Raw genomic sequence first — 57,671 nt, forward strand, 5'->3', positions numbered from 1 at the left:
GCGCGGCGGCCGGGGGGCGGCGCGCGGTGTCACCACCAGGCCGAGTCGAGCCTGCCCTCGATCGCCCTGATATTGGCCCGTGCGCAGTCCTCGCACAGGTAGAGGCGGACTCCGTTCTCCACGGAAAAGGTCCAAGTCGCGGGCGTCCCCTCGGCGGTCGCACCGCATCTGGAGCACACGGTGCTCTCCGCGCCCGGTGCCTGTGCGCCCTGCTGTCCGGGCTGCGGCGTCTTGTCCTGGTCCACCTCGGCGACGATACCGCCGCCCCCGGCCGTCCGCGCCGGCAACGCACCGCGGGGGCCGGTCCGTTCGGACCGGCCCCCGCGGGGACAGCGTGTGCCGTCAGTTCATGACGGCCATGGCCAGTGCGCGGCGGGCGCGCATCGACACGCGCTCGGCGCGGCGCTGCATCCGCCGGGCGGCGACCAGGCGCACGGCCTGGCGTTCCGCATCGGCTTCGCGCCGGCGCTCGTGCATATGCGCACGAGCCAGGGCTTCTGGGATGAGTTGCATTTCGCGGGTCCTGTTCTGACGCGAGGCGTTCGCGCCGATGGTGGTGACAGCTGGGGTGGCGGAGCCTGACGGCTCGCTGGCGGGAGAGGTCATCGGGGCCTGCTTATGGGGATCGTGCGTGAGGGGTCGGTCGATGGTTCCTGCGGTGCTCATGCCGCGACCGGGTTCTTGCGCGGGCGACCACGCGGCCGCTTCCGGGCGACGACGACACCCTGGACGAAGAGCTCTCCGCCCCAGACGCCCCACGGCTCACGCCGCTCCTTGGCGCCGGCGAGGCAGGCCTCCATCAGCGGGCAGGTACGGCAGAGGGACTTGGCGTACTCGACGTCGGCCGGCGACTCGGCGAAGAAGACCTCCGGGTCGTAGGAGCGGCAGGGGACGGGTACGCCGAGGTTCTCGATGGCGTCGTCGAGCGCGGTCAGCGCGGTGAGGGGAGTCAAGGTGGAGTCCTCGGGAAGGGCGGGCGGGGAGATCGGCTGGGAAGGCGGTACGGACGGGGCGTGCGCTTCGAGTTGCACGGTGTGTTGTTCCTCGTCTGTCGTGCCGGCCGGTCGGCCGGTTGGCTGTTGGTACCGGGTGCTTCTGGTCCCGAGGCCCCTTCGCTCTGTCATCCCGCTGGGGAAAACAGAAGGGCCGCGGATCCCGGGTGGGGTTCCGCGGCCCTGAAGGCGCCGGCCTGATGCTGGATCAGGCTGGATCACTCCAGGGTTCGAGCCCACGGAAGGCCCACGTCGAGTGGTGATGCGTCGTCTGCTGCTGGGTCTTGGCACTGGCCGCCGCAAAGGCATAGGCCCGAGCCTCTGCCACTGCTACTCCTGCTTCCAGTGCCTTGGTCGGTCGCTCATTGCGCTCCAGGACGGGGAGACCGCCCAGGCCGGACACGGGAAGCGCGGCGAAGTCGCCGGACATACCGGTGCCGATGAACGCCGAGGAGAAGCCGAGCGAGCAGGCGGAGGCGGCCGAGCGATCGGTCATTTTGGCGGTGCTGACGAAGCTGGTCTTGATGCTGATCACTGGAATCGCCTCCTCTCGGCGTCTCGGGGACCGGGCGAGCCGGTCGCGGTATTCGGATAAGTACAGCACGAGGACAGGGCTTCAGAGAAGCCGCCGTTCGCGTGGTTAAGAACCTATGGGGCTTGCCTAGGCGGGCGCAAACTATTTTTTCGACGAGTTTGCATCAGTCCTCCTCGTCGGCCTCCATCGGCTCCTCACCTGCGCAGATGGCCAGGACATCGGTGCCGAAGCGCTCCAGCTTGCGGCCGCCGACCCCGGAGATGCCGGCCAACTCGCCCTCGGTGCCCGGAACCGCCTCGGCGATCGCCATCAGTGTCTTGTCGGTGAAGACGCAGTACGCGGGCTGGCCAAGCTCCTTGGCACGGTCGGAACGCCACTCGCGCAACCGCTCGTACAGGGCCTCGTCCATGTCCGAGGGGCAGTCCTCGCAGCGCATCAGCTTCATCTCACCGGCGTCGGTGAGGGTCTTGCCGCAGACCCGGCACAACACCGGCCCACGCCGCTTGCGCTTGCCACCGCTGCCGCGCTCGACACCGCCCGTGCCACCGGCCCCGCGGCTGCCGGGCGCGGCCGATCCGGGACGCAGGCCGTTCAGGAAACGGCTCGGGCGGCGGGAGGCGCGGCCGCCCGGCGCGCGGGACAGCGCCCAGGACAGGCACAGGTGGAGCCGGGCGCGGGTGACGCCCACGTAGAGCAGCCGGCGCTCCTCCTCGACCTGCTCGTCGGTCTTGGCGTAGGTGATCGGCATCATGCCCTCGGTCAGGCCGACCAGGAACACCGCGTCCCACTCCAGGCCCTTGGCCGAGTGCAGGGAGGCGAGGGTGACGCCCTGGACCGTGGGGGCGTGCTGAGCGGCGGCGCGCTCGTCGAGCTCGGTGACGAGATTCGCGAGCGTGGCGCCGGGCTTGGCGCGGGCGAAGTCCTCGGCGAGGCGGACCAGTGCCGCGAGGGACTCCCAGCGGTCGCGCACCGCGCCCGATCCCGCGGGCGGCTCGGTCGTCCAGCCCTTCGTGGAGAGGACGGCCCGGACCTGGGAGGGCAGGTCCTCCGCGTCGTCGAGCAAGGAGTCGTTGCCCCCCGCCCGGGCGGCGCCGCGCAGGGCGACCCCGGCCTCGCGGACCTCCTGGCGCTCGAAGAAGCGCTCCGCGCCGCGCAGCTGGTACGGGACGCCCGCGTCGGCCAAGGCCTGCTCGTAGACCTCGGACTGGGCGTTGATCCGGTAGAGAACGGCGATCTCGCCGGCCGGCACGCCCGCGGCGATCAGATCGCGGATGCGGCGGGCCGTGCCTTCGGCCTCGGCGGGCTCGTCCCCGTACTCGACGTAGGCGGGCTCGGGGCCGGGATCGCGCTGGGAGACCAGCTCGAGACGGTGCTCGGCGGCGCGGCCGCGGGCCTGGCCGAGCAGTCCGTTGGCCAGGTGCACGACCTGGGGTGTGGAGCGGTAGTCGCGGACCAGCTTGACCACGGTCGCGTCGGGGTGGCGGGTGCGGAAGTTCAGCAGGTGGTCGGGGGTGGCGCCGGTGAACGAGTAGATCGTCTGGCTGGCGTCGCCGACCACGCACAGGCTGTCCCGGTCCCCGAGCCACAGATCCAGCAGGCGCTGCTGGAGCGGGCTCACGTCCTGGTACTCGTCGACCACGAAGTGCTGGTACTGGCGGCGGACCTGCTCGGCGATGTCGTGCCGGTCCTGGAGGATGCCGACCGTGAGCAGCAGCACGTCCTCGAAGTCGATGGCCGCGCGGTCGCGCTTGAGCTGCTCGTACATCGCGTAGATCTGGCTGATTTCCGCCGGGTCGCGCGGAGCCTCCCGCAGGGACTTGGCGACCTCGGCCGGGTAGTCGGCGGGCACGGTCTGGGTGACCTTGGCCCACTCGATCTCGCTGGTCACGTCCCGCAGCTCGTTCCGGTCGAGGCGAACGCGGCAGCGAGCGGCGGCCTCGGCGACCAGCTGGATCTTGCGCTCCAGAAGCCGGGGCAGGTCGCCGCCGACGGCTTTCGGCCAGAAGTACTGCAGCTGGCGCAGGGCCGCGGAGTGGAAGGTGCGGGCCTGGACGCCGCCGGCGCCGAGCTGGCGCAGCCGGCCCCGCATCTCCCCGGCCGCACGGTTGGTGAAGGTGACCGCGAGCACGCTGGCGGGCTGGAGTATCCCCGCGCGGACGCCGTACGCGATGCGGTGGGTGATCGCGCGCGTCTTGCCCGTGCCGGCGCCGGCCAGCACGCACACCGGGCCGTGCAGGGCGGTCGCCACCTCGCGCTGCTCGGGGTCGAGCCCGTCGAGCACCGCGTCGGCCGACTCGGGGACCTGCGGGAAAAGAGAGGAGTGCGTTGCTGCTGTCACCCCGCCATGCTGCCAGGTCCCGGGAGACGGGTGCGGCGGTTGTCCACAGGGACCGGGTATTCGTCGTACGAACCGGCACAGGCCGCGTGCCCGCCGGCACGGCTTTGCGGACCTGGCATCGGCGCCCACCGGCACCGTCGTCCGCAGGCTCGGGAATCGCAGGGCCGGTCGCTTACGTTCTAGGGCGAGGTGAACACGCACCCGCGAGCTGAGGAGCACGAGAGACGATGCAGGGCACTGTGACGATGTACAGCACCACCTGGTGCGGATACTGCCGCCGCCTGAAGAGCCAGATGGACCGTGAGGGCATCGCGTACACCGAGGTCAACATCGAGCTGGACCCGGAGTCGGCGGCCTTCGTCGAGAAGGCCAACGGCGGCAACCAGACCGTGCCGACCGTCCTGTTCCCGGACGGTTCCACGCTGACGAACCCGTCGCTGGCCCAGGTCAAGCAGAAGATCGGCGCCTAGGGTCTTTCGTTTGGACCAGGCCGGATCAGTGAGCGGGGGCTGGTGCGTGCGATCGCAAGGCGGAGGAGGGAGACAATGGCGGAGCCATGGCGACCGACGACAACGCGGCGAGCGTGCGTGCCAGGGCCCGCGAGCCCGGCATGATCCAAACGAGAGGCCCTAGCACGTCCCCGTGCCCGGCCGCGCGCGACAGCCGGGGCCGGACCGTCAGAGCACATCCCCGGGCCTGGGCAGCGGCTTGCCGTACCAGAGCTCGATGAGGCGGGCCGCGATCGAGATCCCGTACGGAGGCAGCACCTCCCCGGACTCGAACGCGGCCCGCAGGTCCTCCCGGGAGAACCAGCGCGCCTCGTGGATCTCCTCGCCGTCCACGGTGATCTCCGACGAGGTCGCCTGTGCGGTGAAGCCGAGCATCAGGCTGGAGGGGAAGGGCCAGGGCTGGCTGGCGACGTACTGCACGTCACCGACGGTGACGCCCACCTCCTCGCGCACCTCGCGCCGCACGGACTGCTCGATCGACTCGCCGGGCTCCACGAAGCCCGCGAGCGTCGAGAAACGGCCCTCGGGCCAGTGCACCTGGCGGCCGAGCAGGGCACGGTCCTCGTCGTCCGTGACGAGCATGATCACGGCAGGGTCGGTCCTCGGGTAGTGCTCGGCGCCGCACGCCTGGCAGCGGCGGATGTGCCCCGCCGCCGCGATGACCGTGCGCTCGCCGCAGCGCGAGCAGAAGCGGTGCAGCCGCTGCCAGTTCTCCAGCGCCACCGCGTGCACCAGCAGCCCCGCGTCCCGCGGGCTGAGCAGCAGGCCCGCCTCGCGCAGCCCCGCGGGCCGGGCCGACTGGTCCATGCGGCCGGGCAGCGAGTCCTTCTGGAGGGCGAAGTAACGCACCCCGTCCTCGTCCGTGCCGAGGAAGTAGCGGTGGGTCTCGGTGACCGGTGCCTCGAAGGCGGGGGTCATGACCAGCTCGGTGCGGCCGTCTGTACTGTCGGCGGGTTCGTCGATCAGCGCCTGGCCGCCGGAGACGACGAAGACCCGGGTCGTGGGGTGGCTCCATGCCGCAGCGAGCCATGCCTCGTCGAGACGGTTGTGCGCTTCGCGGTCGATGCCGCTCGGCGCGGTCAGGGCGATGGGGCGGTCTGCGGCGGCGTAGCTGTCGGTGCTCACGGTGTTCTTCCAACTCCCCCGGGTGATCGGTGTCGGTTCAGCGAAGTGCGGCGGCCAGGTCGCCCCACAGGTGGGCGGAGGCTTCCACGCCCTTGACGAGGAGGTCCAGCTCGACCTTCTCGTCGGGTGCGTGCCAGCCGTCGGACGGTACGGAGATGCCGAGGAACAGGACGGGGGCGTCGAGAACGTCCTGGAGGTCGGCGGCCGGGCCGGAACCTCCCTCGCGGGTGAAGCGGATCTTCTCGCCGTCGAAGGCGCGGCCCATGGCCCAGACGACCGACCGCAGGGCCGGGTGGTCCAGCGGTGTCAGGCACGGGCGGGTGGCGGCGCCGAAGACGATCTCGTGGCGGATCCCGGCGGGGACGCGGGCGGCGACCCAGTCGGCGACGGCCCGCTCGATCTTGTCCGGCTGCTGCCCGGCCACCAGCCGGAACGACAGCTTCACGAAGGCCGACGACGGGACGATCGTCTTGCCGCCGGCGCCCTGGTAGCCGCCGCCGATGCCGTTGACCTCGGCGGTCGGGCGGGCCCAGATGCGCTCCAGCGTGGTGTACCCGGCCTCGCCGAGCGTTCCGTGGGACTTGGCGGTGCGCAACCAGGACTCCTCGTCGAAGGGGAGCTCGGCGAACAGCTCCCGCTCGGCGTCGCCCAGCGGCGCGACGCCGTCGTAGAAGCCGGGGACCGTGACCCGCTCGTCCTCGTCGTGCAGGGCGGCGACGATGCGGGCGGCGACCGTGGCCGGATTGGGGACGGCGCCGCCGAACGAACCGGAGTGGATGTCCTGGTCGGGGCCGTACAGAGTGATCTCGCAGTCGGCGAGGCCGCGCATGCCGGTGCAGACCGTGGGCGTCGTCTCGGACCACATGCCGGTGTCGGAGACGATCACGGCGTCGGCCGCGAGGCGGTGCGCGTGCTCCTCGACGAGGGCACGGAAGTGGGGAGAACCCGACTCCTCCTCGCCCTCGACGATCAGCTTGAGGTTGACGGCGGGTGCCGTGCGGCCGGTGGCGGCGAGGTGCGCGCGTACGCCGAGGGTGTGGAAGAACACCTGGCCCTTGTCGTCGGCGGCGCCCCGCGCGTACAGGCGGCCGTTCTCGATCACCGGCTCGAACGGGTCGGTGCGCCAGCCGTCCTCGCGGGCCGCGGGCTGCACGTCGTGGTGACCGTAGACCAGCACGGTGGGCGCGTCCGGGTCGCTGGACGGCCACTCGGCGAACACGGCGGGAGCACCCGGCGTCGGCCAGACCTCGGTGACGGGGAAGCCGGTCTCCGCGAGCTTGGCCGCGAGCCACTCGGCGCTGCGCCGTACGTCGTCGTCGTGGTCGGGCTGCGCCGACACGGACGGGATCCGCAGCCACTCGACGAGGTCGTCGACGAAGGCGGTGCGGTGCTGCTCGATGTACGTACGGACAGCGCTGTCCGGGGTCTCGCTCATGCTCCTGAGCCTAACGGGCCACCGGCTCCGGCTCGCCGGCCGTCCCACCCAGCAGGATGCGCTCCAGCCCCGCGCGGTCGGGGAGCGTGCCGGGTCGGACGACTTCCCCGCTGCGGACGAAGACGAACGCGGCGGAGACGGCGTCCAGCGGGACGCCCTGCTGCTCCGCCCAGGCGAGGCGGTAGACCGCGAGCTGGAGAGGGTCGGCGGCGCCGTCGCGGGCGGTCTTCCAGTCGACGATCTCGTACGTGTGCTCCCCGGTGCGGTACACCGCGTCGATACGGCCCCGTACGACGCGGCCCGCGAGGGTGATCTGGAACGACGCCTCGACCCGGTACGGGGTGCGGCGGGCGTACTCGGTGCGCTCGAACGCGTCCTTGAGCGCGGCGAGGTCCTGCTCGTCGGCGATGTCGTGCACGTCGGCGGCGGCTCCGGGGGCGCCCGGGGTCCCGGGGAGGTCGTCCGGGCCGAGCATGGGCAGCGGCAGCTCCTCGAACCGCGACTCCACCCAGGCGTGGAACCGGGTGCCGCGCCGCGCGGCGGGCTGCGGTGGCCGGGGCATGGGGCGGGCGAGGTCGTGGGCGAAGCCGTCGGGGTCGGCGGCGAGACGCAGGAGCTGCGAGGCGGACAGGGACCGCGGCAGCAGGACGTCACGGGTGGAGGCGCGGGTGCGGCGGAGCTCGCCGGTGAGCGCGTCGAGGTCGCGGTCCCAGGAGGCGACGGTGCGGGCGTCCTCGGGGGTGAGGTCCCCCGCCTCGTCCCTTCCCCGAACCGGGGGCAGGCCCCCGGACCCCCGGCGCGGCAGGCCGTCGAACGCGGGGGCCGACGCCCTCACGCCCCGGGTCGCGTCCGCTGCACGGCGCGAGGGCAGGGCGGCCGCCGGTCCGCCGGACTCGCCATGCGACGCGGGCGGCGCGATGGCTCCGTCGCCGGAATCATGGGGCGCGGGCGTGTGCTCGGGCGACCGGTCCTGCTGGTGAGGGACGAGCGGCGCAGTGTCCATGTCGTCGTAGGGGGGCTCGTCGTAGAGGGGCTCGTCGTAGAGGGGCTCCTCCTCGTCGGCCGGGGGCTCCTCGGGCCACTCTCCGTCGTCGGGCGCGTCCGGACCGGCCGGGTCAGCGGCAGGCGTGGGCGGTGCCGCCGCGAGGGACGCCATGTGGGTGAGCACCGTCTCCGCCGCCTCACGGCGGCGGGACAGGGACGCCGGGTCCAGAGGCAGCGGCCAGGCGTGGTCCGCGTCCGCCGCCCGCAGCGCCGGGTTCTCCGCGTCCTCCTCGGGCTCCTCCGCCCAGGCCTCGATCTCGCCGTGGCCCTGCACGCAGTGCTCGTACAGCGCCTGGAGGAACGCCGAAGGGCCCCGGCGGCGCTTCTGGCTGGGGCCCCACCAGTGCGCCGAGCCGAGGAGGAGGGAGCGGGGCCGGGTGAAGGTCACGTACCCCAGGCGCAGTTCCTCCGTGTACTGGTGGTCCTTCATCGACTCCTTGAACGCCTTCAGGCCCCGCGCGTCCCACGACTGCACGTCCGGGAGCGTGTCCGCGTCACCCCGCAGCGCGTGCGGGAGCACCTTGGCCTGCGAGGTCCAGGACTCGCGCGCCTGGTCGTTCGGGAAGTGCCTGGCGACGAGGCCCGGCACGGCGACGACGTCCCATTCGAGGCCCTTCGACTTGTGGGCGGTCAGCACCTTGACGGTGTTCTCGCCGCCCGGGAGGGCGTTGTCCAGGCCCTTCTCGTACTGCGCGGCGGTCCGCAGGAAGCCGAGGAAGGCCAGCAGCGTCGCCTCGCCGTCCAGCGCGGCGAACCCGGCCGCGACGTCCATGAAGTTGGCGAGGGTCTCGCGCCGGCGTGCCGCGAGGGCGTGCGGGGATGCGGACAGCTCCACCTCGAGTCCGGTGGCGGACAGCACCCGGTGCAGGACGTCCATCAGCGGATCCGCCAGCGCCCTCCGCAGATCGCGCAGCTCGGCCGCGAGACGGGCGAACCGCACCCGCGCATCGGCCGAGAAGGGCAGGCCGTCGTCCTCCCTGCCGCCCGGCTCCAGGAAGGTGTCCAGGGCGTCGGCCAGCGAGACGACCTCGGCCGGGTCGGTGCCCTCGACCGCCGCCGCGAGGCGCTGGTCGGGGTCGTCGTCGGCGCCGGTCCGGTGCACCAGCAGCCGTGCCCGGCGGCCCAGCAGCGCGAGGTCGCGCGGCCCGATCCGCCAGCGCGGACCGGTCAGGAGGCGTACGAGCGAGGCGTTGGCGCCCGGGTCCTGGAGGACCTCGCACACGGCGACCAGGTCGGCGACCTCCGGCAGGTGCAGCAGCCCGGACAGGCCCACCACCTCGACGGGGACGTCACGGGCGACCAGCGCCGCCTGGATCTCGGGGAAGTCGCCGGCCGTACGGCACAGGACCGCGATCTCGCCGGGCTCCTTGCCGGTGCGCACCAGGTGGGCGATCGAGTCGGCGAGCCAGTCGATCTCCTCGGCGTGCGTGGGCAGCAGGGCACAGCGGACGAGGCCGTCCCGCTCGGCGCCGGGCGCGGGCCGCAGCGCCTCCACCCCCTCGTGCATCGCGCGCAGCGGAGCCGCCAGGTCGTTGGCCAGGTGCAGCAGCCTGCCTCCGCTGCGGCGGTTCTCGCTGAGCGAGAAGCGGGCGGCGGGGCTGCCGTCGGAGAACGGGAAGTGGAGCGGGAAGTCGTCCAGGTTGGCCACGGACGCACCGCGCCAGCCGTAGATCGCCTGGCAGGGGTCGCCGACCGCGGTGACGGCGTGCCCCGTGCCCTGCCCGAACAGCCCGGACAGCAGCAGCCGCTGCGCGACCGACGTGTCCTGGTACTCGTCGAGCAGGACGACCCGGAACTGGTCCCGCAGGATCGTGCCGACCTCGGGCCGGGTGAGCGCCAGCTCGGCGGAGAGCGCGATCTGGTCGCCGAAGTCGAGCAGATCGCGCTCGCGCTTGGCAGCCCGGTAGCGGACGGTCAGATCCAGCAGTTCGCGGCGGGCCGCTGCCGCCTCGGGGACCTTGCGGAGGTCGGCGTTGCTCAGCTTGGCGGTCTCCAGGACGCCCAGCAGTTCCGTGTCGTACGCCGCGAGCCGCTCGGGGCGCACCAGATGCTCGGCGAGCTCCGCGTCGAGCGCGAGGACGTCGCTGACGAGCGAGGGGAAGGACCGGGTGAGCGCCGGGTACGGGCCCGGTGCCTCACGCAGCACGCGCGCGGCGAGCTGGTAGCGCGTGGCGTCGGCGAGGAGCCGCGCCGACGGCTCGAGCCCTATGCGCAGGCCGTGGTCGGTCAGCAGCTGTCCGGCGAAGGCGTGGTACGTCGAGATGCGGGGCTCGCCCGGAGGGTTGTCGGGGTCGATCGCGTCCGGGTCCGTCACCCCCGCCCGTACGAGCGCGGTCCGGACGCGCTCGGCGAGCTCGCCCGCCGCCTTGTTGGTGAACGTGAGGCCGAGGACCTGCTCGGGTGCGACCTGGCCGGTGCCGACCAGCCACACCACGCGCGCCGCCATCACCGTCGTCTTCCCCGAGCCGGCACCGGCCACGATGACCTGCGGGGCGGGCGGCGCGGTGATGCAGGCCGTCTGCTCCGGGGTGAACGGGATGCCGAGGAGCTCCTTGAGCTGCTCGGGGTCGGTGATGCGTGCGGTCACCTCAAAGAGGCTAATGGGGACCACCGACAGCGGCGGTCTCGCCTGGGCCGGGAGCGGAGGCGAGGGTCAGGGCGTGGTCGCACCGTCGCCCCCGCCCCCGCCCTCGCCCTCGCCCTCGCCCTCGCCCTCGCCGTAACCGGAACCGGTGTCTGTGCCGGGGCGGGTGTCCGCAGCGGATCCGGAGTCGGTGTCGTCCGCATCCGTGCCGGCGGCCCGGCCCGCCCCCTCGGTGCCGGTGTCGCCGGCAGCGCCGCCCGTACCGGTTGCCGCGCCCGGTCCCGCAGACTCGACGTCCGCGCCCGTCCCCGTGCCGAACTGTGTGTTGCCGCCGAGCTGCCCCAGGTCGAGGACCTCGTTCGCAGGAGGCGCCTTGACCTTCACGGGCCTGTCGAAGTCGGACAGCGCGACCGTGCCCGGTTCGCTGCCGCCCGTCTTGACGACCTTCCGCAGGTACGGCTTGCCCTCCTTCGCCACGTACACGGTCGTCGTCTCCCGGCCCTTCTTCTTCACGAGGGTCACCACGGGTACGCCGTCGATCTCGCTGTCCTTGCCGAGCGTCATGCCCGTACGATCCGCCTTTTCCTCGTCCAGCTCGGCGAGCATCTCGTCGAGGTCGCACACGCCCCGCATCTCCTCGACGGCGCTGGACGGCATCTTGATCCAGCGGCCCTTCATCAGCTCGATCACGGTGTCGCTGGTATCGCCGTCCGGCGAGGCGGAGGCGCGGCGGTTCAACGAGGCGCGCCAGAACGCCTCGTCACCCTTCATGTACAGCACCTCGCCGAGCCTGCGGAGGTCGGCGCGACCGCTCTCGATGCCCAGGCGGCCCGTGCAGTTGGCCTTCGCGTCCATGGCGAGGTCGACCGACACCCGTTCCCCGTCGTCGGCCCCGATCGCGCCTTTCATGCGCAGCGACGAGGCCGCCTTCGTCGTCTTCACCGCCTTCTCGGCGATCTGATCGGCACTCAGGCCCTTCAGGGAGTCACCTGTCGCACCCGTCGTCGCGGCGACCGGCACCCGGCCTTCGCCCGCCGCGTGCCCGGCCTCGACGCCGCCGTCCTGGGAACAGCCCGCCAGTGCGGCGATCGCGCTCACGCACGCGATCGCCATGGTCGGGGACTTTCTCGTGGCCGCCATGTGTCGCTCCTCGAAGATCCGCCTGCCGCAGCCCGTACCGGCTGCTGTGGACCTTCATTGGATGCAGGCAAAGGGAGTAAATGCCGACAAGAACACCGATCATTCCACTATTTGGCGGCCCTCCGGCCGAGCGCTGCACGAGGCGCGGAACGCGCAGTGCGTGCAGTGCTGGCCGGTCGACGGCGTGAAACGCTCGTCGAGCACCCGGCCGGCGGCTGTGGCCAGCAGTTCGCCGACCCACTCCCCCGAGAGTGCCTCCTGCGCCTGCACCTTGGGCAGTGCGTCGCCGCCCTCCTTCTTGGCGGCGGGCTGGCGCAGCTGGACGAGCTCGGCGCCGCCGGGCTCCGGTCTGCGCCCGTCGAAGACCTCGTCGACGGCGCCCTCGCGGACGGCCAGCTGGTACACGGCGAGCTGGGGGTGACGGGCGACCTCGTCCCGGGTGGGCGACTGCTTGCCGGTCTTGAAGTCCACGACGTAGGCGCGGCCCTGGGCGTCCTGTTCGACGCGGTCCATGGAGCCGCGGATGCGCACCTCGTACTCCCCCGCCTCCAGGGCCACGTCGAAGTCGTGCTCGGTCGCCGCGGGGGTCCGTCCGCCGCGGTCCATGACGTGCCAGCGCAGGAAGCGTTCGAGCGCCACGCGCGCGTGCTCCTTCTCCTGCTTCGACTTCCAGGGCGCGTCGAAGACGAGGGCGTCCCAGACGGAGTCGAGCCGTTCCATGAGGACGGCGAGGTCGGCGGGGCTGCGGCCGGACGCGACCTCGTCGGCGAGGACGTGGACGACGTTGCCGAAGCCCTGGGCGGCGGTGGCCGGTGAGTCCGCCTTGACCTCGCGTCCCAGGAACCACTGGAGCGCGCAGGTGTTGGCGAGCTGGTCCAGGGCGCTGCCCGAGAGGGTGACGGGCCGGTCCCGGTCACGCAGCGGTACGGCGCTGTGCGTGGGGTCGAACATGCCCCACCAGCGGTACGGGTGCGCCGACGGCACCAGGGGCTGGCCCTCGTCGTCGGTGAGCGCCGCGAGCCGGGCGAGACGGCGGGCGGCGGCGTCGCGCAGCTCCGGGGAGGCGTCCGGGTCCACGGTGGTGGCCCGCAGCTCGGCGACGAGCGGGGCGACGGCGAGGGGGCGGCGGGGGCGGCCGGTGACGTCGCGGGGCTCGGTGCCGAGCTCCGTGAGGAAGCGGGAGGGCTGGTCGCCGTCGTCGGCGGGGGCCTTGACGGCGGTGACGACGAGCCGGTCGCGGGCGCGCGTGGCGGCGACGTAGAAGAGACGGCGCTCCTCGGCGAGGAGCGCGCCGGGGGTGAGGGGCTCGGCGAGGCCGTCGCGTCCGATGCGGTCGGCCTCCAGGAGCGAACCGCGGCGGCGCAGGTCCGGCCACAGGCCCTCCTGTACGCCGGCGACGACGACGAGACTCCACTCGAGGCCCTTGGAGCGGTGCGCGGTCATCAGCCGTACGGCGTCGGGGCGGACCTGTCTGCGGGAGAGGGTGTCGGCGGCGATGTCCTGGGCGTCGAGCTCCTCGATGAAGTTGAGCGCGCCGCGACCGCCGGTGCGTTCCTCGGCGCGTGCGGCGGTCTCGAAGAGGGCGCAGACGGCGTCGAGGTCGCGGTCGGCGTTGCGGCCGGCCGCGCCGCCGCGGAAGGCCGCGCGCTCCAGGCGCTGCGGCCAGGAGGTGCCGTCCCACAGAAGCCACAGCGCCTCTTCGGCGGTGCCGCCGCCTTCGAGCAGCTCCCGGGCCTTGCGCAGCAGGGCGCCGAGCCGCTGGGCGCCGCGGGCGTAGGCGGGATCGTGCGCGACGAGGCGCTCGGGCTCGGCGAGCGCGCGGGCGATGAGCTGGTCGGAGGGAGGCGGCAGGCGGTTGCCCCCGGCCCGCTCCTCGTCGCGCAGGGCGCGGCCGAGGCGCCGGAGGTCGGCGGAGTCCATGCCGCCGAGCGGCGAGGTGAGCAGGCTGAGCGCGGTCTCGGTGTCGAGCCACGAGCCGACTTCGCCGGGGCCGCCGTCGCCCTCGGCGTGGGGGTCGTCACCGGATGAGGCCCCAGCCCCTTCGGCGTGGGAGCCGTCACCGGCCGCCGGCCCGTCGCCCGCGCCCTCCGCCTGCGGGGCGTCACCGCCGGGGACGGGTGCTTCCCCGGCGCATACGGGCTCCCTCGCGTCCGCCCCGGCCCTCTCCGGACCACCGGAACCGCCCACCACCGCTTCCGCCCGCGGCGCACCGCCGCTGACGGCGGGCACAGCAGCGGCCGCTCCGCCCGCGCCCTCGGCGTGGGGGTCGTCATCAGGCACCGGCACGCCCTCGGCGACGGCTCCCAGCCCATCTGCGTCCGGCGCGTCCGCAGCGGGGGCGTCCGCGTCCGGCGCGTCCGCAGCGGGGGCGTCCGCGTCCGGCGCGTCCGCAGCGGGGGCGTCCGCGTCCGGCGCGTCCGCAGCGGGGGCGTCCGCGTCCGGCGCGTCCGCAGCGGGGGCGTCCGCGTCCGGCGCGTCCGCAGCGGGGGCGTCCGCGTCCGGCGCGTCCGCAGCGGGGGCGGGCGACGCGGCAGCCGCGTCCGTGTCGGCCGGTGCGCGGTCGGCGGCCGGGCCGCGAGCCGCCACCGTCGCCGCCGCTCGGAGCGCCGTCAGGAGCGGGGCCACCGCCGGTTCGTGGCGCAGCGGGATGTCGTCGCCGTCGACCTCCAGGGGGACGCCCGCCGACGTCAGGGCCCGCCGCAGGGACGGAATCGTGCGGCCGCCCGCGCGGACCAGGACCGCCATCTCGTGCCAGGGCACCCCGTCCTCGAGGTGGGCGCGGCGCAGGATGTCCGCGATGTTGTCGAGCTCCGTGGACGCCGTCGGGTAGGTGTACGCCTCCACCCGGCCGCCCTCCCGGACCGCCGCCAGGTCGCGGTGCGCCCGGACCTTGTCCGCCGGGAGCCTGGTCAGCGGCATGCGGCGGGTCAGCAGGCGCGTCGCCTCCAGGAGCACGGCCCCGCTGCGCCGGGACGTCGTGAGCACGGCGACGTCCGACGGCCTGCCGTCCGCGTGCCGGAAGGCGTCGGGAAAGTCGAGGATGCCGTTCACATCGGCCCCGCGGAAGGCGTAGACGGACTGGTCCGGGTCGCCGAAGGCGACCAGCGTGCGGCCACCGCCCGCGAGCGCCCGCAGCAGCCGCACCTGTGCCGGGTCGGTGTCCTGGTACTCGTCCACGAACACCGCGTCGTACGGAAGGTCCCTGGGCGACAGCACGCTCTCCGCCAGCAGCACCGCGCGGTGGACCAGCTCCGCGTAGTCGAGTACGCCCTGCATGTCGAGCACGTCGAGGTACTCGGCCAGGAAGGCCGCCGCCGCGCCCCAGTCGGGACGGCCGGTACGGGCAGCGAAGCGCGACAGGGCGTCCGGTCCCAGTCCGAGCTCGCGGCTGCGCGCCAGCACCGCCCGCACCTCGTCGGCGAAACCGCGCGTGGTGAGGCAGGCCCGCAGCTCGTCGGGCCAGCGCACCCCGGCCATCCCGTGGCGCTCCAGGTCGATCTGGCCGGCGAGCAGTTCGCGTACGGCGAGGTCCTGCTCCGGTCCGGACAGCAGCCGCAACGGCTCGGAGAACAGGTCGGCGTCCTGGTGGGCCCGCACGAGGGCGTAGCAGAAGGAGTGGAACGTGGTCGCCTGCGGCCCGTGCGCCCCTTCGAGCCGCAGCGCCATGCGGTCGCGCAGCTCGACCGCGGCCTTGCGGCTGAAGGTGAGCACGAGCAGGCGCGCCGGGTCCGCGCCCCGGGCGATCCGCGCGGTGACCGCCTCCACCAGCGTGGTCGTCTTTCCCGTGCCCGGCCCGGCCAGGACGAGCAGCGGCCCGTGGCCGTGGTCAACCACGGCGCGCTGCGCCGCGTCCAGGTGAGGGGGTTCCACGGGGACCGGCGGGGTGCGCACCAGTCGGTACGCGCCCGGGGCCCTCCGGCGCACCTGGTGCGGGTACGCCGGACGCCCGGTTGTGGAGGAGGAACTCACGTGGATCGCCGGTCCTGGTGGGTGTGCTGATGAGGAGAGTGCGGCGCGGGCCGCGCGCAAGGGACGCTACGCCCTGCCGCGCCGTGCGGGCAGCGGTCGCGTCACGTACCCCGTACGGTCGTCGGACCGCCCGCAGCGCCGCCGTTTGGCGGAAGCTGTCCTATGTGAGCCCCGTTGTGAGCCCCTTCGCTGTGAGGCACATCTCCCGGAACGGCGACGCCCGGGCTGGCGTCGCGCAGCTCCACGCCGTCCCACCGCGCCCGCTTCATATCGAGACGCGGCAGATGTCCCTCGGCGACGCGCGACGCGTCCCGCAGCGGTGTGCCCTCCGCGCGATAGTGGTCCAGGGCGCGCAGCTCGTGGCCGGGCAGCAGGACTCCGTCGGCCCGCACGACGCGCCACCACGGCACGGGGCCGCCGTAGAGCGCCATCACGCGGCCGACCTGGCGGGGTCCGCCCTCGCCGAGCCACTCCGCGACGTCCCCGTACGTCATCACGCGGCCCGGCGGGATCAGCTCGGCGACCTCCAGAACCCGCTCCGCGTATGCGGGGTACTGCGGCAACTCGTCCATCCGGTCGTCCATCCGACCCATCCTGCCGCATGCCACCGACAGCGCCCCGGAGAGGGTGCGAACCGGCACACAGGCGGCAAAGAGGAGCATCTCGCGGCCCCGACGCCCCCGCGATACACCCTGATGCCCCCCTCTGTCGTCCGGTCGTGCCACCATCGTGCGGGCGGTGACTGGTGATACGAGATCAAGAAGAGACCGAGACGGCGAAGGAGCAGGGCGTGCAGCCCTCGAAGGCGGCAGGCGGCCCTGAGCGCGAGCCGCATCCGGAATTGCCTGCTCCGCCGACCGGCCAGGACGCCGCGAAGCCCGCGGCGGACGGGGAACCGACGGCCGGCGCGGACTCCGCCACGCCCGCGGACGCCCCGGCCGGCGCGGACGCCACCACGCCTCCGGACACCACCGCGGGCATCACCCCGCCCGCCCCGCCCGCGGACGCGGGAGCCGGTGCCACCCCGCCCGCGGACGCGGTAGCCGGCGAGCCCGCCGGCGGACCCCACGGCTCGACCCGTGCCGACGTGAGCCGGGCCGACCGGGTCTCCGGCGACGAGCCGCTGCTCGCCGCCCGGGTCCACCGCCCCTCGGACCTGATGCGGCTGCTGGTCGGCATCCTGGCGATCGCCGTCGTCCTGGCCGTCGCGGCCTTCGCCCAGGGCACCACCACCGGTCTCGAGTCGGACATCAGCAAGGGCACCGGTCAGGCCCCGGACCTGCTGGTCAAGCTCGCGGGCCTGGTGTCCAGCATCGCCGTGCTGCTCGTCCCGGTCGCCTTCGCCATCGAACGCCTGGTCAAACGGGACGGCCTGCGGATCGCGGACGGCGTGCTCGCCGCGGTCCTGGCCCACGGCGTGACGCTCGCCACCGACCTGTGGGTCTCCCGCAGCGCCCCCGGCAGCCTCCAGGACGCGCTGACCCAGCCGCAGACGAACGGGCTGACGGACCCGGTGCACGGCTACCTCGCGCCCGTCATCGCGTACATGACCGCCGTGGGGATGGCCCGCAGGCCGCGCTGGCGCGTGGTGCTGTGGGTCGTCCTGCTGCTGGACGCGTTCGCCATGCTGGTCGCCGGGTACACCACGCCCTTCTCGATCATCCTGACCGTCCTCCTCGGCTGGACCGTCGCGTACGGCACCCTCTACGCGGTCGGCTCCCCGAACGTCCGCCCCACCGGCCAGAACCTGCTCGCCGGCCTGCGCCACGTCGGCTTCCGCCCGGTGTCCGCGATGCGTGCCGAGGACACCCCGGAGAACGCCGACCAGGACCGCGGCCGGCGCTATCTCGTCTCGCTGGAGGACGGCCCCCCGCTCGACGTGACCGTCGTCGACCGCGAGCAGCAGGCGCACGGCTTCTTCTACCGGGTGTGGCGGCGTCTGACCCTGCGCTCGATCACCACGCGCCGGTCCATCCAGTCGCTGCGCCAGGCCCTGGAGCAGGAGGCGCTGCTGGCGTACGCGGCGATCGCCGCCGGCGCCAACGCGCCCAGGCTCATCGCCACCTCCGAGCTCGGTCCCGACGCCGTGATGCTCGTGTACGAGCACCAGGGCGGGCGGGTGCTCGACGCGCTGGAGGACAAGGAGATCACCGACGAGGTGGTCCTGGGCGCCTGGCGTCAGGTGAAGGCGCTCCAGTCCCGGCGCATCGCGCACCGCCGGCTCGCCGGGGACGCGATCCTGGTGGACCAGGCGGGCCGGGTGGTCCTGACGGACCTGCGGGGCGGCGAAATCGCGGCCGGGGACGTGGTCCTGCGCATGGACATCGCCCAGCTGCTGACCACACTCGGTCTGCGGGTGGGCGCCGAGCGGGCGGTCGCCGCGGCCGTGGAGGTGCTCGGCCCCGACAAGGTCGCCGACTGTCTGCCGCTGCTCCAGCCGATCGCGCTCACCCGCTCCACCCGTGCCACGCTGCGCCAGCAGGCGCGCGAGCGGGCGCAGCGCGAGCGCGAGGCGGCGCTGGAGGCCTCGGCGGCGGCCCGGAAGGCCCGTACGCCACATGCGGCGGCCGACGACCGCAAGGCGGCCCGCAGGGTCGAGCGCGCGGAGAGGCAGGCCGACAAACGGGCCCTGGACGAGGCGATGGAGGAGGCCCGCGAGGAGGACCTGCTCTCCCAGATCCGCCGCCAGGTGCTGCTGATCCGCCCGCAGGCCCCCGTGGAGCCGGTCCGGCTCGAGCGGATCAGGCCCCGTACGCTCGTCAGCTTCATCGCCGGTGCCGTCGCTGCGTACTTCCTGCTGTCGCAGATCGCGGGGATCAACTTCGGCACGGTCTTCGACAAGGCTCACTGGGGCTGGGTCGCCGCTGCCCTCGGGTTCTCGGCGCTCAGCTATGTGGCGGCGGCGATGAGCCTGCTGGGCTTCGTCCCCGAGCGGGTCGGGTTCGGGCGGACCGTGCTCGCGCAGGTCGCCGGGTCGTTCGTCAAGATCGTGGCACCGGCCGCGGTCGGCGGTGTGGCGCTCAACACGCGCTTCCTCCAGCGCTCGGGGGTGCGGCCGGGACTGGCCGTGGCGAGCGTGGGCGCCTCGCAGCTCTTCGGGCTGGGCGCGCACATCCTGCTCCTGCTGTCCTTCGGCTACCTGACCGGGACGGAGCGGACGGCCTCCTTCACACCGTCGAGGACCGTGATCGCGGGCCTGCTGACGGTCGCCGTGCTGGTGCTGGTCGTGACGGCGATCCCGTTCATGCGCAAGTTCGTCGCCACGCGGCTGCGGTCGCTGTTCGCCGGAGTGGTGCCGCGCATGCTCGACGTGCTCCAGCGGCCGGTGAAACTGCTCACCGGCATCGGCGGGATGCTGCTGCTGACCGGCGTTTTCGTGCTCTGTCTGGACGCGTCGATCCGGGCGTTCGACGGCGGGAACCAGCCGCTCAGCTACGCGAGCATCGCCGTGGTGTTCCTCGCGGGCAACGCCCTCGGGTCGGCCGCGCCGACACCGGGCGGTGTGGGCGCCGTGGAAGGCGCGCTCGTGGGCGGCCTGCTGCTGGTGGGGGTGCCCACGGAGGTCGCCGCACCCGCCGTGCTGCTGTATCGCACGATGACGCTCTGGCTACCGGTGCTGCCCGGGTGGTTCGCCTTCAACCACCTCACACGCAAGGGTGCGCTCTGACAGCGGCCCTCCCCCGGACCGCCCGGGAATCACCCGTAGGGAGCAGTGGGGCCACCCGTACGGTGCCTTGACCGGTCCGCCACCCGCATGGACCGTTCGCCCGTGCGGAGCAAGCCGCGCCGTCGCACGATGGCCCCATGCCGACCACTCGTACAGCGGCTCGTACGGCCGCCGTCGCCACCGCCGTCGCCGTCCTGCTGACTGCCGCCGGCTGCGGGGGCGGCGGGGGGGACGACGAGGACCGCCCCAAGGATCTCGCCGCCCAGGTGCTGGAGTGGCAGCCGTGCCCGGCGCCCTCCGAGGCCGAGGGCGGCGGGACGAAGCCGTCTCCGCTGCCCGGGGGCACCGTCTGGGAGTGCTCGTTCCTGGACACGCCGCTCGACTGGGACGAGCCGGACGGCGAGACCATCGAACTGGCGCTCATCCGCGCACGCGCACGGGACCAGGCGAACCGCATCGGCTCCCTCCTCTTCAACTTCGGCGGCCCCGGCGGCTCCGGCGTGGCCACCCTGCCCGCCGCCGCCAAGGACTACGGCACCCTGCACACCCGCTACGACCTGGTGAGCTTCGATCCGCGCGGGGTCGGCCGCAGCGTGCCCGTGGAGTGCCTGGACGACCGCGAGATGGACGCGTACGTGGCCCAGGACTCGACGCCCGACGACGCGTCCGAGGAGAAGACGTTCGTCGAGGGCGTCCAGTCGTTCACCGAGTCCTGCGAGGAGAACTCGGGCAACGAGCTTCCCCATGTCGCCACCGTCGACGCCGCGCGCGACATGGACCTGATCCGCCAGGTCCTCGGCGACGACAAGCTGCACTACTTCGGGATCTCCTACGGCACCGAACTCGGCGGCGTGTACGCCCACCTGTTCCCGCAGCGGGTGGGGCGAGCGGTGTTCGACGCCGTGGTCGACCCGAGCGAGAACTCCGAGCAGGGCTCCCTCGGCCAGGCCGAGGGCTTCCAGCTGGCGCTGACCAACTTCCTCAAGGACTGCGTGAGCCGAGGCGACGACTGCCGGCTCCCCGGCTCCACCGTCGGGGAGATGCAGGACTGGATCATCGGGTTCCTCGACGGCCTGGACAGGAAGCCGATCGCCGGCATCGGGGAACGCAAGCTGACGCAGAGCCAGGCGCTGAACGGCATCGCGCAGGCTCTGTACTCCCGCGAGTACTGGGAGCTGCTGGAGCAGGGCCTCGACGAGGCCGAGGGCGGCAGCGGCGCGCTGCTGCTCGCGCTCTCCGACGCGTTGACCGGCCGCTCGGAGACCGGCACGTACAGCAACATCCAAGCGGCCGGCATGGCCATCGGCTGCGCCGACTCCAAGGAGCGGTACACGCTGGAGCAGACCAAGGCGAAGCTGCCCGCGTTCCACAAGGCGTCACCCGTGTTCGGCGACTTCCTGGGCTGGGCCCTGATGAGCTGCACCGACTGGCCGGTGCCGGGCATGTGGTCGCACCCGGACGTCTCCGCCCCGGGCGCCGCGCCGATCGTCGTCATCGGCAACACGGGCGACCCGGCCACTCCCTACGAAGGGGCCAAGGCGATGAAGGAGGCCCTCGGCAAGGGCGTGGGCGTCCAGATCACCTACCGGGGGCAGGGGCACGGCGCGTACGGCAACAGCGCGTGCGTGGACCGCGCCGTCGACGCCTATCTGCTGAACGGCAGGGTCCCGAAGGACGGGACGGTCTGCCGGTAGACCGGTCCCGAGGCCCCCTAGGATGTCGAAACTGTCTTCGAACGCCTTGGGGGGCCGGAATGAGGAACCGAGTCCGTGCGGGGGCCGCGGCGGCCGCGGTCCTGCTGCTGGCCGGTGCGGCCGCGGGATGCGGCAGCCCGGGCCAGGACACGCAGGACGGCAGGAACAACGCCGCAGCGTCCTCACCCGCCTCGGCCTCCGCCTCCGCGGACAGCGGCCCTCAGGCCGTGACGCTGCCCGCGTCGCTCACCGGCCAGCGGCTGGACTGGGGCGCCTGCGAGGCTCCGGTCAAGGCCTACGGAAGCTACGCCGAGCGGCCCGGCCGGGAGTGGCAGTGCGCCACGCTCAAGGCGCCGCTCGACTACGGCGACCCCACCGGGGAGACCATCGGCATCGCCCTGATCCGCTCCGTGGCGAAGGATCCGGGCCGGCGCATCGGCTCGCTGCTGTTCAACTTCGGCGGTCCCGGCGGCTCCGGTGTCGCCGCGCTCCCGAACGCCGCCAAGGGCTACGGCGCCCTGCACCAGCGCTACGACCTGGTCGGCTTCGACCCGCGCGGCGTCGCCGAGAGCTCCGCGGTGGTGTGCCGCGGCGACAAGGAGACCGCGACGTCGCTGGCGCTGGACTCCACCCCGGACACGCCTGCCGAGGAGAAGGCGTACCTCGCGGACTCGGCTGCCTTCGGTGCGGGCTGCGCGGCGCGGTCCGGCCGCGTGCTGCCCCATGTCGGCACGGTGAGCGCCGCCCGCGACATGGACCTGATCCGCCAGGTTCTCGGCGACGAGAAGCTGCACTACTTCGGGTTCTCCTACGGCACCGAACTCGGCGGCGTGTACGCCCACTTGTTCCCCCGGAACACCGGGCGGCTCGCGCTGGACGCGGTAGTCGACCCCTCGGCCGACTACGTGGCGCACTCGCGCAACCAGGCCCGCGGTTTCCAGCGCGCGCTGGACAACTACTTCCGCAGCCGCGGCATCGGCGCCGCCGAGGGCACCGCGCGCGTGGTGAAGCTCCTGCGCCGACTGGACCGTGAACCGCTGCCCGCGAACGGCGGCCGCGAGCTCACCCAGAGCCTCGCGGTGTCCGGCATCATCATGCCGCTGTACTCCGAGGACAGCTGGAAGTACCTGACGTCCGCGCTGAACTCGGCGGAGAACGGGGACGGCACGCAGCTGCTGCTGATGGCCGACTCGTTCAACAACCGCGACGAGGACGGACGGTACGGCACGCAGGACCATTCGCAGCGCGCCATATCGTGCGCGGACGCCAAGGGCCGTGTGACGGGGGACGAGGTCCGCTCCCGCCATCTCGCCGAGTTCACCGAGGTCTCCCCCGTCTTCGGGCCCTACCTCGCCTGGGACCTGGCGGGCTGGTGCGCCGACTGGCCGGTCCCCGGCGCGTCCGACACCCCCGAGGTCTCGGCGAAGGGCGCCGCGCCGGTCCTGGTCGTCGGCACGACGGGTGACCCGGCGACACCGTACGAGGGCGCGCGCCGGATGGCGGACGAGCTCGGTGCGGGCGTCGGTGTGCTGGTCACCAACAAGGGCGAGGGGCACGGGGCGTACGGCGGCGGATCCTGTGCGAAGCGCACGGTGGACGCGTACCTGCTCGACGGCAAGGTCCCGGCGGACGGCACGACCTGCACGTCGTGAGGCCGCGCCCGCGCCTCCGGCGAGAGGCATGAGGCGCGGCAGGTCTTACCGAGCGAACAACGGCAGGGGCCCCGGACCGCACACGCGGTCCGGGGCCCCTGCACCGTGCTGGTCAGTAGACCGGCTTCTCCGGCTCGATCTGGTTGACCCAGCCGATCACGCCGCCGCCGACGTGCACCGCGTCGGCGAAGCCCGCCGACTTGAGCACCGCGAGGACTTCCGCACTTCGGACACCCGTCTTGCAATGCAGGACGATCTTCTTGTCCTGCGGCAGGTCCTGGAGGGCGCTGCCCATCAGGAACTCGTTCTTCGGGATCAGACGCGCGCCCGGGATCGAGACGATCTCGTACTCGTTGATCTCGCGGACGTCGATGATGTCGATGTTCTCGCCGTCGTCGATCCACTCCTTGAGCTGCTTGGGAGTGATCGTCGAACCGGCCGCCGCCTCCTGGGCCTCCTCGGACACGACGCCGCAGAAGGCCTCGTAGTCGATGAGCTCGGTGACGGTCGGGTTCTCGCCGCAGACCGCGCAGTTCGGGTCCTTGCGGACCTTGACCTGGCGGTACTGCATCTCCAGGGCGTCGTAGATCATCAGCCGGCCGACCAGCGGCTCACCGATGCCGGCGAGCAGCTTGATCGCCTCGTTGACCTGGATGGAGCCGATGGACGCGCACAGCACGCCCAGCACGCCGCCCTCGGCGCAGGAGGGGACCATGCCCGGCGGCGGGGGCTCCGGGTAGAGGCAGCGGTAGCAGGGGCCGTGCTCGGACCAGAAGACGGAGGCCTGACCGTCGAAGCGGTAGATCGAGCCCCAGACGTAGGGCTTGTTCAGCAGCACGCACGCGTCGTTGACCAGGTAGCGGGTCGCGAAGTTGTCCGTGCCGTCGACGATCAGGTCGTACTGGCTGAAGATGTCCATCACGTTCTCGGCCTCGAGCCGCTCTTCGTGGAGGACGACGTTCACGTACGGGTTGATGCCCTTGACGCTGTCGCGGGCGGACTCGGCCTTGGAGCGGCCGATGTCCGCCTGGCTGTGGATGATCTGACGCTGCAGGTTCGACTCGTCGACCTCGTCGAACTCCACGATGCCGAGCGTGCCGACACCGGCCGCGGCGAGGTACATGAGGGCCGGCGAACCCAGGCCGCCGGCGCCCACACAGAGCACCTTGGCGTTCTTCAGCCGCTTCTGCCCGTCCATCCCCACGTCGGGGATGATCAGGTGGCGGGAGTACCTGCGGACCTCGTCGACGGTGAGCTCAGCAGCTGGCTCGACCAGGGGTGGCAGCGACACGGGGACTCCGTAGATCGGTATCAGTACGGTTGTTCTTCCGGTAACACTGCCACGGCCCTTCTCATTCCGAGACACCCGGTCCGATCTGCGAGACGATTTCGTCCCAGTAGCCGGGCAGCGCCTCGTATGGCCCGCTTTGCCCCTTTCCTGCATCCGGAGATCCCCGGTCGGTGAAGAAGATCGTCCCGGCGCCCTGCCAGCGTGCGATCCGGGTGGCCTCCTCCAGGTGAGTGCGCGGCACCCCGTGGACGAAGTGCGCGAACCGCTCCGGCGGGTAGTCCGCCGTCCACTCCGCCACCTGCGACCAGCGGTAATCGGTCCACGGCCCCGAGAACGTGACCAACTGGTCCGCCGCCTCCGCGTAGCCGGGATACGGGTGCGTGCCGTGCCCCAGGACCAGGTGCCCGCCTCCCGTCATGGCGTCCAGCGTGGCCGTGGTGCGCCGCACCTGTGCCAGCTCCGCGCGCTCGACCGGACAGCGGTCCAGGAGGAAGCCGTCGACCCGGTACCAGTCGGCGAAGTGCTGAGCGTCACAGACGATGTCGCCGAACGAGCGCTCCCCGCGCGCGAGATCGAGATGCCCGAGGACGCGGACCCCGGCGTTCCTCAGCCGGCCCGCCGCCTCCAGGCAGTGCGGGTCGGGCAGAGCGCCGGGACCGTCCGCGACATTGAGGACCACCCAGTGCAGCGGGGCCCCAGGACGGGTCAGTTCGGCCCATTCGACGGGCGCGAGCAGCGGATGTGCACAGCCCGGGATGCCGAAGCCCAGCCTGTCCGCGCCGGTGGCCGAGAGCGTGGTTCCGGAACTCGTCAGATGCGGCATGCCGCCTCCATCCAGATGTCGGCGAGGGATTCCTCGAGGTTGATGCGGGGCCGCCAGCCGAGCCGGTCCCGCGCGGTGCGCACGTCGGCCTGCTGCCAGCCGCCGCATCCGTCGGGGTACGGGGAGGGTGTGGCGGCCAGGTGCTCGACGACGGACTCGGTGCGCGGGGCGCCGATACCGGGGCGGACCGAGGGCGCGTCCAGTTCGTGCAGCGCGCCCGCGAAGCCGGCGACGCGGGCGAGGGTCGTCGTCGCGTCCCTGAGCTTCACGGCACGACCGGTGCCGATGTTGACGACGCCCTGCGCGGCGGACAGGGAGGCGGCGTGCACGGCGCGCGCAACGTCCCGGACGTCCACGAAGTCGCGCTGCACGCCGAGGCCGCTGAGCTTCAGCTCCCCGTCGCCCTGCTGCATCGCCCGGCGCATCGCCTCGGCGAGGCGGCCGAGCGGGGAGCCGGCCGGGGTGCCGGGCCCCACGGGCGAGAAGACCCGCAGGACGACGGCGTCGAGTCCGGAGCCGAGCACCAGCTCGGTGGCGGCGAGCTTGCTGACCCCGTACGGGCCGCCGGGGCGCGGCACGGCGTCCTCCGCCGTCGACGAGCCGTGCTGGGACGGGCCGTACTCCGAGGCGCAGCCGATCTGCACGAGCCGTGCGCCGCAGCCGCTGCGGCGCAGCGCCTCGCAGACGGTGGCGACGGCGACGGTGTTGTGCCGGGTCAGTTCGCGGGCACCGCCGCGGGTGGCGCCCGCGCAGTTGATGACGACACCGGGGTGGACGGCGCCGAGGAAGCGCGTGAGCGCGCCGGGGCTGCCGCCTGAGAGGTCGAAGCGCACATCGGCGTCGTCGCCGCGGCCGAGCGTCGTGAGGTGCACGGCCGGATCGGCGAGAAGCCGGTCGGCGACGAACCGGCCGAGGAATCCGTTGGCACCGAGCAGAAGCACCCTCATCGTGCGGCTCCTCGGTGCCGACGGGCCGTGTGCGGGTGGTTCGGGGTCATGCGCAGTCTCCTTCGGGTGTTGCCGTTCGATGCCATGGACGCCGGGTGTCCGCGGTGTCGGCTCCGCGGGACACGTCGGCCTGTTCCACCGGTGTGCGGGTGTTCAGCGGGTGTGGGCGGAGGCCCGGGCGAGCACCGCGAACGCGTGGGCGGCAAGGCCCAGCGCGGTGGCCCCGCAGGCCAGTACGGGTACGGCGGCCACGCCCCACGCCCCGACGAGCGCCTCCACGGGACGTGCGACGAGGTCGAGGCCGGGCAGCCTGCCCGACAGCAGCAGGGCCGGCGCCGCGACCTCGACGGCGCAGGCGGCGGCCAGGGCGGCCGACGCGGGCTCCGGGAAGCCGTGGACGACGAGCAGCCGGGCCAGGAAGAGCAGCGTGCCGAGGACCGCGGCGGGCCCGAGCGTCCCCGCGCCGGGCAGGACGAGCCCGGTCAGTGCGACGAGTGCGCCGAGCGCGGCGACGTACAGCAGGAGGACGGCGAGCAGCAGGGGGCGTGTCCCGGCGGCGAAGTCGTCCAGTCCGCAGCTGGGACCGAGCCTGCGGCGCGCCCGTGCGGCGAAGAGGTCCGCGCACCAGGCGGCCGGGGCGACGGCGAGGGCGAGCGCGACGACGGGGGCGGGGGTCAGGGGCCACAGGCCGTCGGGGCCGCCGGCGACGACCTCGGCCGTCAGCGCTTGGCCGCCTGCCGCGTAGAGGAGCAGCCAGAGTGTCCACAGGCGTGCGGCGGGGAGCGTACGGCCCCGGGCGCGCAGAGGGCCGCTGCGCAGCGCGAACAGGAGCGCGAGGCCCGTGGCGAGTGCGCCGATCGCGCCGGACGCGAGCCGGGCGGCGCCCTCGGTGGCGGCGGTGCCCGCGACCGCGAGGGCGCACACCACGCCCGGCAGCAGCGGCGTCAGGTACGGCCCGGCCCGCCCGGCGCGCGAATCGGCGGCGCGCGCCGGGCGGTCGTCCGTGGTGGCGGGGACCCGCTCGGCCCGCGCGAACATCTCCTCTGCGAGCGAGAACACGTCCCGGTGCCGGAAGCGGGCAGCGGTGCGGTCGGTCAGCCCGTGGGCCTCGAGGCCGGCGGCGATCTCCAGGGGGTCGACGGCCTGTTCGCACAATTCGCGGTGCCGGTGGATGAGCCCTTTGACGGGATCGACGCCGCCGCGTCGCACGGCGCCGCTCGTGGACCCGCCCCGCACGGGGGCGCCGGCACTGCGGAAACGGTCCCGCCCGGCCGCGCCGCCAGTGGCCGCGCCGTCCGGGGCGGACCCGCCGGTGCTCGCGGCACCGTCGTCACCAAGGGCCCGGCGCGGAGCGTCCGCCCCCGGACCACCGGCGACCGTCCGGTCGACGGCGCCAGGGGGCGCGCCTGACTCGCCACGTCCCAGGCTGTCCCCGGCGGCCTCCCGGAGCATGCCGGTCGGTGCCGGACGGCCGAGGGGCTCGGCAGGACGGATCCCGCCGAGGGCCTCGCCCTCCACGCCGGCCCGGTCCCGCGCGGAGGAGGGCTCGGGGCCGGCCTCCGGAACGCCGCCCGGCGCGGATTCGGCGCGGATGTCGTCGAGTGCCGTCAGGGCCGCCCGGGCCCACACCGCGTGGTCGTCGCCGGCCGCGGCCTCCAGGCCGACGCCGAGGTCCTGGTGCAGGGCCGTCGGCTCCTCGGGGGCCGTGTTCCCCGTGACGCGTGACGCGTTCACCGGCCTGCCTCCTTCCCGGCCTCGGGTGCCGAGCCTTCGCCGACGAGCCCCGGTCCGGGGGCCGTCGCCCAGCTCGGCGTGTGCGTGCCCGCGCCGCCCGTCCAGCCGCCCGGCACGTGCGCTTCGGCCGGGTGCGAAAAGGGCAGCGGCTCCCCGTCGGCGTCGACGGCCTCCCGCTGCACCGGCGAGTGCGAGATCAGCTCCAGGTAAATGCCGCGAAATGCCGTCAGGTTCTGTTCCACGGTGAAGAGTTCGAGCGCGCGGGCACGCGCGGCAGCGCCCAGTCGCGCCCGGCGCTCAGGGTCGCGCAGCAGCGCCAGGCACGCGTCCGCGAGCGCCCGCGGGTTGCGCGGGGGCACGACCAGCCCCGTGCCGCCGATGACTTCGACGACCGCGCCGACGTCCGTGGACACCGTGGCCCGGCCGCAGAACATCGCCTCCGCCAGGCTGACGGGGAAGCCTTCGACCACGCTGGAGAGGACGACGACCGCGCCGGCGGCGTAGGCGTCGGCCAGTTCGGGTGTCTCGGGGCCGCCGATCTCCTCGAAGGAGACCGGATTGTCCCCGACGGCGTGCGCGCCCGCGGCCTCGTCGGGGAAGAGCTGTGCGGCCAGGGCCCGGCAGTGGGCGAGGTAGGTCGCGGCCTCCTCTCCCTGCGCCGGTGCGCCGAACAGCCGCAGGCGCGCGGCCGGCTCCTCCTTGCGGACCTCCGCGAAGGCGTGCAGCAGGGCGATGAGGTCCTTGGCGGGCTCGATCCTGCCGACCCAGACGAGGGTGTGTCCGTCCCCCGCGTCGTCGCTCTCGCCGACGGCCGCGAACCGGTCCGCCTCCATGCCGGGGTGAACCGTGCGCAGCCTGGCGCGGTCGGCACCGCTTTTCTCCTGCCAGCGCCGGGTGTGACCGTTGCCGGGGGTGATGACGGCGGCCTGCCGGTAGAGCTCGGCGGCGAGCTGTCCGTGGAACCCGGCGAGCATGGCCCGTAGGGGACCGCTCAGTCCGGCCTCGCGCCCGGCGAGGTACTGCGCGCGCAGGTGGACGCCGTACTCGGTGACCAGCAGCGGGACTCCGCAGAAGCGTTTGGCCACAAGGCCGGGCAGCGCTGCCGGTCCCCCGGACGCGGCGTGGCAGAGGTCGGCCGAGGCGAGGGCGTCGTCCTCGTACCAGTCGAGCGACAGGGGGCGCAGGGCGTGCTCCAGGCGGTCGGCGACACTGAGCAGGTCGGCGACGGTCACCCCCCGGAGGGCGCGGTGTGCGCCGGGCGCGCGGCAGGCGGACTCCAGAGTGCACAGGGCGGCTTCGGACCGCAGGGCCGCGTGAAGTCCGCCGTGGTCGCGGGCCAGGTCCGCGAGACCGTACAGGCCGTCGGCGAAGCCGTCGCCGCCGGCGCAGACCGCGGCCGCCAGGTCCCCGAAGTGTCCGGCGAAGCGCCGCCGTTCGCGCCGCCCGTGGCGCACGCCGTCGTCCGCGGGCGCCCACAGACGCGCCGTGCGTACCTGGCGCACCTGGGGCGGCAGAGCGGGCGGTCCCTCCTGAGGGGCGCTGCGGCTGAGCGCGTAGACGTCGAACTCGTGCTGCGCGAGACCGCGTACCAGCCGGTCGCACCAGAGCCCGGACTCACCCGCCGCATACGGATAGGCACCGTCCGTAAGCAATCCGATCCGCACGCGTACACCCCCGATCTCCCTTGTGGGCGGCCGCCGTTGGTTTCCGGCGGCTCTCGGCGGGACGACGTTATGCGGATGTGGCGGTGGCGCGACGGACGGTTGTCCATTGCACCACCAGAAGGGGTGAACGCCCGTAACTTTCGCACCCAGGTAGCGTTCTGTCGCGCTACAGTGCGTTTTCGTCACGCAGAGTCATGCTGCGGCCAGCTCCGCGCGGCCTCATTCCCCGGGGTGCACCCAGGGGTTCGGCTTGCACTCGACGCCGCCGATGTCCAGCGACTTCGTCTGCTGCTGCATCACCGGCGCCAGCGCCCCCGGCGTCCGGCAGTTCACGTGGTTGTGGCCGAGCCGGTGCCCGACCTCGTGGTTGATGAGCATCTGCCGGTAGGCGAGCATCGCGCCCGGCCCGAACGTCTCGGCGCCCTGCGCCCACCGGTACGCGTTGATCATCACGCGCTCCGTCGACGCGGAGTCGCACGAGACGTTGTCGACGGTCGTGTCCAGACCGGACTTCGCGCACCAGGTGGCGGTCGTGCCGGGGCTCGCCAGAGTGATGACGAAGTCGGGCCGGCCCGACGAGATGCGCTCGAAGGTCATGGCCCCGCCGTGCGCCCAGCTCCGCTCGTCGTTCAGCGTCTCCTGGACGGCCCGGGCGAACAGGCCCCGGTCCAGGCCGAGCCCCTTCTCGACGTCGATCCGATAGCGGATCTTGCGCCCCTTGCCGGGCGCCCTGTCCAGGCCGGGCACCGCCTCGAATTCCCCGGACGCCCGCAGTTCGGGGTCGATGGGGAACTGCCGGGTCATCAGCTGCGCGTATGTCGGGGACGCGGGCGGCCGCGCCGCCTCCTGGGCGGGTGCCGGCCTGCCGTCGGACCGGCCGGGGCGCTCCTGCACGGCCCGGCGGTCCTGCTCCGACGACCGGGCTCCGGCGCTGTCGTGCCGGTCGGCGGCCACCTGACCGGCGACGACGACCGCGAGGACCGTGGCCACGGCGGCGGCCGCGACGCCGGTGAACGTGCGTCCCTTGCCGCCCTTGGCCAAAGGCTCCCCGGCCTCGTCGGCGCCGAGCGCCTCGGCCTCGGGGGCCGGATCGCTGGCGGGCCCGTACGGGTCGGGGGCCGGGCCGGCCGCCGGCGCGTCGAAGGCCTCGACGAACTCCCGGCGCGGGCCCGGTATGCGCGGTCCGCCCACCGCCGCGGGCGGCGGCACGGTCCGCACCTGCTGCTGCGTACCGGTCTGCCAGTCGCCCCAGCCGCCGCCTGACTCGTGGTGCTCGGGGTGCCCGCCCCTGGCCGGTCCGGCGAAGGGTCCGGTCCCGGCGGAGGTGTGCTGCTCGGGGCCGGAGCCCGCCGACCGCCTGCGCCGACCGCTGCCGGGCGAGGCCACGGCGGCCTCCCGCTCCCCGGAGGCCGGACCGGGTGCGCCCCCGGAGCCGGCGCCCTTGGGTACGGGGCCCTTGCGACTGTGTCGTCCCACGCCCCGGATCAGCTCCCACTGCAGTCGTCGAGCAGTTCCCGGAATGCCTGGGCGACCGTTTCCGGGTACTCCATCATCGCAACGTGCCCGGCGTCCGGGAGCGTCAGCAGCCGGGAGTCCCGGAACACCGCTGCCGCCTTGCGCGCCATACGGTACGAGACGAGCTGGTCCTTGCGCCCGTAGACGAGCAGGGTCGGCGCGAGGACGCGCTCCGCCTGACGCCACAGCCCGTGCTGTCCGCCGAGCGTGTACGCGTCGACGATGCCACGTGCGGACCTGGTCATCGCGTCCCAGAAGTACGGAAGGCGCAGGCGCCGCTCCATCTCCTCGACCGCGTTGCGCAGCGCCTCCTCCGTCACCCGTGCGGGGTCCCCGTAGCAGAGCGCGAGTACCCCGCGGGTGCGCTGTTCGGCGCTCCACTCCTTCGTCAGCCGCGCGAACAGCAGGGCCACTCCGGGCAGGGCGAGCAGCCCGGTGGGAAGCGCGGAGCGCTGCACGCGCAGCTCGGGCAGCGCGGGCGAGACGAGGGTGAGCGTGCGCACCAGGTCAGGACGGACGGCCGCGACCCGGGTGCACACGGCGCCGCCGAGCGAGTTGGCGAGCAGGTGGACGGGCCCGCGGTCGCTCGCGTCGAGGAAGCGGATGACCGCGCGGGCGTGCCCGGTGACCGAGTAGTTGCCGTCGTCCGGCGGCGGCGAGTCACCGAAACCGGGCAGGTCGACGGCCTCGCCGTCCACCACGTCCTCGAGGTGCGCCATCAGCGCCGACCAGTTCTGCGACGAGCCGCCGAGGCCGTGCACGTACAGCGCGGGCGGCAGCCCGGCGGTGGCCGGCGGGCGCGAACGGACGGTCAGGGTGAGGCCCGGCAGGGTGACGGAGCGCAGCCTCTCGCCCTCGGCGACACGGACGGTCGCGACCTTGGGGGCCACCGCGGCATTCGCGGCGGCGGTGCCCGGCAGCTCGGTCGAAGACATGCGGGCAATGTTACGAGACGATCACGCCATGACTCGTGTGTTCGGTGTCACAGATGCGGCACGTACCGCGTAGCGCCCGCCATCAGGAACTCCTAGGCTCGTACTAAAGGGCGCATTCCAGGGAAAGCGGTGCGGTATGACAGTCGATCCCACTGAACCGGAAACCTTCACCGAGGACGACGACACCGCCACGACCGACGACTCGGAGGTCCCCGAGGCCGACGCCGCCGAGCAGCACACCGACGTACGCCCGGAACGGGACGATCAGGTGAACCGCGCCGATCCGGACGCCGCGAACGAGGCGGACGCCGCCGAACAGGCGCGCGTGGTGGCGCTCGACGAGGACGACTACCGGTGACCTGCCGCGCTTGTCGCCGGTATGTCCGCGTATTGCCCGCGAACAGGCAGCTTCCGTGACTGTCCGGTCCGTGAAATTCTGCGTCCGCACCACGCACTCCGTCGTTACCCAAAAGTACGATGGCGGCGCGGCGCACAGCGCGTACGGAAGAACTGTGCTTGTTCAACACATTGGGAGGCGGCGTGACAGCCATCGAGCAGACAGAGGCGGCGCGCCCGCGGGGCACACGCCTGCCACGCCGAGCCCGCAGAAACCAGCTCCTGGGCGCGGCCCAGGAAGTCTTCGTGGCTCAGGGGTACCACTCGGCCGCCATGGACGACATCGCCGAGCGGGCCGGCGTCAGCAAGCCCGTGCTCTACCAGCACTTCCCCGGAAAGCTGGAGCTCTACCTCGCGCTCCTGGACCAGCACTGCGAGTCGCTGCTCCAGGCGGTCCGCACGGCGCTCGCGTCGACGACGGACAACAAGCTGCGCGTGGCGGCCACGATGGACGCCTACTTCGCTTACGTGGAGGACGAGGGCGGCGCGTTCCGGCTCGTCTTCGAGTCCGACCTGACGAACGAGCCCGCGGTCCGCGAGCGGGTGGAGCGGGTCTCGTTGCAGTGCGCGGAGGCCATCTCGGACGTGATCGCCGAGGACACCGGCCTGTCCAAGGAGGAGTCGATGCTGCTGGCCGTGGGCCTCGGCGGTGTCTCCCAGGTCGTCGCGCGCTACTGGCTCTCCAGCGGCTCCGGCATCCCGCGGGACACGGCGGTGCAGCTGCTCACGTCCCTCGCGTGGCGCGGTATCGCGGGCTTCCCGCTGCACGGCAGCGAGCAGCACCCGGCCGAACAGCACTGAAGCTGTTCGCTCCTGGCGTTCCCCACCCGCGCCTGCCGTGTCCCGTGTCCCGGCTAATGTGTGCTGCGTACGGCGCGTTGATCGCGCAACGCAACTGACCGTTCGGAGGGACATAGCCGTGGAGGTCAAGATCGGCGTGCAGCACGCGCCCCGGGAGATCGTTCTGGAGAGCGGGCAGTCCGCCGAGGAGGTCGAGCGCGCGGTGGGCGATGCGCTGGCCGGCAAGGCGCAGCTGCTCAGCCTGACGGACGAGAAGGGCCGCAAGGTCCTGGTGCCGGCCGACCGTCTCGCCTACGTGGAGATCGGCGAGTCGACGACGCGACGTGTGGGATTCGGCGCCCTGTAGGCACGGGGTCGATCACATCGAAGGAGGGCCCGGCGGTTTCCCGCCGGGCCCTCGCCCCTTTCTTCCCCAATGCCGGATTCCCCTGTTCAGGGCCCTTTTTCGCCTACTCAGGGGAGGGTTGTGATCCGTTGCCCCGGGGTAGTACGGGCTGTGACCGTTCCTGCCGCGCCGGCGTCCGTGAGGTGATCAGCAGTGCTCCTGGAAGCGCTCGGTTCCGTCCTGATCGGCTTGGCCCTCTCCTGGGCCGCGACGCGCCACCTCGCCGAACGGCTCCCGTCCCGCCGGGCGGTGTTCACCACGGGCACGCTGGGCGCAATGTTCGGCGCCTATGTGACGCATGTGGCGCTCGGTCCCGGCCATGAGCTGGTGACCCTGATCGGCTCCGCGGCGATCGGCACCGTGCTGCTGTCGCTGCTGCTGCGCCCCTCGACACGCAGACTGCACCGCGCGTTCCCTTTCTGAAGGACGACGACGACCGGCCGCGCGAGGAAGGGCGGCCGGGCAGGAAGGCCGGCCGCTTCAGGCGGCACCGAGGCCGACCGCACGAGCGTGACGCGGACGCATCCGGCCGGCCGGATGCGTCCGCGTGAGGCCGGACGGTCAGGCGGCCAGCCCCAGGGCGGCCATCCGTTTGGTGTGCGCCTTGGTGATCCGGGAGAACATCTCGCCGACCGCGGCCAGGTCGAAGCCGTCCGCCACACCGCCCACGAGCATCGTCGAGAGCGCGTCGCGTTCGGCGACGACCCGCTGCGCCTGGGACAGCGCCTCGCCCATCAGCCGCCGCGCCCACAGGGCGAGCCGGCCGCCGACGCGCGGGTCGGCCTCGATCGCGGCGCGCACCTTCTCGACGGCGAAGTTGCCGTGACCGGTGTCGTCGAGGACGGCCAGCACCAGGGCCCGGGTGTCGCTGTCCAGGCGGGCCGCGACCTCGCGGTAGAAGTCGCTGGCGATCGAGTCGCCCACATACGCCTTGACCAGGCCCTCCAGCCAGTCCGACGGTGCGGTCTGGCGGTGGAAGTCGTCCAGTGCCTGGGCGAACGGCTCCATCGACGTCGTCGGCTCCGCCTCGATGGCCGTCAGCCGGTCCCGCAGCTGCTCGAAGTGGTGGAACTCCGCCGAGGCCATCTTCGCCAGCTCCGCCTTGTCACCGAGCGTGGGCGCGAGCTTCGCGTCCTCGGCGAGGCGCTCGAAGGCCGCCAGCTCGCCGTACGCGAGCGCGCCCAGCAGGTCCACGACAGCGGCGCGGTACTGGGGTTCTGCGGAGGCCGCGGCCCAGTCCTGGGCGGCGATCCCGGTGTGTTCAGTGGCGTTGTCAGGCGTCTCCATGGAGCGCACAATAGCCCGCCCGCCGATCGGGGGAAGGGCCTGGTCAGCCGTGCCCCGAAGACGTTTCCTGGGAATTGCCCCAACACACATGCGCGATTCCGGGGTACAGTGGTAATGCGCCTGCTGAGCATCAGCTTTTTTTATCTGCTCAGTGGGCCGTCTGATGAATGAGGATGCCCGGTCGGTGGCCCGATCGGCTCCGACCCGACCGCCCTCCACGCGGACAGTGCGTACACAGTTGCGTGCGACCGCAGATGAGGGGCCCCCTCCAGCGGCACGACGCTCGAGCGACGGCAGTGGTCCCGCGCCATCCGGCCAATCCACGGCCGGCCCAGTACCCAGGTGCGGTACGACCCCCCAGCGTTCGCCTCGCGCCGCGTCTCACAGAAGAGGCAACACCCTGACTACGCAGCCCAAGACTTTCCGGGATCTCGGGATCCTCCCCGAGACCGCCGAGGCCCTCGAGGCCGTCGGTATCGTTTCCCCCTTCCCCATCCAGGAGATGACGCTCCCCGTCGCGCTCTCCGGCACCGACGTCATCGGCCAGGCCAAGACCGGCACCGGCAAGACGCTCGGTTTCGGCCTGCCGCTGCTGGAGCGCGTCACCGTCCCCGCGGACGTCGAGGCCGGCCGGGCCCGGCCCGAGGAGCTGACCGACGCCCCGCAGGCGCTCGTGGTCGTCCCCACCCGTGAGCTGTGCACCCAGGTCACCAACGACCTGCTGACCGCCGGCAAGGTGCGTAACGTCCGCGTGCTCGCCATCTACGGCGGCCGGGCGTACGAGCCCCAGGTCGAGGCGCTCAAGAAGGGCGTCGACGTGATCGTCGGCACCCCCGGGCGCCTGCTCGACCTGGCGGGCCAGAAGAAGCTGAACCTCTCGCACGTGCGCGCGCTCGTCCTCGACGAGGCCGACGAGATGCTCGACCTGGGCTTCCTGCCCGACGTCGAGAAGATCATCCAGCTGCTGCCCGCGCGCCGTCAGACCATGCTGTTCTCGGCCACCATGCCGGGCGCGGTCATCGGCCTCGCCCGCCGCTACATGTCGCAGCCCACGCACATCCGCGCCACCGCGCCGGACGACGAGGGCGCGACCGTCGCCAACATCACGCAGCGCGTCTACCGCGCGCACTCCATGGACAAGCCGGAGATGGTCTCCCGCATCCTGCAGGCCGAGGGCCGCGGGCTGGCGATGATCTTCTGCCGTACGAAGCGGACCGCCGCGGACATCGCCGACCAGCTGGCCCAGCGCGGCTTCGCCTCGGGCGCGGTCCACGGCGACCTCGGCCAGGGCGCGCGCGAGCAGGCGCTGCGGGCCTTCCGCAACGGCAAGGTGGACGTGCTGGTGTGCACCGACGTCGCCGCGCGCGGCATCGACGTCGAGGGCGTCACGCACGTCATCAACTACCAGTCGCCCGAGGACGAGAAGACCTACCTCCACCGCGTCGGCCGCACCGGCCGCGCGGGCGCGAGCGGCACCGCCGTGACGCTGGTGGACTGGGACGACATCCCGCGCTGGCAGCTGATCAACAAGGCGCTGGACCTGAAGTTCCCCGACCCGGTCGAGACGTACTCCACGTCCCCGCATCTGTTCGAGGAGCTGAACATCCCGGCGGGCACCAAGGGCGTCCTCCCGCGCGCCGAGCGCACCCGCGCGGGTCTCGCGGCGGAGGAGCTCGAGGACCTGGGCGAGACGGGTGGCCGCGGCCGCCGGTCCGCGCCGACGGCCGTGCGCGAGGAGCGCCCGGAGCGTACGCGTACGCCGCGTCAGCGGCGGCGCACGCGCGGCGGGGCCGAGGTGGACGCGCCGTCCGTGCCGGAGCAGTCCGCCGGCCCGGCCGAGGAGCCGACGCAGCCGCGCACGCCGCGCCGCCGTCGCCGTACCCGAGTGAACGCGCAGGCGTCGCCGGCGGCGACGGCCGCGGTGGAGACGGTCGAGGCCGCCGTCACCGTTGCCGAGCCCGCCATCGAGGCGGAGGAGGCACCCCGTCCGCCGCGCCGCCGCACGCGTGCGTCGCAGGCGGTCGAGGCGTCGGCGTCCACCGTGGTCGTGGAGACCGCGACGATGGCGGAGACGGCGGAACCCGCGGAGGAGAAGCCGCGTCGCCGCCGCACGCGGGCCGCCACGCCCGAGGCCGAGGTCGAGCCGGCTGCCGCGGTAGCCGTCCAGGAGCCGGAGGCTGAGCCCACGCCGCGCCGTCGCACGCGTGCGACGAAGGCGGTCGACACCGCCGAGGGCACGGAGCCGGAGGCCCAGCCGCGCCGCACCCGCGCCGCCAAGGCGGTCGAGACGGCGGAAGGCACCGAGCCCGAGGCCAAGCCCCGCCGGGCCCGCGCCACCAAGGCCGCCGAGACCGCCGAGGCCGCGGAGCCGGAGGCCAAGCCCCGCCGTACCCGTGCCGCCAAGGCGGTCGAGACGGCGGAAGGCACCGAGCCCGAGGCCAAGCCCCGTCGCACGCGTACGCGGAAGGCGGCGGAGCCGAAGGCCACGGCGGCTGCCGGTACGGCGGCCGAGGCGGAGGCGGAGCCCAAGCCGCGCCGCACCCGCACGCGCAAGGCCGTGGCGCAGCCCGAGAGCTGACGCCACCCGCACGACGAGACGGCCCGGCCCCCGGAAGGGGGCCGGGCCGTCGGCCTTTCCCCGCCCCGCACCTTCCCGTGACGGGAGCCTCATGTGGGCTCCGCCACAGAGCCCGCCGTACGGCCCCGTCCCGCGGACGCCACCTCCTCGGCCCCGCGCTAGCCTCGGGACCATGAGCCGGCCGCCCACCTTCGTACCGCCCGCCTGTGCCCGGTCCCTCCTTCTGCCGACCGTGCGCGGTGACTTCGCCGTGCTCGACGCGCGGCCGCCCGCCGGGACTGTGCGCGGCACCGTGCTGATGCTGCCCGGGTACACGGGGAGCAAGGAGGACTTCATCGCCCTGCTCGAACCGCTCGCCGACGCCGGTTACCGGGCCGTCGCGGTCGACGGGCGCGGCCAGTACGAGACCGACGGCCCCCGGGACCAGAAGGCCTACGCCCAGGGCGAGTTGGCCCGTGACGTGCTGGCGCAGGCGGCGGCAGCCGGCGGAAGCGTGCACCTCGTCGGGCATTCGCTCGGCGGGCAGATCGCTCGCGCCGCCGTACTCCTGGACGCCTCGCCGTTCCTGACGTTCACCCTGATGTCCTCCGGCCCCGCCGAGGTCAGCCCGGCCCAGCGGCAGCGTGTGGAGCTGCTCGCCGACGCGCTCGGCGTGATGACGATGGACGAGGTCTGGTCGGCCATGCAGGCCATGGAGGCGGTCGCTCCGGAGGATCTCGACGCGTCACGGAACGGCGACCGGGAGGACCTGCGGCGGCGCTGGCTGCGCCACAACCCCGCCCAACTGCTCGCCACGGGACGGCAGCTGACCTCCGAGCCGGACCGGATCGACGAGCTCGCCGCGGTGCGGCCGCTGCCCAAGCACGTGCTGTCCGGGGAACGTGACGACACCTGGCCCGTCCCGCTGCTGGACGAGATGGCGCGCCGGCTCGGCGCGCACCGGACCGTCGTCGCGGGCGCCGAGCACTCCCCGAACACCGACCGCCCCCGGGAGACCGCGGAGGCCCTGCTGCGGTTCTGGGACCGGCAGTGACCGATCTCTCACAACTGGGACTCCAGGTGCTGCCAGAAGCCGTCGCGCAGCGCACGCCGCAGGACCGCGTGTCCGCGCAGTGACCGCTGGAGGAGCTGTTCCGCCTCGATCAGCAGGTCCTGGTCCACAGGACCCGGCAGGTAGGGGTGGCCGGGCAACAGCTCGGCCATCGCGGCACGGCCCCGTTCCCCCAGCCAGTTCGCCGCGATCCGGGCGCCGATGAGGCGCACCTCGTCACGGGAGGGCGGTGGCGCGCCCTCGTTCTCGTAGGTCGTGACGGGCCGGCGGGTGATGTAGGGGCGGCAGAAGTCGAGGTCGAACGTCCGCCTGCTGTCGACCTCCCAGAGCAGCGGCTCCGCCTGGTTGCCGCCCTCGGCGGCCTCGATGCCCCACAGGTGGACGCGTGCGCCGTAGCCCTGCGCCGCCTCGACCGCCGAGACGAGGTCCTCGTCGCCGCCGATGAGGGCCGCGTCGCTGATGGCTCGGTGCCGGGCGAGGGACTCCAGGTCGGAGCGGATCAGGGAGTCGACGCCCTTCTGCTGGTTGTTCGCGTTGAGGTTGCCGAGGCGCACCTTGACGTCGGGCAGTTCCGCGATGGACTGCTGCTCGGGGGTGTGGATCCGGCGGCGGGCGCCGTCGTACCAGTACACCCGCAGCAGGCGGCTGTCGGCGAAGATCGTGCGCGCCTTGTCGATGAAGGCCTCGATCAGCCCCTCGGCGTCGAGGTCGAAGGCCCTCCGGTCCTCGGTGCCCGCCACCAGCAACCCGGCCGCAGCATAGACGTAACCGGCGTCGACGAAGATGGCATGGGTCGAAGGGGTCGTCGCGACCTCGGCGAGCATCCGCTGCAGGAGCTCGTTGGTGCGCTCCAGGCGGGCGGCGATGCGGGCGATTTCGGCGTCGTTCATACGAGGCTCATTGTCCGTGTCCGGAGCACTACCCGCCAGTAGTTAGGCATCCGAAAAATTTCCTTAGCGTAGGGAATGTTTGCAGGATGCACTGCGTTGTGGACCTGTGTACCCAGACGGAGAATTCCGTCTGTCAGCAGTTCTCCTTCAGGAGGATCAGACGAAGGGAGAAGCCGTGCGCTTCGAGATCATGCGACTGGACGACGTCGACGGCACCGCCGTGGACAGCACCGTCGTGGACGCCGCCTCCGTCAACCGGATCGTGCAGCAAGCCGCCTCCATCGGCCAGCGCATCCTCATCCGGCCTGCCGAAACCTCGGCTTCGTAACCCTTACGAGCCTTACGCGACGCGCCCCCGTACAGAAGATCCGTACGGGGGCGCGGCGCGTCGTGGGGTCTCGGCCTCAAGCGCCCTGGATCACCTGCCGGATGCCGTTGATGATCTGCTGCACGGCGATCGCGGAGAGCATCATGCCCGCGAGCCGGGTCACCAGTACGACACCGCCGTCCTTGATCACGCGGATGATCACCAGCGAGTAGCGCATGGTCAGCCAGAGCACGACGTGCATCGCGGCGATCGCCGCCCACACCGACAGCTGTTCGCCGGCGGTGTCCGCGTGCTGGACCGCCAGGATGACCGAGACGATCGCGCCCGGGCCGGCGAGCAGCGGCATGCCGAGCGGCACCAGGGCGACGTTGACGTCCTTGGTCTGCTTGGGCTCGTCGGTCTTGCCCGTGAGCAGGTCGAGCGCGATCAGCAGCAGGAGCAGTCCACCGGCGATCATCAGCGCCGGCACGGAGACATGCAGGTAGTCCAGGATCTGCTGGCCGAGGATGCCGAAGACGGTGATCACGCCGAAGGCGACGGCGACGGCCTGCCAGGCCATCCGGCGCTGCACCTTGGCGGCGCGTCCGGAGGTCAGGGCGAGGAAGATCGGGGTGATCCCGGGGGGATCCATGATGACGAAGAGGGTGAGGAACAGGGAGCCGAAGACGGCAGCGTCGAACACGGTGAAGGGCCTTGCGGGAGAGGGGTGTACGAAGGGCGGCGGGTCTACGGGCGCGTTCCGCCCGTACCCGGCACCGGGAACGCGCCCGTGGCGCGGCGGGTGATCTCGCCGTAGATCTCCGGGTCGGTGGTGTACTCGCCGAGCCGGCAGGTCTTGCGGCTGCCGTGGTAGTCGCTGGAGCCGGTCGTCAGCAGACCGAGTTCCCCGGCGAGGCCGCGCAGCCGTGCGCGCGCCGCCTCGTCGTGGTCCATGTGGTCGACCTCTATGCCGTCGAGTCCGTGCACGGCCAGTTCGGCGATGACGCTCTCGGGCACCGTGCGGCCGCGCTTGACCGCGAGCGGATGCGCGAAGACGGTGACCCCGCCGGCGGCCTTGACGAGGCGGACGGCCGTGAACGGGTCGAGCTCGTGCTTCTCGACGTACGCCCGGCCGCCGTCCGCAAGCCAGGCGGGCGTGAAGGCGTCGGACACGCAGTCCACGACGCCGAGTTCGACCAGGGCCTCCGCGATGTGCGGGCGGCCGACGGAGCCGTCACCGGCGATACGGGCGACTTGCGTCCACTCGACGGGGACGCCGAGTTCCTGGAGCTTGCCGACCATGGCCCGGGCGCGCGGCACACGGTCGTCGCGTACGAGCTCGCGCTCGCGCAGCAGTTCGGGCTCCTCCGGGTCGAAGAGGTACGCCAGCATGTGCAGCCCGACGCCGTCGAGGCGGCAGGACAGCTCGGCGCCCGTGACGAGGGTGAGCCCCTCGGGGAGGGCGGCGGCGGCCTCGGCGTGCCCGCGGGTGGTGTCGTGGTCGGTGAGGGCGACGACGTCCAGGCCGGCAGCGGCGGCGCCGTGCACCAGCTCGGCCGGGCTGTCCGTACCGTCCGAGGCCGTGGAGTGGGTGTGCAGGTCGATGCGCACGCGTGACTCCGGGGGCTCGGGACGGACAAGGGGACGATCCAGGATAACCGGCCCGGACGTCCTGTCCGCGCCATGCACGGGCTCCAGCCGTAAGGCGACCCCTCCGCCACGACCCCTTACCTCATGGAGGCGAACGCGGCGTGCGTCGCGCCTACGACAGCAGCCGCGGCGACAGTGCCCCGCAGGGCAGCAGCTCCACTTCGGCGCCCGCGTCCCGCAGGTCCGTCAGCACCAGCTCGTCGTACATCAGCAGCCCCGACTGCTCGGGCCACACGACGGCCCACAGCCACAGCCCCCGCGCCTCGCCGGCGAACACCGCGCGGTCCTCCGGCGCGCCCGCCACATGCCACAGCGGGGTCGGACGGCCGGCGGCCAGCATCTTGACCTGCGGCGAGCTGTCCACGCGGATGTGCGAGCCGGGGTCGGGGCCGTCGATGCCCGCGTACCGGGCGCCGAGTCCGACGCCCAGCTCCTCGGCGATCAGCAGGAGTTCACCGATGCCGCCGAGGGGCCCGGGGCCCGAGCACGCCACGGCGGTGGCCCGGCCGCCGCTGCGGTCGTCGCCCGCGTAGGCGACGCCCGTGAACAGCCACCCGACCGGCAGCGGCCAGGGCATCCACACGGGGACCCGTGCGCGGTGCACCACGACGCCGAGGGCCTCTACACTGGGCGGGATCACCGGCTGCAGCGGGTGCACGGCGCCGTGCACATCGCACTGCCAGGAGTCGGCAAAGAGACCGGGCGCCCTCACCCGGCCACCGCACTTCGGGCAACTGGGTTCGCCCCTCATAGGGGTCAACGGTCCTCCCCGGCAGACGCCGCGTCAAGGACGATCACCCGTCCGGAGCGTGCCTCCGGGCGACAGAAATGGGCGCAACCTACATTAATTAGCGTGCCTAACTTGCTGTTGCAGGTCACACGCATCCGGATGGAGAAACAGCCTCCCCGTCCGGGACCTCCGGCTCCGTCGGATTCCGGGCGGGCCGGGCCCGACCTCGGCATCGCGCTGCCCGTGTCGACCTCGCCGGCCGTCATCGCCGGCGCCGCCGCAGGCGGCAGCGCGGCGGCCATCCTGCTGTGCGCATCGGCGCTCGGTCTCGGCATGGCCTGCGGTCCGCTGCTCGACGCGGTATCGCCCGTACCCGGCGCACCTTGCTCACCCGTGAGGCCGAGGAGTCGGCGTCCCGGCACGTCACCGAGGAGGGCGCCACCGCCTTCGCCAACTGACCTCAGCCAGGCCCGATTTGGGCCGTCAGTCCAGGGCCACGGACCTGCGCAGCGGATCGCGCAGGTCCGTGCCGCGGGCCAGCCAGCGCTCCTGGAGCTCCGCGGCTCCGTGCACACGCTTCCACGCGGCCTCGTTGGACGTCATCGGCAGCAGCGGGAGGAACCGCACGGGGTCCATCGGCTCGTCGAGCTCCAGGTCCTCCACCAGACCGCCCGGCTCCGCCACCAGCACCGAGCTGAACGGCGCGCCCGGCCACAGGGGTTCGCCGACGTCGAGCGAGGCGCCCGGGGTCACGACGACGCCCTCGACCTGGGGCGAGGCGGCCAGTACGGCGAGGGGCCGCAGCACCTTGTCCGTGTCGGCGAGTCCGGCCCGCACCGAGAGGATCAGCTCCGCGCGCGGACCCGCGACCGGGTCGGCGAAGGCCGCGGTGGGGTCCGTCATCGGCTGGGCGGACATGCCGAGGGTGACATACCTCACGACGTCCTCACCGTCACCGCGGAAGCGCAGGACCTCGATGCGCTCCGTCCCGAGGAAGGTGACCGCGGCGCGCGCGTCCGGTTCGCCGAGGGCGCTGTGCAGCCGGGCCTCGACCAGAGCAAGAACATCGTTCATCTCGCGAGCATAAAACGCGTAGGGAACGGGCAAACACAGGGATTGACCCGTAGTCGGCTGATAGGCTTGGCCGCTGGTCGGGCAGTACGCCGGGGGATCACCCTCCGACAGCAGCCGGAGGCACGCTCTCCGGTCCCGACGACACGTCATCCCCCAAGGGGGACCGGCCGGAGGAGGTGAGGCTGCGGTGGATCGAAGTCGATCGTGCAGTACCAGCAGCTCTTCCGCACGGCACCGCTCCTCGCGCCACGTCTGATCAGGCGATCCGCGGACCGGTGAGCTGAGGCCTTCCCGCACGGGCCCACGGCAATTCGCACACGGAAGAGCACTTCGTTTTTGCCTGTCTGTAGCGAACGCCGTCACCGCGACCCTGCGGTGCCGCCCGCTTTGCGGACGTATGTCTCACGTCCCCATTCCGGGCTGTGCCACGCCATTCGCCGACGGCCTCTCCGTGAAGGAGCCAGCCATGTCGATGATCCGTGACCTGCGTGCAGCGGTCCGCCCGGCCCTGCGCAAGAGCAACACCCCGTACAGCACGTACGACGCGACGCGCGACCCGTCCGCCTCCAGCGCGGTTGTCGACTGCGCCGTCTACCGCGACGGCAAGCGGCTGGAGGGCGCCGCCTGCCAGACGCCGCACGAGGCGATGCTGCAGGTACGCGAGAGCGGTGGCTTCGCGTGGATCGGGCTGCACGAGCCGACGGAGGCCGAATTCGCGGGTATCGCCGCCGAGTTCGGGCTCCACCCGCTGGCCGTCGAGGACGCGGTCCACGCCCACCAGCGGCCCAAGCTGGAGCGGTACGACGACACCCTGTTCACCGTCTTCAAGACCATCCACTACGTCGAGCACGCCGAACTGACCGCGACCAGCGAGGTCGTGGAGACCGGCGAGGTGATGGTCTTCACCGGACGGGACTTCGTCATCACCGTCCGGCACGGCGGCAAGGGCTCGCTGCGCGCGCTGCGGCACGGTCTGCAGAAGGACGCCGAGCTGCTGGCCAAGGGGCCGTCGGCGGTGCTGCACGCCATCGCCGACCATGTCGTCGACGGCTACATCGCGGTCGCCGCGGCGGTGCAGGACGACATCGACGAGGTCGAGATCGACGTGTTCTCCGCACCCGCGAAGGGCAGCCCGCGCGGCAGCGACGCCGGGCGGATCTACCAGCTCAAGCGGGAGGTGCTGGAGTTCAAGCGGGCCGTGTCGCCGCTGCTGCGGCCGATGCAGCTGCTGAGCGAGCGGCCGATGCGGCTGGTCGACCCGGACATCCAGAAGTACTTCCGCGACGTCGCGGACCACCTCGCCCGGGTGCAGGAAGAGGTCATCGGCTTCGACGAGTTGCTGAACTCCATCCTCCAGGCCAACCTGGCGCAGGCGACCGTCGCGCAGAACGAGGACATGCGCAAGATCACCTCCTGGGCGGCCATCATCGCCGTGCCCACGGCGGTCTGCGGCATCTACGGCATGAACTTCGACCACATGCCGGAGCTGCACTGGCAGTACGGATACCCCATGGTGCTCACCGGGATCGCCGGCGTCTGTCTCATGATCCACCGCACTCTGAAGCGCAACGGCTGGCTGTGACCGGCCGGCCGGTCGATAGGCTGCAGGCATGACATCCCATCTCGACCAGGCGCTCGTCGAGGAGGCCACGAAGAAGTCCGGCCTCATCTGGGTGCGTGGCGACGGCCCGGCGCGCGCCCTGTGGCACGTGTGGCACGAGGGCGCCGCGCACGTCGTCGGCGACGGCCCCGGCGAGCAGCCGCTGCCCGGCCTGACCGACGGCGGGACCGCCGAGGTCACCGTCCGCAGCAAGGACAAGGGCGGCCGTCTGGTCACGTGGACGGCCGCCGTACGCGAACTCGCGCCGGGCACGGAGGCGTGGGAGGGGGCCGTGGGCGAGCTCAAGGGCAAGCGGCTGAACGCGCCCGACGCGGAGCGGATGACGGAGCGCTGGGCACGCGAGTGCCGTGTCCTGCGGCTGGAGCCGCGTGGCACGACGACCGAGCTCCCGGACGAGTCCCTGTCGGCGCCGCCGCTGCCGAGTCCCGCCGTCACCCGCCGCCCGATCCCGGCGGCCCTGCCGAGGCTCCTCCTGAAGCGCCGCGCCCACCGCGGCTAGCCCGGCCCTGCGGCAGCTACGTCCCCGCGTCCGGAGGGACGTCTCCCCCGGACGCCGGCAGTCTGCCCGTAGCCACCGACGCGACCGCCCGGCGACACGGGCTGCGCGATCAGCCGGGGTGCGGACCGCACCCGCCGGACACCTGCACGTGAGCGGTCCGGCCGGGCGCGACGGCGCACGAGAGGCCACAGGTGCATGACGCGCGCGGCGAAGCCGCGCCGTTGCGTGCCGGTGTGCCGGGCCCGCGAGGTGTGCGCCGAGCCGCACATGATCTGCCGCGCGGGCACACGACGCCGGCCTCGTGCTCCTTCACGCGGCCGAGCAGCCGTTCGGTGCCCGGCCCGGCACCATGGAAGGGAGCGGACGAGGAGGGCAGCATGGTCACGCTGCACATCGAGCACACGATCACCGACCTCACCACCTGGAAGGCCGCGTTCGACCGGTACGCCGCCTTCCGCCGGAAACACGGCGTGCGCGCATACCGCGTCCAGCAGCCTGTCGACAATCCGGCGTACATCGTCGTCGACCTCGAGTTCGCCACCGCCGGTGAGGCCGAGCGCTTCCGTGACGCGCTCGTCACGGACGTCTGGCCGTCGCGCGAGAAGGCGCCCGCGCTGATCGGCACGCCCGTGACGAGGGTCCTCGACGTCGTCGAGGAGGGCTAGGGTCTTTCGTTTGGATCAGGCCCGCGAGCCCGGCATGATCCAAACGAGAGGCCTAGTCGCCCGAGGTCTTCGGCAGCTGGCCGCCGTAGTCCAGCATCTCGTCCTCCGACGGCTCGGCCAGCTCGAAGTCCTTGTCCCAGTCCCCGAGCGTGAGCACCCCCGCGCCGCCCGCCCGCGTGAACTGCAATGGGTACGGCTTGCCTGTCAGCGACACGGCCAGCACGCCCCCCTCGCCCTTGGCGGCGAGGACCTTGATGGCCCGTATGCCCCCCACCTGGGTCCGGTCCCCCTTGCTCAGCTCGCCCTGCATGCCGAGCAGCCCGTCGAGCAGCACGTCCATGTCCGTGAAGCCGCGGAACTGCTTGTACGAGGGGTCCCCCTGCGGCACCTTCACGTACTTGTCCTCGAGCTTGTCCGCGACCTCCTCGTCGGAGCCGCTCGGCTCCTCGCCGTCCTCGCCGTCAGCGTGGCTCCAGAAGCCGGCGTCGGCCTTCAGGAAGAGGGTGTCGCCGATGCGCAGCAGTTCGAAGGTGTTCTCCTTCGACGTCACCGACCCGGTGCCGCCGTCCTGCTTGAGCCGCATGTTCAGCTTGTACGTGCCGCCCTTGCTGACCAACGTGCCCGACAGCCGCACCGCGGTGGCCCCGTCGGCGGCCACCCGCGCCTTGTTCTCGATCTCCTGAGCCGTCAGCTTGCCGATCCCGTTGGTGCCCGCGTCCGGATCCTCGCCGCACGCCGTGACCCCGGTGGTCAGCCCGGCACACAGCACGACGGCAAGCAGGGCACGACGTGCCCGGCCGGCCGAAAGGAGGGGAGTCACCAGCGCCCTGCCTCTCATCTTGGGGGGATGGCAGACCGCAGCGTACCTGTGCCGGGAACGGGGTCTTGCAGGGAGCCGGACGGACGTGAGACGGGGCGACGACGAACGGGACGGGCTAGCCTGAACCAGTCGAACAACGGCATTCCCGGTGAAGGAGGGGCCATGGCAGCAGGCGCCCCCCGGGTCTTCGTCTCGCACCTCGCGGGCGTACCCGTCTTCGACCCCAACGGCGACCAGGTCGGCCGCGTGCGCGACCTGGTGGCCATGCTGCGCGTCGGACGGCGTCCGCCCCGGCTGCTGGGGCTCGTCGTCGAAGTGATCAGCCGCCGCCGTATCTTCCTGCCCATGACCCGGGTCACCGGCGTGGAATCCGGCCAGGTCATCACCACCGGCGTGCTGAACATGCGCCGCTTCGAGCAGCGCCCGACCGAACGCCTGGTGCTGGGCGAACTGCTCGACCGCCGGGTGCGCCTCGTGGAGACCGGCGAGGAGGCCACGGTCCTCGACGTGTCGATCCAGCAGCTGCCCGCCCGCCGCGACTGGGAGATCGACAAGGTCTTCGTACGCAAGGGCAAGGGCGGCGCGCTGCGCCGCAAGGGAGAGACGCTGACGCTCGAATGGTCCGCCGTCACCGGCTTCTCGCTGGAGGAGCACGGGCAGGGCGCCGAGAGCCTGCTCGCCACCTTCGAGCAGCTGCGCCCCGCCGACCTGGCCAACGTGCTGCACCACCTCTCCCCCAAGCGGCGCGCCGAGGTGGCCGCCGCGCTCGACGACGACCGGCTCGCCGACGTACTGGAGGAACTGCCCGACGACGACCAGGTGGAGATCCTCGGCAAGCTCAAGGAGGAGCGCGCGGCCGACGTGCTGGAGGCCATGGACCCCGACGACGCCGCCGACCTGCTCTCCGAACTGCCCGAGGAGGACAAGGAACGGCTGCTCACGCTGATGCGCCCGGACGACGCGGCCGACGTGCGCCGGCTGCTTTCGTACGAGGAGCGCACGGCGGGCGGCCTGATGACGACCGAGCCGATCGTGCTGCGCCCGGACGCCACGGTCGCCGACGCGCTCGCCCGCGTCCGCCAGGCGGACCTCTCCCCCGCACTCGCCGCGCAGGTGTACGTGTGCCGGCCGCCGGACGAGACGCCCACGGGCAAGTTCCTGGGCACCGTGCACTTCCAGCGGCTGCTGCGGGACCCGCCGTTCACCCTCGTCAGCTCGATCGTCGACAACGACCTGCCGCCGCTGTCCCCAGGCACCCCGCTGCCCGCCGTCACCAGCTATCTCGCCGCGTACAACATGGTCGCCGCGCCCGTCGTCGACGAGAGCGGCTCGCTGCTCGGTGCCGTCACCGTCGACGACGTGCTCGACCACCTGCTGCCGGAGGACTGGCGCGAGACCGAGTTCGAGGAGTCCGCCCATGGGTAGCGGCGGCGAGTTCGGATCGACCGAGCGGAGCGAGGCGCGCGAGCGCATGCCGGCGGGCGCGAGCGCCGCGTCGCGTACCCGTGCACGGCTCGACCTGCCGCGCCCGCCGCGTCGCAGCCTGCTGCCCGAGTACGACCCCGAGGCGTTCGGGCGGCTGTCGGAGAAGATCGCGCGCTTCCTCGGCACGGGCCGGTTCCTCGTCTGGATGACGCTGACGATCATCGCGTGGGTCGTGTGGAACATCGGCGCGCCGAAGGACCTGCGCTTCGACGAGTACCCGTTCATCTTCCTCACGCTGATGCTGTCCCTGCAGGCCTCGTACGCGGCGCCGCTGATCCTCCTCGCGCAGAACCGGCAGGACGACCGCGACCGGGTCAATCTGGAGCAGGACCGCAAGCAGAACGAGCGGTCGATCGCCGACACCGAGTACCTGACACGGGAGATCGCGGCGCTGCGCATGGGCCTCGGCGAGGTCGCGACGCGGGACTGGATCCGCTCCGAGTTCGAGGATCTGATCAAGGAGCTGGAGGAGCGGCGCACCGTATTCCCGTCCGAGCGTCCCGGGCACCGTGACGAAGGCGACCGCTGACAGGGCTTTCCCGAGGCGGGAGGCAGCGCCGTACCATCGTCCGTATGGTTACGGAAGACGCGGTGCTCGAGGCACTGGCGACAGTGAACGACCCCGAGATCAACCGACCGATCACCGACTTGGGCATGGTGAAATCGGTCGACATCGGGGACGACGGCACGGTCGCCGTCACGGTGTATCTCACCGTCTCGGGCTGCCCCATGCGCGAGACGATCACCAAGAACGTGACCGACGCGGTCGCCCGCGTCGACGGCGTCAGCCGTGTCGACGTCTCGCTCGACGTCATGAGCGACGAACAGCGCAAGGACCTGGCGGCGTCGCTGCGGGGCACGACCGCCGAGCGCGAGGTGCCGTTCGCCAAGCCCGGCTCGCTGACCCGCGTGTACGCGGTGGCCTCCGGCAAGGGCGGCGTCGGCAAGTCCTCGGTGACCGTGAACCTGGCGGCCGCGATGGCGGCGGACGGGCTGAAGGTCGGTGTCGTGGACGCCGACATCTACGGCCACAGCGTGCCGCGGATGCTGGGTGCGGACGGCCGTCCCACCCAGGTCGAGAACATGATCATGCCGCCGTCGGCGAACGGCGTGAAGGTCATCTCCATCGGCATGTTCACCCCGGGCAACGCGCCGGTGGTGTGGCGCGGCCCGATGCTGCACCGCGCGCTCCAGCAGTTCCTCGCGGACGTGTACTGGGGCGACCTCGACGTACTGCTGCTCGACCTGCCGCCGGGCACGGGCGACATCGCGATCTCGGTCGCCCAGCTCGTGCCGAACGCCGAGATCCTCGTCGTCACCACGCCGCAGCAGGCGGCCGCCGAGGTCGCCGAGCGCGCCGGTTCCATCGCGGTGCAGACGCACCAGAAGATCGTGGGCGTCGTCGAGAACATGTCGGGCCTGCCGTGCCCGCACTGCGACGAGATGGTCGACGTCTTCGGCACCGGGGGCGGGCAGAGGGTCGCCGAGGGCCTGTCGCGGACGACCGGCACGACGGTGCCGGTGCTGGGCTCGATCCCGATCGACGTACGCCTGCGCGAGGGCGGCGACGAGGGCAAGCCGGTCGTGCTGACCGACCCCGACTCCCCCGCGGGCTCGGCGCTGCGCACGATCGCGGGCAAGCTGGGCGGCCGCCAGCGTGGTCTGTCGGGCATGAGCCTGGGCATCACGCCGCGCAACAAGTTCTGATCCGCCGCGCCTCCGCGCGACGTATGACGGGCTGATTCCTGGAGGGAATCAGCCCGTCGGCGTATGCCCCGGGGCAGCCTCGCCACGTCCCGTGCCAGGCGCGATGTGCCCGGAGGTCTACGGTGCGGGGCCGCCGCGCGACTGGTGGAGCCGATGCCCGCCGCGGCCCGGAAGCCGCTGGGTCCGGGCGCGGTGACCGCCCGGATGCCGGACGCGTGGCGGGCAGCCCGAGCGCCGCGGACGCGAAGGCACCGGCCCCGGTCAGTCCACGTACGCGGACACGTCCATCACCGAGAACCCGAGCCCGTACGCGCTCATGCCGCGCCCGTAGGCCCCGATGTGCACCCCGTTGTCCGTCGTCCCGGCGAGCACCCAGCCGAACTCCGACTCTCGGTAGTGGAACGGCGTCGGCACCCCGTCCACCGGCAGCGAGAGCGTCGACCACGCCGGGCCCGCGAGATCGTCCGCGAGCTCGAACGCCGTCTCCGTCTGCTGGTCCAGCCAGTCGTCGCGCAGCGAGTGGTCCAGCTGCGGCGGCCAGGTGTGCGCCAGCAGGCCCGAGCCCGCCAGCCAGGCCGCGGACGAGGCCGTCGTGGCGTCCAGGACGCCCGTGCCGTCGCCGCTGTGCCGGAGCGGACTCGCCGCGACCGTGACGACCACCGCGAAGCGCTCCTTCTCCCCTCCGGCCGCCTCGGACCGTATCGACGGCTCGTCACCGTGACCGATGGCGCCGTGCTGAACGGTTCCGTCCGCCGCGGTGCCCACCTGCATCAGCCGACGCGGGCCGGTGAAGACCTCGTCCAGCCCGTACCAGGGGAAGCCGGCGCTCAAGAAGCCGTCGGCCGTACGCCGGGCAGCCGCCGCAGCCGTTCCCCCCTGCGTCGCACGGGGGCCGCTGCCGCCCTGGACCGACTCATCGCCGGCCGCGTCCTGCGCCGTCACCCGGCTCGTCGTCGCCATCTATCCGGCCGCCTCCTCTGTCGTTCGTTCCTTCAGCGGACCCGCCCCCCTCGGGCGTCCTCACTGCCGGACAGATGGAGAGAATAGCCACCCCGCCCCCGCGCGCAGGGGATGACGGTGCTCGGGCGTGCTCAGGTGGCGTCCGCGTCGAACGGCGGCCGCTCGTCCCGATCGGCGTTGTCGCGCTTCTTCAGCAGGTCGGGGCCGCCTGAGGGCGAGCCGTTCACCGCGGCCGGGACGGAGCCCTCTGACACGCCGGACGGCTCCTTCCCGTTGACGGCGTCCGTGACGTCGTTGATCTCCTTCTTGAGATCGAAGCTGCTGCGGAGCTCCTTCAGCTCCTTGAGGTCCTCGTTCTCCGCGAGCTGCTTGCGCAGATACGTCTTGGGGTTGAGGTCCTCGAACTCGAAGTCCTTGAACTCCGGCCCCAGTTCGCTGCGGATGTCCTCCTTCGCGCTCTCGGAGAACGCGCGGACCTTCCGGATGAAGCGGGCGGCGTCCTGGATCACCTTCGGCAGCTTGTCGGGGCCGAAGACGAGCACGGCGAGGATCACGAGAGCCACCAGCTCCAGTCCGCCTATGTCATTGAACACCCTGCTGCTCCTCGTGTTCTGTGGCCCGCAGGTCGGATGGGGTCCGGACCCGAACCACGGTACCCGGCGAAACTGTCGCCCCGGTACCGTGCGGACACCGCGCAGATGGTCATGAGTTGTCCGCCGAACCGAGGGTCAGCGTCATCGTCCGCTCCTCCCCGCCGCGCCTGATCGTGAGCTCCAGCCGGTCGCCCGGCCGGTGGGCGCGGATCTTGACGATGAGCTCCTCGCCGCTGTGCACCCGCTGACCGTCGACCTTGGTGATGACGTCGCCCGGCTTGATGCCGGCCTTGTCGGCCGGGCCGCCGGGGGTGATCGACGGGGTGTCGTCCTTGCCCCGCTCGCCGACGCGCGCCCCGTCGCCGGTGAACTTCATGTCGAGGCTGACCCCGATCACCGGGTGCGTGGCCTTGCCGGTGTTGATCAGCTCCTCCGCGACGCGCTTGCCCTGGTTGATCGGGATCGCGAAGCCGAGTCCGATCGAGCCTGCCTGGCCGCCCTCGGCGCCCGCCCCGGTGTCGGCTGCCCTGATCGCGCTGTTGATGCCGATCACCCGCGCTTTGCTGTCGACGAGGGGTCCGCCCGAGTTGCCCGGGTTTATCGGGGCGTCGGTCTGCAGTGCGTCGACATAGCTGACGTCGCTGCCGTCGCCCTTCTCGCCGCCGGCCGTGATCGGGCGCTCCTTGGCGCTGATGATCCCGGAGGTGACGGTGTTCTGGAGGTCGAACGGTGCGCCGATGGCGACGACGGGGTCGCCGACCCGGACGTTGTCGGAGTTGCCGAGCGGCAGCGGCTTCAGTCCGGAGACGCCCGTGACCTTGACGACCGCGAGGTCGTACCCGCTGTCCTTGCCGACGAGGGTGGCCTCGGCCGTCTCCCCGCCGCTGAACGTGATCGTGATGTCGCCGGAGGCTCCGGCCGGATCGACGACGTGGTTGTTGGTGAGGATGTGGCCCTGCCGGTCGAGGACGAAGCCGGTGCCCGTGCCCTGTTCGCCGCCGCCGCTGACGTGCAGCGTGACGACGCTGGGCAGGGCGCTGGCCGCGATGCCGGCGACGCTGTCGGGCGCGCGGTCCCCGCTCTCGCGGTCCGCCTGGGGGAGCTCCACCTGGGCGATGCCGCCGTTGCGCTCGACGTACGCGCCGATGGCCCCGCCCGCGCCGCCCGCGACGAGGGCGATGACGAGCGCGCCGATGAGCAGGGGACCGCGCCTGCGCTTCTTGGCGACCGGCTCGCCGGGCTCGGTGAGCGGCCGGCCCGGTGCGCTCCAGGGGTCGTACTGGAGCCACACGGAGTTCAGCGGCTGCGGCCGCTCGTCGGCGGCCGGCCGCGGGTGGTGGTGCATCTGCTGCTGCGCGTGCGGGGCGGCCGGCTCGTGCTGCGCCGGCGGCAGCGGGGCGGAGGGGGCGGCGTGCGGCGCCGGCTGCGCCGGGTGCGGGACGGTCTGCGGCGCCGTGTACTGCGGCGGCACGGGCGTGCCCTGCGCGGGGGTGGGGACCGGCCGCTGCACCGGGGGCGCGGGGGCCCACGGGCCCGGGCCGCCGTAGGGCGGGGTGCTGTACGGGTCGGGCTCGTGCAGCGGAGTCGGCCTGGACGGAGCCGTCGCGACGGGCATTGCGGGCGCGACGACGGTGTCGGCGACGGAGGGTGCGGGGACGAAGGCCGTCTCGGCGGTCACCGGCTCGACGGCCGGTGCCGGGGCGACGGCCGTGTCCGCGGTGACGGGCTCGGCGGACTGCGGCGCGACCACCGTGTCCGACGGGGGCGGCTCTACGGGCTGCGGCGGAGCCGCCGTCGTCGGGGCCGGGGCCTCCACCGCCGCTTCCCGGCCTGCCTCGGGCGCGGGGGCCGACGGCTGCGCGTCGGCCGGCTCGGACCGCTCCGGCCCGGAAGGCGTCATCCGCACCGCGCTGGGGCGGCTCCACCACTTCGCCTTCGATCCGGTGGGCTTCCCGTCGTCCATGTTCTCCCCGCAAACTGCCGGCCTCTGCGGTACCCCCGCGGGGCACGCACCCAGGATTCAACCAGGTTTGCGAATCCCTGCGCAGGGACCGGTGCGTCCTGCCGTCAGCGCGGAGGCGCCATTGACGAGCCAGGGGCCGTCGGAGCCGCGAGATGCGTGGGGGCCGGGGTGGCGCTCGGTGGCGCGACCGACCCGATGGCCAGCGGGAACGCCGACACCGTCGGCTGTATCAGCGACGGCAGGGCGGCGGAGTTGTACATCAGCAGTGCTGCCGTGTACGGGTGTGCCTGCTGCGGACTCGGCGGTGCGGTGGGCGGGACGGCGTGGAACGGACCGGTGTCCGGCTTGGCCGGCGTACCCGTCGTGCTCCGGCGACGGTCGCTCTCCACGCCGCGCAGGGAGACCGCGCCGCCTGTCGTCGTGGCCCCGGAGGAGGCGCCGGCGGGCCCGGCGGACGCCGTGCGCACGGGGGTCACCTTGCCACCGCTCTGGCCGCGGGAACTCGTCTCACCGGAGACGTCCAGGGGGACGGCTCCGCCGAGTGCGATGGCGGCGAAGGACACGGCGCTGGCCGCGGCGAACGCGAAGCGTCGGCCGCGCCACGGGGAACGCTCAGCGTCCGCGCGGCCGACCTCGTGGATTCGGAAGCCGCTGCCGGCACCCGGCAGGATCGCCGCGTGCGCGCCCCCGGGGACGTACCCGAAGGTCTCCCCCCCAGGTTCGCGGGTATGTCCCGCGGACGGGTTCAGAGCTCCGAGGACGCCGTCGGAGGGGCGGCCGCCGAGCGGACCGTCGCGGTCGTCGTCGACGCCCGTGTCGGCAGGCAGGCCCTGAAGGCGCGCGAGCAGCCCCGCGGACAGCGGCGGCGGCGCAGACTGCGCGAACACGCTCTTGAGGCGGCGCTGGGCGTCCGCCTCCGCCTTGCACTTGGGGCAGGTCGCCAGATGCGCGAGGACGCGGTCGCGCACGTCGTGCTTCAGCTCGCCGTCGACCAGTGCGGCGAGCCGGTCCCCCAGATGCTGTTCCGCGGGGGTCGGACTGGTGCCACTCACGCCGGTCCGACCTCCACGGCAAGGCCGGCGACACCCGCCAGGGACCGCTGCTGCTCGGCACGGGCCTCGGGGGACCGGTGCTGCAGGGCCTTGCGCAGATGCGAGCGGCCGCGGTGGATACGGCTGCGGACGGTGCCGAGCTTCACGCCCAGGGTCGCGGCGATCTCCTCGTACGACAGCCCCTCGATGTCGCAGAGCACCACGGCGGCGCGGAACTCCGGGGCGAGGGTGTCCAGCGCGTGCTGCACATCGGCGTCGAAGTGGGTGTCGTTGAAAACCTGCTGGGGGGACGGCTCACGGCTGGGCAGGCGCTCGGCCGCGTCGTCGCCGAGGGCGTCGAAACGGATGCGCTGCTTGCGGCGGACCATGTCCAGGAAGAGGTTGGTCGTGATGCGGTGCAGCCAGCCCTCGAACGTCCCGGGGGTGTACGTCGACAGCGAACGGAAGACGCGGACGAACACCTCCTGGGTGAGGTCCTCGGCGTCGTGCTGGTTGCCCGTGAGGCGGTAGGCCAGGCGGTAGACCCGAGCGCTGTGCGTGCTGACGATCTCCTCCCAGGTGGGAGGGGTCCACGCCTGCGATTCCGCATCCGATGCGAAGGTCGCGGTGGCTACGGAGTCGGCGGGCACGGAACGGTCAGCGGTGTTGGTCACGGATTTGGGCTCACCCACCGACCTGAGGAAACGCCTGAGCACTCCTCCCCGATCCGCAGGTGCAGCCGCACCTCCCCTGTCAGCTCTGGTGGTGTCCAGCGGAGCCCCTACCATAGCCACCTCGCCCGTTAGCTCCGGATAAGAATCTTTACGTGGATTTGGGTCCGTGGATCCGGGTCCTGCGTCCGGCCCCGATCCACGCACTCTCCCCGTCCTTCCTCAACGTCCGGTCCCATCTGCGGGTTCCCGGGTGCAGCGGATACAGTCAGCGTCGCGCCAACTACGGGGACAGGAGAGGGTCATTACCGCCAACCGGCAGACGAGCTGGGCGTTCGCCGACGCCTTTGTCGCCGAGGACGACGCTCTGCGCTGGGCCCGCGAGCGGGCCCGGGAGGCAGGGCTGCCCTCGGTGTCGCCCGGCACCGGCTCCGCGCTGCGCCTGCTGGCCGCCACCGCCGACGCCAAGGCCGTGGCCGAGATCGGGACCGGGACCGGTGTCTCGGGGATCTACCTGCTGCAGGGCATGCGGCCCGACGGCGTGCTGACCACGGTCGACCTGGAGCCGGAGCGCCAGCAGTTCGCCCGGGAGGCGTTCCGCGCGGCCGGCTTCGCGGGGAACCGCGCGCGTTTCATCCCTGGCGGCGCGCTGGACGTCCTGCCACGGCTGGCCGACGGCGGGTACGACCTCGTCTTCTGCGACGGGGACCGTACGGAGTCGCTGGACTATCTCGCTGAATCGTTGCGCCTGCTCCGTCCGGGCGGGCTGGTCTGCTTCGAGGGCGTGTTCGCGGACGGCCGCACCGTGGATTCGGCGGCGCAGCCGTCGGAGGTGCTGAGGGTCCGGGAGCTGCTGCGTACGGTGCGGGAGAGTCCCGAGTTGCTGCCGACACTGCTGCCGGTGGGCGACGGCCTGCTCTGCGCGGTCCGCCGCGGCTGACCGCTGCGCGCTCCGGCGAACGGGGCCGCTGTACGGGGTGACCGCTGCGCGCTCCAGGCGGCCGCGCCCCGGGGCGGCCCCGGGTCCGCGCCCTCTCCGCGCGGCAGACGGCCCGGGGGAGAAAGCGCACTGCCCCGGCACTTACGTGCCGGGGCAGGCGAAGAATCAGGGCGCGTCAGCCGACGACCTTCTTCAGGGCGTCGCCCAGTGCGTCCGCTTCGTCCGGAGTCAGCTCGACGACAAGCCGACCGCCGCCTTCGAGCGGAACGCGCATGACGATGCCCCGCCCCTCCTTGGTCACCTCGAGCGGGCCGTCGCCCGTCCGCGGCTTCATGGCCGCCATGCTCGTTCCCCTTCCTGAAACCAGCTCATCGCAGCCGGCGGCCCCATGACAGGTGCTGTGTCACCGGCATCGAACACATTGCTTCCAGGCCATTATCCCGCATGGCGGGACCCAAAGACCAACATCAGTCGGCATCGCTTACGCAACGCGCTCTCGCAAAACCACCCAATTCGGCGATCGGCCTGCGATACTTCGCCGCGCTCCGACGCCGCCGCGACAAGGTTTCTTTGACGCAGGTCACATGTCCCCGTCCGGCGATCTCCGCCATGCTGGGCCCCGACATTGCCGTCAGAACCGCAAAGGGGACCCACCATGGCCGACGCCGTGCTGTACGACGTGAGCGACGGACTCGCGACGATCACGATCAACCGGCCCGAGGCCATGAACGCCATGAACGTCGAGGCGAAGGTCGCGCTGCGGGACGCCGTCCTTGCCGCCGCCGCCGACCCCGGCGTACGCGCGGTCCTGCTCACGGCGACGGGCAAGGCGTTCTGTGTGGGGCAGGACCTCAAGGAGCACGTGGAGCTGCTGGCCGCCGACCGGGAGTCGGGCAGCGGCGGCACCATGAGCACGGTGCGGGAGCACTACAACCCGATCGTCCGCGCGCTGACCGAGATGCCGAAGCCGGTCGTCGCGGGCGTGAACGGCGTCGCGGCAGGCGCCGGCCTGGGCTTCGCCCTCGCCGCCGACTACCGGATCGTGGCGGACACGGCGAAGTTCACGACGTCGTTCGCGGGCGTGGCGCTGACCGCGGACTCGGGGGTGTCGTGGACGCTGCCCCGGCTGATCGGCCAGAGCCGTGCGGCCGACCTGCTGCTGTTCCCGCGGTCGTTCTCCGCGCAGGAGGCGTACGACTGGGGCATCGCGAACCGGCTGGTCCCGGCGGACGAGCTGGCCTCGGAGGCGGCAGCCGTGGCCCGGGGGCTGGCCGAGGGACCCACGGTCGCGTACGCGGCGCTCAAGGAGTCGCTGGCGTACGGGTCGAGCCGTTCGCTGAGCGAGGCGCTGGACAAGGAGGACGAGCTGCAGTCGAAGGCGGGCGCCTCCGAGGACCACGCGATCGCCGTGCAGGCCTTCCTGGCGAAGGAGAAGCCGAAGTACCTCGGGCGCTAGGGTCTTTCGTTCGGATCAGGCCGGATCAGTGAGCGGGATCTGGTGCGTGCGATCGCAAGGCGGAGGAGGGAGACAATGGCGGAGCCATGGCGACCGACGACAACGCGGCGAGCGTGCGTGCCAGACCCCGCGAGCCCGGCATGATCCAAACGAGAGGCCCTAGGGGCGCGGGCCGCGGGCCACGCAGTCGGCGAGGTGGTCGTCGACCAGGCCGCACGCCTGCATCAGGGCATAGGCGGTCGTCGGTCCGATGAAGCGCAGGCCGCGCTTCTTGAGGGCCTTGGACAGCGCTGTCGACTCGTCGCTGACGGGCGGGACGTCGGCCAGGGTCCGCGGGGCCGCGCGCCGGGCGGGATCGGGGGCGTGGGACCAGATCAGGGCGTCGAGCTCGCCGGCGGGCCATTCGGCGAGCACGCGCGCGTTGGCCATGGTCGCCTCGATCTTGGCGCGGTTGCGGATGATGCCGGCGTCGGCGAGGAGGCGCTCCTTGTCGGCGTCGGTGAACGCCGCGACCGAGG

The 57,671-nt window shown here is 72.7% G+C and carries 51 protein-coding genes and 1 pseudogene (1 of these 52 running past the window's edge); 20 read left to right on the plus strand and 32 right to left on the minus strand.

The window, feature by feature from the left end:
- Positions 1-29: 29 nt before the first annotated feature.
- The 5 genes from HW130_RS17845 to HW130_RS17865 form a co-directional block, all read right to left on the minus strand.
- Complete coding sequence (locus tag HW130_RS17845; protein ID WP_177150605.1) at positions 30-245, minus strand: hypothetical protein; 216 nt, start codon at positions 243-245, stop codon at positions 30-32.
- A gap of 97 nt (positions 246-342) precedes the next feature.
- Positions 343-666 (minus strand): hypothetical protein, encoded by a 324-nt coding sequence (locus tag HW130_RS17850; RefSeq protein WP_177150606.1) that lies wholly within the window; start codon positions 664-666, stop codon positions 343-345.
- A complete protein-coding gene (locus HW130_RS17855; RefSeq protein WP_177150607.1) occupies positions 663-1,031 on the minus strand; it encodes a WhiB family transcriptional regulator in 369 nt (122 codons plus the stop codon). The genes HW130_RS17850 and HW130_RS17855 overlap by 4 nt, the downstream gene beginning before the upstream one ends.
- Before the next feature lie 169 nt (positions 1,032-1,200).
- Entirely contained in the window at positions 1,201-1,527 is a 327-nt protein-coding gene (locus HW130_RS17860; protein WP_177150608.1) for a hypothetical protein, read from the minus strand.
- A gap of 163 nt (positions 1,528-1,690) precedes the next feature.
- Complete coding sequence (locus tag HW130_RS17865) at positions 1,691-3,865, minus strand: ATP-dependent DNA helicase UvrD2 (RefSeq protein ID WP_177150609.1); 2,175 nt, start codon at positions 3,863-3,865, stop codon at positions 1,691-1,693.
- Positions 3,866-4,092: 227 nt separating this feature from the next.
- Between HW130_RS17865 and HW130_RS17870 the strand changes: the two genes are divergently transcribed.
- Positions 4,093-4,335, plus strand: coding sequence for a mycoredoxin (locus tag HW130_RS17870; RefSeq protein ID WP_177150610.1), 243 nt, complete (start codon positions 4,093-4,095; stop codon positions 4,333-4,335).
- Between the two features lie 207 nt (positions 4,336-4,542).
- Here the strand turns inward: HW130_RS17870 and nudC are convergent, their stop codons facing one another.
- The 6 genes from nudC to HW130_RS17900 all read right to left on the minus strand — a co-directional run bounded on the left by nudC (position 4,543) and on the right by HW130_RS17900 (position 16,255).
- On the minus strand, positions 4,543-5,499 hold the full coding sequence (gene nudC, locus HW130_RS17875) for an NAD(+) diphosphatase (RefSeq protein WP_177150611.1): 957 nt from the start codon (positions 5,497-5,499) through the stop codon (positions 4,543-4,545).
- Positions 5,500-5,536: 37 nt separating this feature from the next.
- Positions 5,537-6,934: a dipeptidase gene (locus tag HW130_RS17880; protein ID WP_177150612.1), complete on the minus strand. Its 1,398-nt coding sequence runs from the start codon at positions 6,932-6,934 to the stop codon at positions 5,537-5,539.
- A 10-nt stretch (positions 6,935-6,944) separates the two neighbouring features.
- Entirely contained in the window at positions 6,945-10,565 is a 3,621-nt protein-coding gene (locus HW130_RS17885) for an ATP-dependent DNA helicase (protein WP_177150613.1), read from the minus strand.
- 66 nt (positions 10,566-10,631) lie between these two features.
- Positions 10,632-11,702, minus strand: a complete 1,071-nt coding sequence (locus HW130_RS17890; RefSeq protein ID WP_177150614.1) for a hypothetical protein — start codon at positions 11,700-11,702, stop codon at positions 10,632-10,634.
- A gap of 99 nt (positions 11,703-11,801) precedes the next feature.
- Positions 11,802-15,671, minus strand: a complete 3,870-nt coding sequence (locus HW130_RS17895; RefSeq protein ID WP_177150615.1) for a UvrD-helicase domain-containing protein — start codon at positions 15,669-15,671, stop codon at positions 11,802-11,804.
- 101 nt (positions 15,672-15,772) lie between these two features.
- Positions 15,773-16,255, minus strand: coding sequence for an MGMT family protein (locus HW130_RS17900; RefSeq protein ID WP_305737804.1), 483 nt, complete (start codon positions 16,253-16,255; stop codon positions 15,773-15,775).
- A 206-nt stretch (positions 16,256-16,461) separates the two neighbouring features.
- Between HW130_RS17900 and HW130_RS17905 the strand changes: the two genes are divergently transcribed.
- The 3 genes from HW130_RS17905 to HW130_RS17915 all read left to right on the plus strand — a co-directional run bounded on the left by HW130_RS17905 (position 16,462) and on the right by HW130_RS17915 (position 22,684).
- Entirely contained in the window at positions 16,462-19,338 is a 2,877-nt protein-coding gene (locus HW130_RS17905) for a lysylphosphatidylglycerol synthase transmembrane domain-containing protein (protein ID WP_177150616.1), read from the plus strand.
- A 137-nt stretch (positions 19,339-19,475) separates the two neighbouring features.
- Positions 19,476-21,032 carry an alpha/beta hydrolase gene (locus tag HW130_RS17910; RefSeq protein ID WP_177150617.1) on the plus strand — a complete coding sequence of 519 codons (1,557 nt, stop codon included), beginning with the start codon at positions 19,476-19,478 and terminating at the stop codon, positions 21,030-21,032.
- Between the two features lie 59 nt (positions 21,033-21,091).
- On the plus strand, positions 21,092-22,684 hold the full coding sequence (locus HW130_RS17915) for an alpha/beta hydrolase (protein ID WP_177150618.1): 1,593 nt from the start codon (positions 21,092-21,094) through the stop codon (positions 22,682-22,684).
- Positions 22,685-22,796: 112 nt separating this feature from the next.
- Here the strand turns inward: HW130_RS17915 and moeZ are convergent, their stop codons facing one another.
- From moeZ to HW130_RS17950, 7 genes are all read right to left on the minus strand, one after another.
- A complete protein-coding gene (gene moeZ, locus HW130_RS17920) occupies positions 22,797-23,975 on the minus strand; it encodes an adenylyltransferase/sulfurtransferase MoeZ (RefSeq protein ID WP_177150619.1) in 1,179 nt (392 codons plus the stop codon).
- 61 nt (positions 23,976-24,036) lie between these two features.
- A complete protein-coding gene (locus HW130_RS17925) occupies positions 24,037-24,798 on the minus strand; it encodes a spherulation-specific family 4 protein (RefSeq protein WP_177150620.1) in 762 nt (253 codons plus the stop codon).
- Entirely contained in the window at positions 24,786-25,745 is a 960-nt protein-coding gene (locus tag HW130_RS17930) for an NAD(P)-dependent oxidoreductase (RefSeq protein ID WP_177150621.1), read from the minus strand. The genes HW130_RS17925 and HW130_RS17930 overlap by 13 nt, the downstream gene beginning before the upstream one ends.
- 153 nt (positions 25,746-25,898) lie before the next feature.
- Positions 25,899-27,479 (minus strand): hypothetical protein, encoded by a 1,581-nt coding sequence (locus HW130_RS17935; RefSeq protein WP_177150622.1) that lies wholly within the window; start codon positions 27,477-27,479, stop codon positions 25,899-25,901.
- Entirely contained in the window at positions 27,476-29,143 is a 1,668-nt protein-coding gene (locus HW130_RS17940) for a DUF3492 domain-containing protein (protein WP_177150623.1), read from the minus strand. The genes HW130_RS17935 and HW130_RS17940 overlap by 4 nt, the downstream gene beginning before the upstream one ends.
- Positions 29,144-29,362: 219 nt before the next feature.
- The gene (locus HW130_RS17945; protein ID WP_177150624.1) at positions 29,363-30,619 is read right to left on the minus strand and encodes a DUF3152 domain-containing protein; all 1,257 of its coding nucleotides are present in this window, start codon (positions 30,617-30,619) and stop codon (positions 29,363-29,365) included.
- An 8-nt stretch (positions 30,620-30,627) separates the two neighbouring features.
- Entirely contained in the window at positions 30,628-31,593 is a 966-nt protein-coding gene (locus HW130_RS17950; RefSeq protein WP_177150625.1) for an alpha/beta fold hydrolase, read from the minus strand.
- A gap of 136 nt (positions 31,594-31,729) precedes the next feature.
- On the opposite strand from HW130_RS17950, the gene HW130_RS17955 reads away from it, so the two are divergent.
- The 4 genes from HW130_RS17955 to HW130_RS17970 all read left to right on the plus strand — a co-directional run bounded on the left by HW130_RS17955 (position 31,730) and on the right by HW130_RS17970 (position 33,598).
- Positions 31,730-31,951, plus strand: coding sequence for a hypothetical protein (locus HW130_RS17955; RefSeq protein WP_177150626.1), 222 nt, complete (start codon positions 31,730-31,732; stop codon positions 31,949-31,951).
- A gap of 182 nt (positions 31,952-32,133) precedes the next feature.
- Positions 32,134-32,790 carry a TetR/AcrR family transcriptional regulator gene (locus HW130_RS17960; protein ID WP_177150627.1) on the plus strand — a complete coding sequence of 219 codons (657 nt, stop codon included), beginning with the start codon at positions 32,134-32,136 and terminating at the stop codon, positions 32,788-32,790.
- 118 nt (positions 32,791-32,908) lie between these two features.
- Complete coding sequence (locus HW130_RS17965; RefSeq protein ID WP_309140465.1) at positions 32,909-33,136, plus strand: DUF3107 domain-containing protein; 228 nt, start codon at positions 32,909-32,911, stop codon at positions 33,134-33,136.
- A 192-nt stretch (positions 33,137-33,328) separates the two neighbouring features.
- Positions 33,329-33,598, plus strand: coding sequence for a hypothetical protein (locus HW130_RS17970; RefSeq protein ID WP_177150628.1), 270 nt, complete (start codon positions 33,329-33,331; stop codon positions 33,596-33,598).
- A 138-nt stretch (positions 33,599-33,736) separates the two neighbouring features.
- Here the strand turns inward: HW130_RS17970 and HW130_RS17975 are convergent, their stop codons facing one another.
- A complete protein-coding gene (locus tag HW130_RS17975; protein WP_177150629.1) occupies positions 33,737-34,462 on the minus strand; it encodes a ferritin-like fold-containing protein in 726 nt (241 codons plus the stop codon).
- A 502-nt stretch (positions 34,463-34,964) separates the two neighbouring features.
- Here HW130_RS17975 and HW130_RS17980 point away from each other — a divergent pair.
- Both HW130_RS17980 and HW130_RS17985 read left to right on the plus strand, forming a co-directional pair.
- Positions 34,965-37,040: a DEAD/DEAH box helicase gene (locus HW130_RS17980; protein WP_177150630.1), complete on the plus strand. Its 2,076-nt coding sequence runs from the start codon at positions 34,965-34,967 to the stop codon at positions 37,038-37,040.
- Between the two features lie 172 nt (positions 37,041-37,212).
- Positions 37,213-38,073, plus strand: a complete 861-nt coding sequence (locus tag HW130_RS17985) for an alpha/beta fold hydrolase (RefSeq protein WP_177150631.1) — start codon at positions 37,213-37,215, stop codon at positions 38,071-38,073.
- Positions 38,074-38,081: 8 nt separating this feature from the next.
- Here HW130_RS17985 and HW130_RS17990 read toward each other — a convergent pair whose 3' ends face one another.
- Positions 38,082-38,981, minus strand: a complete 900-nt coding sequence (locus HW130_RS17990; RefSeq protein WP_177150632.1) for an NYN domain-containing protein — start codon at positions 38,979-38,981, stop codon at positions 38,082-38,084.
- Positions 38,982-39,156: 175 nt separating this feature from the next.
- On the opposite strand from HW130_RS17990, the gene HW130_RS17995 reads away from it, so the two are divergent.
- Positions 39,157-39,309: a hypothetical protein gene (locus HW130_RS17995; protein WP_177150633.1), complete on the plus strand. Its 153-nt coding sequence runs from the start codon at positions 39,157-39,159 to the stop codon at positions 39,307-39,309.
- Between the two features lie 76 nt (positions 39,310-39,385).
- Here HW130_RS17995 and HW130_RS18000 read toward each other — a convergent pair whose 3' ends face one another.
- From HW130_RS18000 to HW130_RS18010, 3 genes are all read right to left on the minus strand, one after another.
- Complete coding sequence (locus HW130_RS18000; RefSeq protein ID WP_177150634.1) at positions 39,386-39,991, minus strand: MarC family protein; 606 nt, start codon at positions 39,989-39,991, stop codon at positions 39,386-39,388.
- A 44-nt stretch (positions 39,992-40,035) separates the two neighbouring features.
- Positions 40,036-40,899 carry a PHP domain-containing protein gene (locus tag HW130_RS18005; RefSeq protein WP_177150635.1) on the minus strand — a complete coding sequence of 288 codons (864 nt, stop codon included), beginning with the start codon at positions 40,897-40,899 and terminating at the stop codon, positions 40,036-40,038.
- A 151-nt stretch (positions 40,900-41,050) separates the two neighbouring features.
- Positions 41,051-41,689 (minus strand): DUF6758 family protein, encoded by a 639-nt coding sequence (locus tag HW130_RS18010; RefSeq protein ID WP_177150636.1) that lies wholly within the window; start codon positions 41,687-41,689, stop codon positions 41,051-41,053.
- A 149-nt stretch (positions 41,690-41,838) separates the two neighbouring features.
- On the opposite strand from HW130_RS18010, the pseudogene HW130_RS18015 reads away from it, so the two are divergent.
- Positions 41,839-42,031, plus strand: a pseudogene (locus tag HW130_RS18015) (MFS transporter); the annotation flags it as partial.
- A gap of 120 nt (positions 42,032-42,151) precedes the next feature.
- On the opposite strand, the gene HW130_RS18020 reads toward HW130_RS18015, so the two are convergent.
- Positions 42,152-42,742: a suppressor of fused domain protein gene (locus HW130_RS18020; protein ID WP_177150637.1), complete on the minus strand. Its 591-nt coding sequence runs from the start codon at positions 42,740-42,742 to the stop codon at positions 42,152-42,154.
- A gap of 466 nt (positions 42,743-43,208) precedes the next feature.
- On the opposite strand from HW130_RS18020, the gene HW130_RS18025 reads away from it, so the two are divergent.
- From HW130_RS18025 to HW130_RS18035, 3 genes are all read left to right on the plus strand, one after another.
- Positions 43,209-44,324: a magnesium and cobalt transport protein CorA gene (locus tag HW130_RS18025; protein WP_177150638.1), complete on the plus strand. Its 1,116-nt coding sequence runs from the start codon at positions 43,209-43,211 to the stop codon at positions 44,322-44,324.
- Between the two features lie 28 nt (positions 44,325-44,352).
- Entirely contained in the window at positions 44,353-44,862 is a 510-nt protein-coding gene (locus HW130_RS18030; RefSeq protein ID WP_177150639.1) for a hypothetical protein, read from the plus strand.
- Positions 44,863-45,239: 377 nt separating this feature from the next.
- Positions 45,240-45,527, plus strand: coding sequence for a hypothetical protein (locus HW130_RS18035; protein ID WP_177150640.1), 288 nt, complete (start codon positions 45,240-45,242; stop codon positions 45,525-45,527).
- 52 nt (positions 45,528-45,579) lie between these two features.
- Here the strand turns inward: HW130_RS18035 and HW130_RS18040 are convergent, their stop codons facing one another.
- Complete coding sequence (locus HW130_RS18040; protein WP_309140466.1) at positions 45,580-46,347, minus strand: hypothetical protein; 768 nt, start codon at positions 46,345-46,347, stop codon at positions 45,580-45,582.
- A gap of 162 nt (positions 46,348-46,509) precedes the next feature.
- Between HW130_RS18040 and HW130_RS18045 the strand changes: the two genes are divergently transcribed.
- Genes HW130_RS18045 through HW130_RS18055 form a run of 3 tightly spaced genes read left to right on the plus strand, consistent with a single transcriptional unit; the run spans position 46,510 to position 49,539 of the window.
- The gene (locus HW130_RS18045) at positions 46,510-47,772 is read left to right on the plus strand and encodes a magnesium transporter MgtE N-terminal domain-containing protein (protein WP_177150642.1); all 1,263 of its coding nucleotides are present in this window, start codon (positions 46,510-46,512) and stop codon (positions 47,770-47,772) included.
- A complete protein-coding gene (locus tag HW130_RS18050) occupies positions 47,765-48,361 on the plus strand; it encodes a DUF1003 domain-containing protein (RefSeq protein ID WP_177150643.1) in 597 nt (198 codons plus the stop codon). The genes HW130_RS18045 and HW130_RS18050 overlap by 8 nt, the downstream gene beginning before the upstream one ends.
- 44 nt (positions 48,362-48,405) lie before the next feature.
- On the plus strand, positions 48,406-49,539 hold the full coding sequence (locus HW130_RS18055; RefSeq protein WP_177150644.1) for an Mrp/NBP35 family ATP-binding protein: 1,134 nt from the start codon (positions 48,406-48,408) through the stop codon (positions 49,537-49,539).
- A gap of 261 nt (positions 49,540-49,800) precedes the next feature.
- Here HW130_RS18055 and HW130_RS18060 read toward each other — a convergent pair whose 3' ends face one another.
- The 5 genes from HW130_RS18060 to sigE form a co-directional block, all read right to left on the minus strand.
- A complete protein-coding gene (locus HW130_RS18060; RefSeq protein WP_256356155.1) occupies positions 49,801-50,499 on the minus strand; it encodes a hypothetical protein in 699 nt (232 codons plus the stop codon).
- Between the two features lie 131 nt (positions 50,500-50,630).
- On the minus strand, positions 50,631-51,092 hold the full coding sequence (locus tag HW130_RS18065; protein ID WP_177150645.1) for a sec-independent translocase: 462 nt from the start codon (positions 51,090-51,092) through the stop codon (positions 50,631-50,633).
- A gap of 109 nt (positions 51,093-51,201) precedes the next feature.
- Positions 51,202-53,055: a S1C family serine protease gene (locus HW130_RS18070; RefSeq protein WP_177150646.1), complete on the minus strand. Its 1,854-nt coding sequence runs from the start codon at positions 53,053-53,055 to the stop codon at positions 51,202-51,204.
- Between the two features lie 104 nt (positions 53,056-53,159).
- Positions 53,160-54,107, minus strand: coding sequence for a zf-HC2 domain-containing protein (locus HW130_RS18075; RefSeq protein ID WP_177150647.1), 948 nt, complete (start codon positions 54,105-54,107; stop codon positions 53,160-53,162).
- Positions 54,104-54,874: an RNA polymerase sigma factor SigE gene (gene sigE, locus HW130_RS18080; RefSeq protein WP_177150648.1), complete on the minus strand. Its 771-nt coding sequence runs from the start codon at positions 54,872-54,874 to the stop codon at positions 54,104-54,106. Before sigE ends, HW130_RS18075 begins: the two co-directional genes overlap by 4 nt.
- Positions 54,875-55,019: 145 nt before the next feature.
- Here sigE and HW130_RS18085 point away from each other — a divergent pair, with 145 nt between their 5' ends.
- Positions 55,020-55,697: an O-methyltransferase gene (locus HW130_RS18085; RefSeq protein WP_177150795.1), complete on the plus strand. Its 678-nt coding sequence runs from the start codon at positions 55,020-55,022 to the stop codon at positions 55,695-55,697.
- A 175-nt stretch (positions 55,698-55,872) separates the two neighbouring features.
- Here HW130_RS18085 and HW130_RS18090 read toward each other — a convergent pair whose 3' ends face one another.
- Entirely contained in the window at positions 55,873-56,040 is a 168-nt protein-coding gene (locus tag HW130_RS18090; protein WP_003966491.1) for a DUF3117 domain-containing protein, read from the minus strand.
- Between the two features lie 312 nt (positions 56,041-56,352).
- Here HW130_RS18090 and HW130_RS18095 point away from each other — a divergent pair, with 312 nt between their 5' ends.
- The gene (locus tag HW130_RS18095) at positions 56,353-57,153 is read left to right on the plus strand and encodes an enoyl-CoA hydratase/isomerase family protein (RefSeq protein WP_177150649.1); all 801 of its coding nucleotides are present in this window, start codon (positions 56,353-56,355) and stop codon (positions 57,151-57,153) included.
- Between the two features lie 159 nt (positions 57,154-57,312).
- Here the strand turns inward: HW130_RS18095 and HW130_RS18100 are convergent, their stop codons facing one another.
- Positions 57,313-57,671: the 3' portion of a DNA-3-methyladenine glycosylase I gene (locus HW130_RS18100; protein ID WP_177150650.1), read on the minus strand. 229 nt of this gene lie beyond the right edge of the window; 359 of the gene's 588 nt are visible here — the last part of the coding sequence; the start codon falls outside the window, past its right edge — the gene reads right to left on this strand; it ends in the stop codon at positions 57,313-57,315.

The sequence above is a fragment of the Streptomyces sp. PKU-EA00015 genome (assembly GCF_013387495.1).
Classification (GTDB): Bacteria; Actinomycetota; Actinomycetes; order Streptomycetales; family Streptomycetaceae; genus Streptomyces.

Coding starts and splice junctions, on each gene's coding strand:
- HW130_RS17850 (WP_177150606.1), bottom strand. CDS start 666: ATGAGCACCGCAGGAACCATCGACCGACCCCTCACGCACGATCCCCAT.
- HW130_RS17870 (WP_177150610.1), top strand. CDS start 4,093: ATGCAGGGCACTGTGACGATGTACAGCACCACCTGGTGCGGATACTGC.
- HW130_RS17880 (WP_177150612.1), bottom strand. CDS start 6,934: ATGAGCGAGACCCCGGACAGCGCTGTCCGTACGTACATCGAGCAGCAC.
- HW130_RS17890 (WP_177150614.1), bottom strand. CDS start 11,702: ATGGCGGCCACGAGAAAGTCCCCGACCATGGCGATCGCGTGCGTGAGC.
- HW130_RS17900 (WP_305737804.1), bottom strand. CDS start 16,255: ATGGACGACCGGATGGACGAGTTGCCGCAGTACCCCGCATACGCGGAG.
- HW130_RS17910 (WP_177150617.1), top strand. CDS start 19,476: ATGCCGACCACTCGTACAGCGGCTCGTACGGCCGCCGTCGCCACCGCC.
- HW130_RS17915 (WP_177150618.1), top strand. CDS start 21,092: ATGAGGAACCGAGTCCGTGCGGGGGCCGCGGCGGCCGCGGTCCTGCTG.
- HW130_RS17925 (WP_177150620.1), bottom strand. CDS start 24,798: ATGCCGCATCTGACGAGTTCCGGAACCACGCTCTCGGCCACCGGCGCG.
- HW130_RS17930 (WP_177150621.1), bottom strand. CDS start 25,745: ATGAGGGTGCTTCTGCTCGGTGCCAACGGATTCCTCGGCCGGTTCGTC.
- HW130_RS17950 (WP_177150625.1), bottom strand. CDS start 31,593: ATGTCTTCGACCGAGCTGCCGGGCACCGCCGCCGCGAATGCCGCGGTG.
- HW130_RS17955 (WP_177150626.1), top strand. CDS start 31,730: ATGACAGTCGATCCCACTGAACCGGAAACCTTCACCGAGGACGACGAC.
- HW130_RS17975 (WP_177150629.1), bottom strand. CDS start 34,462: ATGGAGACGCCTGACAACGCCACTGAACACACCGGGATCGCCGCCCAG.
- HW130_RS17980 (WP_177150630.1), top strand. CDS start 34,965: ATGACGCTCCCCGTCGCGCTCTCCGGCACCGACGTCATCGGCCAGGCC.
- HW130_RS17985 (WP_177150631.1), top strand. CDS start 37,213: ATGAGCCGGCCGCCCACCTTCGTACCGCCCGCCTGTGCCCGGTCCCTC.
- HW130_RS17990 (WP_177150632.1), bottom strand. CDS start 38,981: ATGAACGACGCCGAAATCGCCCGCATCGCCGCCCGCCTGGAGCGCACC.
- HW130_RS18010 (WP_177150636.1), bottom strand. CDS start 41,689: ATGAGGGGCGAACCCAGTTGCCCGAAGTGCGGTGGCCGGGTGAGGGCG.
- HW130_RS18020 (WP_177150637.1), bottom strand. CDS start 42,742: ATGAACGATGTTCTTGCTCTGGTCGAGGCCCGGCTGCACAGCGCCCTC.
- HW130_RS18025 (WP_177150638.1), top strand. CDS start 43,209: ATGTCGATGATCCGTGACCTGCGTGCAGCGGTCCGCCCGGCCCTGCGC.
- HW130_RS18030 (WP_177150639.1), top strand. CDS start 44,353: ATGACATCCCATCTCGACCAGGCGCTCGTCGAGGAGGCCACGAAGAAG.
- HW130_RS18035 (WP_177150640.1), top strand. CDS start 45,240: ATGGTCACGCTGCACATCGAGCACACGATCACCGACCTCACCACCTGG.
- HW130_RS18045 (WP_177150642.1), top strand. CDS start 46,510: ATGGCAGCAGGCGCCCCCCGGGTCTTCGTCTCGCACCTCGCGGGCGTA.
- HW130_RS18050 (WP_177150643.1), top strand. CDS start 47,765: ATGGGTAGCGGCGGCGAGTTCGGATCGACCGAGCGGAGCGAGGCGCGC.
- HW130_RS18055 (WP_177150644.1), top strand. CDS start 48,406: ATGGTTACGGAAGACGCGGTGCTCGAGGCACTGGCGACAGTGAACGAC.
- HW130_RS18060 (WP_256356155.1), bottom strand. CDS start 50,499: ATGGCGACGACGAGCCGGGTGACGGCGCAGGACGCGGCCGGCGATGAG.
- HW130_RS18070 (WP_177150646.1), bottom strand. CDS start 53,055: ATGGACGACGGGAAGCCCACCGGATCGAAGGCGAAGTGGTGGAGCCGC.
- sigE (WP_177150648.1), bottom strand. CDS start 54,874: ATGGTAGGGGCTCCGCTGGACACCACCAGAGCTGACAGGGGAGGTGCG.
- HW130_RS18090 (WP_003966491.1), bottom strand. CDS start 56,040: ATGGCGGCCATGAAGCCGCGGACGGGCGACGGCCCGCTCGAGGTGACC.
- HW130_RS18095 (WP_177150649.1), top strand. CDS start 56,353: ATGGCCGACGCCGTGCTGTACGACGTGAGCGACGGACTCGCGACGATC.